The 46543-nt window shown below is 43.2% G+C and carries 40 protein-coding genes; 14 read left to right on the top strand and 26 right to left on the bottom strand.

The window, feature by feature from the left end:
* The first annotated feature begins 67 nt into the window (after positions 1 to 67).
* Together PN499_RS20865 and PN499_RS20860 are read left to right on the top strand one after the other, a co-directional pair.
* Entirely contained in the window at positions 68 to 1744 is a 1677-nt protein-coding gene (locus PN499_RS20865; protein ID WP_272034231.1) for a serine protease, read from the top strand.
* Positions 1745 to 1823: 79 nt separating this feature from the next.
* Positions 1824 to 2348 (top strand): pentapeptide repeat-containing protein, encoded by a 525-nt coding sequence (locus PN499_RS20860; protein WP_272034229.1) that lies wholly within the window; start codon positions 1824 to 1826, stop codon positions 2346 to 2348.
* A gap of 78 nt (positions 2349 to 2426) precedes the next feature.
* Here PN499_RS20860 and PN499_RS20855 read toward each other — a convergent pair whose 3' ends face one another.
* From PN499_RS20855 to PN499_RS20845, 3 genes are all read right to left on the bottom strand, one after another.
* Positions 2427 to 3035 carry a PepSY domain-containing protein gene (locus tag PN499_RS20855; protein WP_272034227.1) on the bottom strand — a complete coding sequence of 203 codons (609 nt, stop codon included), beginning with the start codon at positions 3033 to 3035 and terminating at the stop codon, positions 2427 to 2429.
* Positions 3036 to 3550: 515 nt separating this feature from the next.
* The gene (locus PN499_RS20850) at positions 3551 to 6088 is read right to left on the bottom strand and encodes a CHAT domain-containing protein (protein WP_272034225.1); all 2538 of its coding nucleotides are present in this window, start codon (positions 6086 to 6088) and stop codon (positions 3551 to 3553) included.
* Positions 6089 to 6621: 533 nt separating this feature from the next.
* Positions 6622 to 8013, bottom strand: coding sequence for an NB-ARC domain-containing protein (locus tag PN499_RS20845; protein WP_272034223.1), 1392 nt, complete (start codon positions 8011 to 8013; stop codon positions 6622 to 6624).
* Positions 8014 to 8619: 606 nt separating this feature from the next.
* Here PN499_RS20845 and PN499_RS20840 point away from each other — a divergent pair.
* Positions 8620 to 11097 (top strand): calcium-binding protein, encoded by a 2478-nt coding sequence (locus tag PN499_RS20840; protein WP_272034221.1) that lies wholly within the window; start codon positions 8620 to 8622, stop codon positions 11095 to 11097.
* A gap of 155 nt (positions 11098 to 11252) precedes the next feature.
* On the opposite strand, the gene PN499_RS20835 is transcribed toward PN499_RS20840, so the two are convergent.
* From PN499_RS20835 to PN499_RS20815, 5 genes are all read right to left on the bottom strand, one after another.
* The gene (locus PN499_RS20835; RefSeq protein WP_272034219.1) at positions 11253 to 11651 is read right to left on the bottom strand and encodes a type II toxin-antitoxin system VapC family toxin; all 399 of its coding nucleotides are present in this window, start codon (positions 11649 to 11651) and stop codon (positions 11253 to 11255) included.
* A 2-nt stretch (positions 11652 to 11653) separates the two neighbouring features.
* Positions 11654 to 11893 (bottom strand): type II toxin-antitoxin system Phd/YefM family antitoxin, encoded by a 240-nt coding sequence (locus PN499_RS20830; RefSeq protein WP_272034217.1) that lies wholly within the window; start codon positions 11891 to 11893, stop codon positions 11654 to 11656.
* A gap of 373 nt (positions 11894 to 12266) precedes the next feature.
* Positions 12267 to 12425 (bottom strand): PIN domain-containing protein, encoded by a 159-nt coding sequence (locus PN499_RS20825; RefSeq protein WP_272034215.1) that lies wholly within the window; start codon positions 12423 to 12425, stop codon positions 12267 to 12269.
* Positions 12426 to 12457: 32 nt separating this feature from the next.
* A complete protein-coding gene (locus PN499_RS20820) occupies positions 12458 to 12655 on the bottom strand; it encodes a type II toxin-antitoxin system VapC family toxin (RefSeq protein ID WP_272034214.1) in 198 nt (65 codons plus the stop codon).
* The gene (locus PN499_RS20815) at positions 12652 to 12897 is read right to left on the bottom strand and encodes a type II toxin-antitoxin system Phd/YefM family antitoxin (protein ID WP_272034212.1); all 246 of its coding nucleotides are present in this window, start codon (positions 12895 to 12897) and stop codon (positions 12652 to 12654) included. Before PN499_RS20815 ends, PN499_RS20820 begins: the two co-directional genes overlap by 4 nt.
* A 906-nt stretch (positions 12898 to 13803) precedes the next feature.
* On the opposite strand from PN499_RS20815, the gene PN499_RS20810 reads away from it, so the two are divergent.
* Positions 13804 to 18303: a cadherin-like domain-containing protein gene (locus tag PN499_RS20810; protein WP_272034209.1), complete on the top strand. Its 4500-nt coding sequence runs from the start codon at positions 13804 to 13806 to the stop codon at positions 18301 to 18303.
* A 132-nt stretch (positions 18304 to 18435) separates the two neighbouring features.
* Here PN499_RS20810 and PN499_RS20805 read toward each other — a convergent pair whose 3' ends face one another.
* Positions 18436 to 19302 carry a helix-turn-helix domain-containing protein gene (locus PN499_RS20805; protein ID WP_272034207.1) on the bottom strand — a complete coding sequence of 289 codons (867 nt, stop codon included), beginning with the start codon at positions 19300 to 19302 and terminating at the stop codon, positions 18436 to 18438.
* A gap of 170 nt (positions 19303 to 19472) precedes the next feature.
* Between PN499_RS20805 and PN499_RS20800 the strand changes: the two genes are divergently transcribed.
* From PN499_RS20800 to PN499_RS20780, 5 genes are all read left to right on the top strand, one after another.
* Entirely contained in the window at positions 19473 to 20135 is a 663-nt protein-coding gene (locus PN499_RS20800) for an FMN-dependent NADH-azoreductase (RefSeq protein WP_272034204.1), read from the top strand.
* A gap of 342 nt (positions 20136 to 20477) precedes the next feature.
* A complete protein-coding gene (locus PN499_RS20795) occupies positions 20478 to 20894 on the top strand; it encodes an MAPEG family protein (RefSeq protein ID WP_272034202.1) in 417 nt (138 codons plus the stop codon).
* Positions 20895 to 20925: 31 nt separating this feature from the next.
* Positions 20926 to 21327: a VOC family protein gene (locus PN499_RS20790; RefSeq protein WP_272034200.1), complete on the top strand. Its 402-nt coding sequence runs from the start codon at positions 20926 to 20928 to the stop codon at positions 21325 to 21327.
* A gap of 72 nt (positions 21328 to 21399) precedes the next feature.
* Positions 21400 to 21801: a VOC family protein gene (locus PN499_RS20785; protein WP_272034198.1), complete on the top strand. Its 402-nt coding sequence runs from the start codon at positions 21400 to 21402 to the stop codon at positions 21799 to 21801.
* Between the two features lie 155 nt (positions 21802 to 21956).
* Complete coding sequence (locus PN499_RS20780) at positions 21957 to 22394, top strand: anthrone oxygenase family protein (RefSeq protein ID WP_334311711.1); 438 nt, start codon at positions 21957 to 21959, stop codon at positions 22392 to 22394.
* A 133-nt stretch (positions 22395 to 22527) separates the two neighbouring features.
* Here PN499_RS20780 and PN499_RS20775 read toward each other — a convergent pair whose 3' ends face one another.
* Positions 22528 to 24066 carry a bifunctional aminoglycoside phosphotransferase/ATP-binding protein gene (locus PN499_RS20775; RefSeq protein ID WP_272034194.1) on the bottom strand — a complete coding sequence of 513 codons (1539 nt, stop codon included), beginning with the start codon at positions 24064 to 24066 and terminating at the stop codon, positions 22528 to 22530.
* A gap of 189 nt (positions 24067 to 24255) precedes the next feature.
* Here PN499_RS20775 and PN499_RS20770 point away from each other — a divergent pair, with 189 nt between their 5' ends.
* A complete protein-coding gene (locus PN499_RS20770; RefSeq protein ID WP_272034192.1) occupies positions 24256 to 25266 on the top strand; it encodes an adenosine kinase in 1011 nt (336 codons plus the stop codon).
* 38 nt (positions 25267 to 25304) lie between these two features.
* Here PN499_RS20770 and PN499_RS20765 read toward each other — a convergent pair whose 3' ends face one another.
* The 4 genes from PN499_RS20765 to PN499_RS20750 form a co-directional block, all read right to left on the bottom strand.
* Entirely contained in the window at positions 25305 to 25916 is a 612-nt protein-coding gene (locus tag PN499_RS20765; RefSeq protein ID WP_272034190.1) for a 50S ribosomal protein L25/general stress protein Ctc, read from the bottom strand.
* 64 nt (positions 25917 to 25980) lie between these two features.
* Positions 25981 to 26346 (bottom strand): hypothetical protein, encoded by a 366-nt coding sequence (locus PN499_RS20760; RefSeq protein WP_272034188.1) that lies wholly within the window; start codon positions 26344 to 26346, stop codon positions 25981 to 25983.
* A gap of 240 nt (positions 26347 to 26586) precedes the next feature.
* The gene (locus tag PN499_RS20755) at positions 26587 to 26790 is read right to left on the bottom strand and encodes a hypothetical protein (protein WP_272034186.1); all 204 of its coding nucleotides are present in this window, start codon (positions 26788 to 26790) and stop codon (positions 26587 to 26589) included.
* 196 nt (positions 26791 to 26986) lie between these two features.
* A complete protein-coding gene (locus PN499_RS20750) occupies positions 26987 to 28327 on the bottom strand; it encodes an adenylosuccinate synthase (RefSeq protein ID WP_272034184.1) in 1341 nt (446 codons plus the stop codon).
* Between the two features lie 120 nt (positions 28328 to 28447).
* Here PN499_RS20750 and PN499_RS20745 point away from each other — a divergent pair, with 120 nt between their 5' ends.
* Positions 28448 to 29485 (top strand): amidohydrolase family protein, encoded by a 1038-nt coding sequence (locus PN499_RS20745; protein WP_272034182.1) that lies wholly within the window; start codon positions 28448 to 28450, stop codon positions 29483 to 29485.
* 344 nt (positions 29486 to 29829) lie between these two features.
* On the opposite strand, the gene PN499_RS29600 is transcribed toward PN499_RS20745, so the two are convergent.
* From PN499_RS29600 to PN499_RS20725, 3 genes are all read right to left on the bottom strand, one after another.
* Entirely contained in the window at positions 29830 to 31059 is a 1230-nt protein-coding gene (locus tag PN499_RS29600; protein ID WP_334311710.1) for an ATP-binding response regulator, read from the bottom strand.
* 21 nt (positions 31060 to 31080) lie between these two features.
* Complete coding sequence (locus PN499_RS20730; RefSeq protein ID WP_272034180.1) at positions 31081 to 33942, bottom strand: hybrid sensor histidine kinase/response regulator; 2862 nt, start codon at positions 33940 to 33942, stop codon at positions 31081 to 31083.
* 466 nt (positions 33943 to 34408) lie between these two features.
* Positions 34409 to 37408: a non-ribosomal peptide synthetase family protein gene (locus PN499_RS20725; protein WP_272034177.1), complete on the bottom strand. Its 3000-nt coding sequence runs from the start codon at positions 37406 to 37408 to the stop codon at positions 34409 to 34411.
* A 498-nt stretch (positions 37409 to 37906) separates the two neighbouring features.
* Between PN499_RS20725 and PN499_RS20720 the strand changes: the two genes are divergently transcribed.
* Complete coding sequence (locus tag PN499_RS20720; RefSeq protein WP_417063892.1) at positions 37907 to 38527, top strand: Vat family streptogramin A O-acetyltransferase; 621 nt, start codon at positions 37907 to 37909, stop codon at positions 38525 to 38527.
* Between the two features lie 162 nt (positions 38528 to 38689).
* On the opposite strand, the gene PN499_RS20715 is transcribed toward PN499_RS20720, so the two are convergent.
* The 6 genes from PN499_RS20715 to petB form a co-directional block, all read right to left on the bottom strand.
* A complete protein-coding gene (locus PN499_RS20715) occupies positions 38690 to 39067 on the bottom strand; it encodes a hypothetical protein (RefSeq protein WP_272034173.1) in 378 nt (125 codons plus the stop codon).
* 46 nt (positions 39068 to 39113) lie between these two features.
* Complete coding sequence (locus PN499_RS20710; RefSeq protein ID WP_272034172.1) at positions 39114 to 40265, bottom strand: glycosyltransferase; 1152 nt, start codon at positions 40263 to 40265, stop codon at positions 39114 to 39116.
* A gap of 48 nt (positions 40266 to 40313) precedes the next feature.
* Positions 40314 to 40664, bottom strand: coding sequence for a DUF5615 family PIN-like protein (locus tag PN499_RS20705; protein ID WP_272034171.1), 351 nt, complete (start codon positions 40662 to 40664; stop codon positions 40314 to 40316).
* Complete coding sequence (locus tag PN499_RS20700) at positions 40661 to 40993, bottom strand: DUF433 domain-containing protein (RefSeq protein WP_272034169.1); 333 nt, start codon at positions 40991 to 40993, stop codon at positions 40661 to 40663. The genes PN499_RS20705 and PN499_RS20700 overlap by 4 nt, the downstream gene beginning before the upstream one ends.
* 134 nt (positions 40994 to 41127) lie before the next feature.
* Positions 41128 to 41610: a cytochrome b6-f complex subunit IV gene (petD, locus tag PN499_RS20695; RefSeq protein WP_272034168.1), complete on the bottom strand. Its 483-nt coding sequence runs from the start codon at positions 41608 to 41610 to the stop codon at positions 41128 to 41130.
* A 117-nt stretch (positions 41611 to 41727) separates the two neighbouring features.
* Entirely contained in the window at positions 41728 to 42396 is a 669-nt protein-coding gene (petB, locus tag PN499_RS20690; protein ID WP_272034167.1) for a cytochrome b6, read from the bottom strand.
* A 291-nt stretch (positions 42397 to 42687) separates the two neighbouring features.
* Here petB and ctpA point away from each other — a divergent pair, with 291 nt between their 5' ends.
* A complete protein-coding gene (gene ctpA, locus PN499_RS20685) occupies positions 42688 to 43929 on the top strand; it encodes a carboxyl-terminal processing protease CtpA (RefSeq protein ID WP_272034166.1) in 1242 nt (413 codons plus the stop codon).
* 60 nt (positions 43930 to 43989) lie between these two features.
* On the opposite strand, the gene PN499_RS20680 is transcribed toward ctpA, so the two are convergent.
* Both PN499_RS20680 and psaM read right to left on the bottom strand, forming a co-directional pair.
* Positions 43990 to 44388 (bottom strand): slr1601 family putative cell division protein, encoded by a 399-nt coding sequence (locus tag PN499_RS20680; RefSeq protein WP_272034165.1) that lies wholly within the window; start codon positions 44386 to 44388, stop codon positions 43990 to 43992.
* A gap of 277 nt (positions 44389 to 44665) precedes the next feature.
* Positions 44666 to 44761 carry a photosystem I reaction center subunit XII gene (gene psaM, locus PN499_RS20675; RefSeq protein WP_019487414.1) on the bottom strand — a complete coding sequence of 32 codons (96 nt, stop codon included), beginning with the start codon at positions 44759 to 44761 and terminating at the stop codon, positions 44666 to 44668.
* A 195-nt stretch (positions 44762 to 44956) separates the two neighbouring features.
* Here psaM and PN499_RS20670 point away from each other — a divergent pair, with 195 nt between their 5' ends.
* A complete protein-coding gene (locus PN499_RS20670; RefSeq protein ID WP_272034162.1) occupies positions 44957 to 45739 on the top strand; it encodes a TerC family protein in 783 nt (260 codons plus the stop codon).
* A 189-nt stretch (positions 45740 to 45928) separates the two neighbouring features.
* On the opposite strand, the gene ndk is transcribed toward PN499_RS20670, so the two are convergent.
* Complete coding sequence (gene ndk / locus PN499_RS20665; protein WP_272034160.1) at positions 45929 to 46378, bottom strand: nucleoside-diphosphate kinase; 450 nt, start codon at positions 46376 to 46378, stop codon at positions 45929 to 45931.
* Between the last annotated feature and the right edge of the window lie 165 nt (positions 46379 to 46543).

Genomic DNA, 46543 nt, shown 5'->3' with positions numbered 1-46543 from the left:
GGCGGCGTTACAAATACTTTTGCGTAAGTCATGAGATAGATATTTAAACTATATTTAAGGTAAACACATGAATCTTTATTATGGAATTTCCGCAGCATTAACAGGGGCCGCTATTGTGCTAGTTCAACCTCAGCTAGCAGTCGCTTTAACTGCTAATAAAGTCAACCGAATTGCCTCAGATGTTACAGTATTAATTGATGGGATTAATCCTGGTTCTGGAGCGATCGTTGCTAGAAATGGCAATACTTATTATGTCCTGACGGCTAAGCACGTTGTAGCCACAGAAGATGAATATGCGATCGCGACTCATGACGGTAAACGATATCCTTTAAACTACCGTACTGTCAGGAAATTACCAGGTTTAGATTTAGCTTTGTTGGAGTTTACAAGCAACCAAAACTATAAAGTTGCAACTCTGGCTAATTACGATTATGATGCGAGATTTAAGTATGTTTTCGTTTCTGGCTGGCAAGAGTCGAAACTACCGATCGCCAATAGACGGCGTTTGTTTAATGCTGGATTATTGATTAGCAACGATTACAAATTGGCTTTTATTAAAGATGCTGTTTCTGAGGGTTACGAGCTTTTCTATACTAATATAACTGAGGTAGGAATGAGCGGTTCTCCTGTGTTAGATACTCAGGGGCGAGTGATTGGTATTCATGGACAGTCTGAAGGTGAGAAAATATATGATGCTAAGTCAAGAGAGATTTATCGCGTTAAGCTTGGGTTCAGTTCTGGCGTACCTGTAGCAAGGTTTTTGAGAGCTATTCAGCAGTCAGGAATTAAGTTAAGTTTGAAAGTAGAAATTTCCCCACCTTTGGAGTTAACTCAACAAGAATCTCGCTCGATTGAAGCTTTTTTACAAGCTCCTACTGCTGCGGGTAGTTCTAATGCTGTTGATTGGGCAAATCGCGGTAATGAATTATATCGTTTAGAGCGATTGGAAGAGGCACTTTTAGCTTTCGATCGGGCAATTAAAATTAATTCTGATTTTTATCCAGCTTGGTACGGGCGCGGCAATGTGCTAGCTTCAATGGAACGGTATCAAGAGGCGATCGCGGCTTACGATCGCGCGACTAAAATTAAGCCTGATTTCCATTTGGCTTGGCGCGATCGCGGTGCTTTGCTAGCTTTTTTGAACCAAGATCGAGAAGCTTTGGCATCTTTTGATAAAGCACTTCAATTTAAACCTGATGACTATGTTGCCTGGTATATTCGCGGTGATTTGCTAGCAGCAAATTTGCAGCGTTACGAGGATGCGATCGCGTCTTATGACAAAGCCATCAGAATTAAACCAGATTTCGCACCCGCCTGGACTGGCCGAGGCGAGGCGCTTTACGATTTGAGACGGTATCAAGATGCGATCGCATCTTTAGATAAGGCAATTCAAATCGATCCCAAGCAAGGGGAAGCCTGGACTCTCAAAGGAATGCTATTGTTGGAGTTGGAACGGTATTCTGAAGCAGTGCTAGCTTACGATCGTAGCATTGCGATCGCACCTGACAACTATCAATTATGGATGCTGAGAGCGGCCGCGCTTGTGGGTCAAAAACGCGAGTCTGAAGCGCGAAAATCTGCACAACAAGCTCTGAAGCTTAAGCCTAACGATCCTGACATTTTAAACTTTATTAATGCCATAGGCCCAAGGGGTTTAATTTCAGACTCAGCTAATTCTGTTTTGAATCGGCCGCGCTATGAAAGACCAAATCCTTCTAAACCGACACCTGGTTTGCTCTGGTAAATTGAAACTGTTTGATTTGTCCTGCCAGAATTTTGCATAATAGAAGTGGGTATTTTTCACTCTCCTAGTACCAATTTTTATGATGGCAAATTTCATTAAACCAATTTTACACCATCTGCTCAGTCTGATTGTAATTTTAATCCTGGCTTGTATGTGGGTACTACTGAGTGCTACTCCCGCTTTTGCATTGCCGAAAACAAATATTAATTACACTAACATTAACTTGTCAAATCGCGATTTTTCTAAAGCTGATTTAGCAGGAGGAACTTTTGTTGCTGCTGAGATGCGAAATACAAATTTTGAAGGTGCTGATTTGACTAACGCAATTTTAACTAAGGGAGTTTTGCTGAATGCCAATTTGTCAAATGCAAATCTCTCCGGCGCTTTGGCAGATAGGGTGACATTTGATGGTGCAAATTTAACTAATGCTAATTTTACAGAAGCTATTTTGACTCGGACTAGGTTTTACGATACTGCAATTTCTGGTGCTGATTTTACTGATGCAATTATTGACTCATATCAAGTTAATTTACTGTGCGAGAAAGCAGAGGGCATAAATTCAGTGACAGGGGTTTCTACGCGCGAAAGTTTAGGATGTCCTTAAAGCCTATAGCCTTTCACTCATTTAAACATTATTATTTGTAGCTGCGATCGCCCCCACACCACCTCCTTTTTAATAGCTCTATTCATCGCTTTCTTTATCTATTTGTGGCTGCCGTTTCTTCCGAAAAATTCCAGTCATATTAATTCCACTGACCAGCATCAATATAGCTCCCAAACCCACCAAAAGTACATAAATGGGCATTAGGAATTCTCCCAGATATTCTCCTTGGTGAATCTTCAGAAAAATCTCTCCTACCTCATCCGACATTTGAAACCAACTTCTGCCAATTCGATAGATTAAACCTGTCACCGCACTGATTGCTAAAGGTAAGAAAATAATTGGTGCAGCTATACGGTGAACTTTACGAAAATCAAGTTTAGCATCTGGTCGTTCAGGACGATTTGCACCAAAGAGTTTGGTCATCGTTAGACCAGTAACAATTAGTCCAATCGTTCCCAAAGCCAGTAAAAGTACATAAAATGCTCTGAGTTTCTGTCCGAGATAGCTTCCTTGGTGAATATCCATAAAAAGATGAATATCCATAAAATTTTGGGTTCCATCCTCTTCCATACCTAACCAACTTTCTGCCAGCCGATAGGCAACTCCCGTTAAGGCTGTTAATAGTAAAGGGATGAATATAATCGGTGAAATTTGGCGATGAAGTTTACGAAAATTAACGTTAGCCATCTATGAATATCCTTTTTGTCAGTTTTTTGTTGTTTACAAATCAGACTAGCACTCTTCTGTCACCGTCAGGATATTTTATGCTGAAATCCTTTACTTAGACTTACTTAGACTGACAGAGGAGCGTCAATTCTATCTATTTACATTTTATTACTTATATTCATTCACACAAGATAGTTACCGCAACTCTCCTTAGTTACCTAAAGTAAAAAAATTGTATTTCCTACAGAATTTATTAAAATCTTAACACAATCAAAACTTACGCACCCACCAAAGAAACCGGGTTTTTTGACAAAAATACTTCGCCATAACCAACAGATTCTCTAAAAAACCCGGTTTCTGGAGCCATGAGCGTAAGTCCTAACAATCTGATATCGAGCTTTACCCCTTTCTAGATGAGCGATGACGCTCTGTTAGTATTGTTTAAGTCCCGATCGATTACCAATTACCAGTTACCAGTTACCAATTACCAATTACCAATTACCAATTACCAATTACCAATTACCAATTACCATTTTTTACATTTTTTGTAACGATCGCCAATCCCCGATCGCTTTCTGGGGCCATAACCAGTTTTGACTCAGAGAAGTAGGTTGAAAACTCTCCGCATCACTTGCTATCACCTGTTCCCGGAGTCTACTTGCTTCGTGCAACAAATCAGTCCGCTGCTGAGGCGACAATCCTCGATCGCGCGCCTGCTGCATCCTCACCAATCCTAATCCAGCGTAAGCAGTTAGCGCTTCCTCATTTCTTGTCGAAGCTGGGTCAGAAGCAACTGATTGTGGCCCTGTCCCGACAGTTGCTTCCACTAAATCCAGCGCTTCCAACCAAACTTGATAAGCTTGATTTAAATTGCCTTCCACATACAAAGCAAAACCCAAAGCATTGCGATACTCCACCGATTCTGGGCGCGATTTCAGAGCACTTTCCCAGTAACGCCTAGCATCATCAACACTATATTTATTATTATTTTGGTCAGATTGAATCGATTGCCACGCCAAACGACCCCAGAGAAACTTAATTTCTGGGTTGTCCGGCGCTGTTTCCGAAGCCGCCGTGAGAGCAACTTCAGCGTGTTTTAGTGCTTGTCGCCGTTTAGGATCTAAGAGTTCTTCTACAGCTTGTTGTCCTTCAGAAAGCTTACCTTGATTAAACTTTTGGATCGCGATCGCTTGCACCTGAGAACTACTAGCTACTTTTAGATTAACAACTTCGGCGTTTGGGCCCACAGAGTCCGTAATTGGTGGTAATGCGATCGGCAACATTTCCCCAGGTTTGGGCCCTCGGTTTTGCCAAAACCACAAACCCAATACCATTGATGCCACAATACCCGTTGGAAATAAACAATAAGCCCATGCTAAAGATTTTTTCTTGTGTTTTCCCGTTTTAACAGGCGGTTGTTTTGAACGCGCCGATTTGCTAGGTAATTGCTCTGCCTGCGGATTAGGCTTTTGGCGAGAATTAGTATTAGCAGGTTGTGGGATTTGGGATGGAGAATTTCGCTTAAACGACGAGGGAACAGAAGAAGGACTTTGAGATTGAGCAATACTGTTACTATGCTCCTGTTTCTGTCTCCTCTGATTTAAAGCCTCCTCTCTTTGGGACTCATTATTAGCTAGCTGATGCCTGAAATTAGCAATTAAAGCTGAATTTTCAGCCTCATTGCCCCAATCATCTTCATCATCAGCGAAATCGCCAAAGTCTGTCACCAAAGGACTTTCTATTTCCTCATCAGGCGCAAGTCCGTCGTATCCCACCAGATTTTCCCCTGATTGCTGACCGTGACGGAGAGCAGGATAAGATGGCGGATAGCTCAAATTGCCTGTTAAAGTCGCATCTACTCCCTTAGCTTCAGCCCAAATCCCAGTTTGCGCCCCAGTCAGATAGCCGTCAAAATCTGAATGCAGATACAGAATCGGCAAGGCCCAGTACAACTGATGAGAACCGTAAGCAGAAATTAAACCCGCCCTCGCTCGGCTCAAACTCAGATCCACCGGATAACCTTGATTCAGGTTGCGGTAAAATAAGCGCGTCAGAGTTAAAGCTACTTCATCGGGAATGCGTTCGGCCATCGCCAACACCGCAGGAATACCGCGCTTCACCAGCGCTTCTGCTAAATTGCGTTCTCCAGTGTCATCCCCATCAAAGCGATCGCCATAGGCACTCCGACAGGAATTAAACACGGCCATTTGAATGCCATTATTAGCTAGCAAACCCCCTAAGTCGTCCCCGCTTAAAGTCTCAGTTAAACCTGTCCTGTCGCTGACCAAGTAAAGTTCGCCGCCTCTAGCTGCCAGATTGCTGTGACCGGCATAGTGTAGAACTTGATATTGTCCCTGTTCTAAGGCTTGAGTAAGCTGTTCGCGATCGGGCTGTTCTAGGATTGTTAATTGAATTTGCGGGGCATAAACATTATTTTCAAGAGTAGCCCGGTTTTGGAGTTCCTGTTGGAGGTGGAGGGCTTCTCTTTTGAGTTGTAAGCTGTCTTGGTCATTGGGGGCTGCGATCGCCATTAAAATTTTTAGCGGCTGCTGAGGCGTAAGCATTCGCCTTTGCTTGAGCAAACTGACACCCGGTTGATAGCGGGAAAAAATCACATCCGTACCAGTAGCCAAAGGGCGATCGGTAGCGTGCAAAACCTCCCAAGGCAAACGCGGCAAACGTCGCCCTTTCAGCCCCAAACGCAACTGTAACAACTCTCTGCGGTGCTGAGCAATAGCTTGAGCGCAAGTCCAGCTATCCCGGAGATTGCCTTGAAATAGCCCATTATAGAGCTGTTGACCGAGAGCCGTCAGATTCGGTCTAGGACTGGTTTTGAGAGATGGGGTCGAAATTCCTGATTTTGGCTTCCTTTCTCCCTGTGCCAAAGCTACTTTTCCCTCAAGCAAACCAAGCAAAGGGTCATTCATCAGTTGTTGAGCAAGGGTAAGCCACTCTTCTACTGGCCAAGTCACCAATTCTTCTGCCAGCAGTACGCCGGGTGCAACCCTTTCCGTCCTCACGAGATATTCATCTTCCCCAACTGGGGTAACAGATAACAAAAATTCTTGGGTCACAGATTTAGTGCCCTCCTGGTCAAGTCTTCAATTGCCCCTGTGTTTACGGTCTGCATTAGCAATTGCTAAGCCTCTCTATGACTAATTATGACGAAGGAAGATAAATCTCCCCTTTACCCTTTTCTCCTTCCTTGCTATTTGACGCAGAAACCTGGTTTTTGGCCCCGCGTCCGCAAGTCCTAGCTAAATCAATAAAAGTTTCTTGATATAGTGGTAGGAAATAAGCGATCCTACCTATAAGTTGCTAATTTCTGAGACTTTATGAGCTTTCTAAGTGTTGAGTTCCCGATCGGGAAATTAGCCCTCAGCAGTTACCCATCACGACTAGAAACTTTCTTGCCCTTCTCTCACTGGGGAAAAGCATTTTGCACCCTTGCCAATTTCACCCCCTAAATTTCCGTCCTTAACTTCTAGGGTAAAGTCTCTTATAGGAGATTTGCCACCGGATGATAAGTCCTCTTTAAAGGACTTCAGGCATTAGGCCTGTATTTCAGGGTAATTCTGAAAATTTTTTAACTGTTAATTGTTAACTGTTAACTGTTAACTGTTAATTGTTTGATATACTGCTTCAGTATAGGTGGCAAAGTATAAAGGTTGTCTTGTTTTTCGATCGAGCAACGTCGCGATAGAGATTGCAATGCGTTTAGTAAATCTGAGGATGATAATTGTCCTTGTTCTAGTAATTTTGCTAAGTTGACGGGATTGCTTTCCTTAGCTAATAAGTATAAAACTTGTCTTTCCAATTCGGATAAGCGATCGCACTGTTCCTGTAAAATATCTTTCAAATCTTCGGGTAATAATAGAGTATCATCTAATAATAACTCAGTAATGCCAATTCCCAACTCTTGAATCAGATTAGCGATGCTTTTTAACCATAAAGGATTACCTTGGTAGCGGTGAATGAGTGCTTCGCAGTTGTCGATTTCTCCTAATCCTTTATCTCTGAGTATTTCCTGTGCGGCTGCGATATCTAAACCAGTGAGTTGTAAGGTACGAATGGGAGTATTTTGGCTTTTTGCTTGAGTTACTTCTCTGGGTTGTTCCCAACCGATTAAGAGAAAGCAGCTTTGATGGGATAATTTTTCTATCTGTTTGAAAAATGAGCGATATTCTTCATATTCTGGTTTATACTTTCCTGCCAATTCGCCGCTACTGAAAAGATTGTGAATGTCATCTAAGATGATTAAAGTGCGGTACTTTTGTAAATACTTAATTAAGGGTAAGGGTTTCGGATTAGTTGCAGGTGAATCTAGCTTGGATGACTGGGAGAAAAGCTGGATTAGTTCGTGTTGAAATTCATCGAGGGTGTGGGATGCGTCGATGGTGCGCCAAATTATATAATCGAATTGATTTTTTATTTGTTGTACGAGTTGTACTGCTAGGGATGTTTTGCCGATGCCGCTGATGCCAGTGAGGGCGATGAGGTGGCTGTGTTGTTGTAGAATCCAATTGGTGAGGGTTTGAAGTTCGGGGGTGCGATTGTAGAAAGTGCCTAATTGTGGCATCTCGCTTAAATCTTGATGTGGAGTTTCAGGTTGTTTTGGGTTAGATGTTTCTTGATTTGGTGGGTGGGGATTTGGTGTATTTGGTGGGTGTCTGGGTTGTTCACAGATGTTGAAATTACCGATGGTTACAACGTCACCTTGTGCAAAGTTTGAAGAATTAGAGACTTGGAACCTCTTAATTGCCGATCTAAAATTCTTTTTACTGATATCTTCTCCCAATTCTTCTGAAAGTAATTGCCATAATTCTGCTCCCACTTTCCTCACACTACTTTCCGAACAATCAAAGTTTTTTGCTATTTGCTTGTAGGTCTCCCGTTCTATAGTGCCTTGGAGTACGGCTTCTTGTAAGTCGTCTAGATGCTCACCTGTTTTCTCGAAGACTATTTTATCGGCGAGTTTTAAGGCTTCTTTCAGGTTCATTGGCGCTCGGAGAGGTGAGTTTTTTTGTATTATAGCTCACCTTTAGGAACAATTTAATACATTTTTCTACATTTTTGCACAAAAGTAGATTCAATAAAGTGAAGTTCAGATAATTTTTTTGACAAAATTGAACATTTTTATGGTAGACAAAGCTTTGATTTCCAAAGAAAATACGATGATGCAAACAAGTAAGTTTTAGGCATTAGAGAGGGGTATGGATGCAATTTTAAAGTTGGTGGGATTTATGGTGATTTGTAACGATCGGGATAAGAGTCTAAATAGATATTAGCCGGCGATCGCTGTTTTTGACTTCATTTGTTAAAGAAAGCAGATAATTTTATCACTTTTTGTCGCAAATACAACAAGATTTGCTGAAAAAAGTTTTTTTGAGAAACGGCGTAATTTTTGGGCAAAAGCCCTGATAGATAGTTAAGGCGAAAAGCTTATCTAAATAGGACTTACGCTCATGGCCCCAGAAACCGGGTTTTTTAGATAATCTTGGGTGACAACGAAGTATTTTCGTAAAAAAACCCGGTTTCTTTGGTTGGGTGCGTAAGTCCTGTCTAAAAAATAGCGATCGCCTGTTTGTAGTAAGCAGGAGAAAATATGGCAACAATTCTCGGTACAGCCTCAGATGATACTCTTAAAGGGTCTGGCAATGACAGCGTTTCTGGTCAAGACGGCAATGACTCCCTTAGTGGCTCCTCCGGCAATAACACTTTAGATGGCGGGCCAGGCAATGACACCCTTCGGGTAGGCGGCAACAACAACAACGACAGCCTCTTTGGTGGCGACGGCAACGATATTCTTTCTACTGAGTTTTTAAACGCCAATACCACGTTAGATGGGGGTGCTGGCGATGATACGATCGATGCCCAGCTTTCGTTGTTTGGTAATGTGCTGCGAGGGGGATCTGGCAACGATGTCTATCTAGCCCCTAACGGACCAGCAAGTCAGATTCAGGATACCAGTGGCATAGATCGGCTCTTAGTTCAAAGTTATCCCCTGAGCACAAATGTTTCTCTATCCTTGTCGCCTGGAAGTATAGGATTAGCCCGACAAGGTACAAGCCTGCTGATTGACGTTAACGCAGACGGGATAGCCAGGGCTGCCGAAGATATTGTAGTTTTAGACTTTTTCGGTGCATCGCCAACAGTCGAGGGTGCTGGCTTAATCGAAACCATCAACAATCTCTCCGGTACAGCAATCCTCGCTGCCAATCTCACTGAGGCTACGGCAGCAGCCGGACTCAATGTAGTCACCGGCACTCCTGGCGATGATAATCTTACAGGCACTGCTGGTAATGACAACATCTCAGGTCTTGAGGGCAATGATACTATCAGTGGCTTAGATGGCAACGACACCTTGCTTGGCAGTTTTGGAAATAACAGCCTAGATGGGGGTACTGGCAATGACTTTCTGAGTGGAAATGGCAGTCTTGCTGGTAGCGATGGAGATGACACCCTGCAAGGGGAGGCTAACTCTACCTTGGATGGTGGTGTGGGCAATGACAGCCTCTTGGGTAGCTTCAGAACCCTCGTCTTAGGAGGAGATGGCAATGACTATATTCGTAATGGTGGTAACTCTAGCACCTTGGAAGGTGGTGCGGGCGATGATACGCTTGATGCCGGATTTGGCAGCGGCAGTGTGCTGCGAGGCGGTGCAGGTAATGATCGCTATCTAATCCTGGCTAACGGACCTAAACAAATTTCAATTCAGGATACTGATGGCATTGATCGCTTAGACATTCCTGAGTTCAGCGGTAGCACTACCAGCGCTCCGGTTTCCCTGTCGTTGTCATCGGGAAATACAGGCTTAGCCCGACAAGGCACTAATTTAGTGATTGACATCAACAAAGATGGCATCGCCAATCCTACGGATGACGTTCTAATTTTAGACTTCTTCGGTGCATCGGCAACTGTCGCAGGTACTGGCTTCATCGAAACTGTGAGCAACCTCTCCGGTACCGCGATCCTCACTGCTAATTTAGCAGACACACCGATACCCGCACCAGCTCCCACACCCACACCCGCACCGGTTCCCACACCTGCACCAACACCAACGGGTACACCTGCACCAACACCGACGGGTACGCCTGCGCCAACTCCCGCACCCACACCAGCACCGGTGCCCGCAGCCGCACCTACACCAGTTCCCATTTTTACACCCACACCAACACCAGCGCCAACGGCTGCGCCCACACCAATTCCGACACCGACACCCGCACCCGTACCCGTTTTCACTCCTACTCCGGCTGTCACAGTCATAACTCCGATCGCACCCACATTCACAAACCCACCCGCAGCAACTAACCAGCAACCGCTGAGTTTCGGAAGCAATGGTGATGATGCGATCGCTGGCAACGACTCTAGCGATATCCTCTTTGGCAACCAAGGAAATGACTCCTTGGGAGGTAATGGCGGCGACGACATCCTCTTCGGAGGCAAAGGCGAAGACGTGGTATTTGGCAACAGCGGCAACGATCTCCTCTTTGGCAACGAAGGCAACGACTGCCTTGCTGGAGGTGACGGCGAAGATACGACGTTAGGAGGAAAAGGTGACGACGCTTTATTTGGTGGCAATGGTAATGATGTGCTTGGGGGCGATCGCGGCAACAATACCTTAGACGGCGGCAATGGTAACGATACCCTCTACGGAGGTGAAAATAACGATACTCTGTTTGGCGGTACTGGTAACGATTTCCTCTATGGCAATAACGGAAACGATATCCTAATTGGTGTTGATAATACCGCAGCTAATCCAGGGCGCGGCGAAGTCGATACACTCATTGGCGGAGAAGGCAACGATACTTTCTTACTGGGAGATGCCACCAAATTCTACTACAACGATGGCAACGATACCGCTACTGGCAATGGCGACTACGCTTTGATTGTCGGTTTCAACCCTAATCAGGATGTCATTCAACTGCAAGGTGCTCCTAGCACTTACCAATTAGGTGCTACTCCCGCAGGATTGCCTGTTGGTATTGGTATCTTTAAGAAGACTTCGGGTGCGGATGAATTGATCGCGATCGTGCAACCAGTTTCTCCTGTCAGCCTTGAGGGTTCTTTACGATTCGTTTGATGATAACGCTCGGCGGTTGAAACCCAGTGGATCTTAAGAAACCGGGTTTCTCAGATAACTAAAGTATCGCCGCCGAGATTTTCTTCAGAAACCCGGTTTCTCACCCACGCGCGATCGCCAATCTCATACCTTTATAAATAAGAAATAAAATCTAACTAATTAGCAGCCCAAAGAAGGGAAATATCGCTGTATTGCTTGAACATTGAATCAGCACTCACAAGCGTCATATCCTCTATGTGAGCCTGAGCAATCAGCATTCTATCAAAGGGATCTCGATGATGTAAGGGTAACGCAGCCGCTCGTAAAGCATGAGACGATCTAATTTCTAAATATTGCACATCTAACAGCACCATGCGACTAGAAATATAGCCATCTATCGGTTCTGGCAGCGGCAACTTTCCGATTGCAACTTTTATACCCATTTCCCAAATACTAGCAACAGAAAACCATAATTCGTTCGTTTCATCGGCAATATGTGCAATCGCGTTCTCATTCAATCGTTCTGGCTCAGAAAACCACCATAACCAACACTGCGTATCCAGCAAAAGTTTCACTTTTAATCTCCCTCGAATGCTGCCAAAATCTCTTTTGGTAAAGGCTCATTAAAGTCTTCCGGTACAATAAATTTCCCTCGATCTTGCCCTAAACTAGCTCGTCGATTGGATGAATTACAAAACGGAATTAACTTAGCTATTGGGATAGATCCGTTTGAAATAATGATTTCTTCTCCAAGTTCTACACGCGACAATAAACTTGAGAGATTTATTTTAGCCTGATCGATATTTACAGTTTCCATGCTCTTAAAAAACTAAGTCTATAAACTAAGTTTACTCCGATTGTGATAGTTGTGCAAGTTGTTAGCCTGTTCCAAGTGCGTAGGCGAAGTCAGCGGTAGGCATCGCAACTCTCCCCTCGCTTAAATTTTCTCCCTCAACCCAATATTAATCGGTATTTAATGTGACTTTATTAAAGCGCGAATTTCTTAAGAAACCGGGTTTCTCAGATAACTCAAGCATCTCATCCGAGATTTTGGAAAAGAAACCCGGTTTCTCACCCCCACGCGCCTCACCAAAAGAAAGCGCGATCGCCTACAAAAATATAGAATATCCCATCTCGCTGAGGGTCATTATACCCGAAAGTAAAGTTGTATGGGTTAATTACGCTATTGTCTAACTGAGTATTTGTAGCGCCGCATTGTTTGTAAGGTTAGCATCAACTGTGGCTAAATTTAAGCCATAATAAATGGCTGTGGCGACAATAAATCGGTCTGCGGGGTCTTGATGAGGTAGTGCAATCTGGCGACTTAAAATAGCAATAGGGTGATTCATTTGGGCTTCACGAGTTTCCAGGGTTTTTAAAGCTAAGTTAACCCACGTAACGGGATAGGGCTGTAAGATATCCGTCCTTTTTCTGCAAGCATGAGTGTCTCCCAAATGCTAATTGGACTCAGCCAAAGTTCGGTGTTAGGATCGACTATGGCCGTTTGAAGCGATCGCGATAGGCGCGGGTCGCCGAGTAAATACCACAGCCAAATGTGGGTATCGAGTAAAAGTTTCATTCTAAAACTTCCCACGGTTCGGCGACAGGAGCAATTAAATCTCCTAATATTTCACCGCTTCCTTTCATTGCGCCAAAGCTAGGACGTAGAGTTTGGGTGGTCGCAGGATAAATAATTACCAATGCTTTTCCTTCATGGATGACCGTTAGAGGGGTTTTGGTGCGTTCGACCTCTATCAATAAAGTCTGGAGGGTTTGGGGTAATTCAGTCGTGGTAATTTGTGCCATTTGTTGATCGCTCACAATCTTATTCTATTTATTCTACATAGAATGTCGTCTCAAGTACATTGAAGGAGCTTTCTTAATTTTCTCGATCGGTGTATATAAATCAGGCGATCGCACCTTTCTTACCCAAGAAACCGGGTTTCTTAGATAACTAAAGCATCTCATCCAAGATTTTGGAAAAGAAACCCGGTTTCTCACTTCCATGCGATCGCGCAACCAGCCGCAGACATCGCCCCAAAAAAAGCGCCTATTCCCTAATCCATCTTTAGACTGATGACTTGTTGCCAGTAATTAACCAAGTTTAGCGCTGATTTTTATAGCCAGCTTAAGTCTGTAATAAGCTGATGAGGTTGTAACTTGATTTCAGGAAGATTTTTGATTTGTCGTAGAGAGATGTTATATTTACGCTCCAAGGTGGGTATACTTTATTAGATAAGCATAAAAAGACTTATAAAGGGTGCAGTTAATAGTCCTTAACTGAGTTTAATCTCAATAATACTTAAGTAATATCCACTAAAGCAGGCTATTTTATCCTGTTTCACTTGCGGACAGGAAAATGTTTGGTGGTGCTATTTGGGCGAGAGTTAAGTTTCGTCTAATTCTGCTGGAATTCTGACACAAGTTTGAGGGCGTAAACGTCAGGATATTGGCTGCGCCTACTTATACTCAATGGCAAAGATTTAGCCTGAATCGCCAATTTTTAACTCTTTACTATAGCAACCGCTAAGGGTTTAAGACATTCCGAATTCCTTAAATCCTTGATTCTAATACCATTTCGCTAGTACCTAGCCTTGAGCATCGTAGCCCCTAGCTATAAAATTACTTGCTATTCAAAAAAAATCAGGCTTTAATAGAGATACTCTGCGGTTTTGACCTAAATTCGATTGCGTTCAACAATCTACTCTGTTTTCTGGAAAGACAACAATGGCCGACGAAATCTTAGAAGCCAATATTGTAGGAATACCTATTCCTGAAGAAGGTATAACTGCAATTCCAACGATTAATTCAATCAATGCAACCATTATTTCCAATCAGATCGGTTCTCCTGAAGAGGGGAATATCAAAGACGACGATGACGATGATGATGATCGCGATGACGATGATGACATCATCAATGGCACTAATGACAATGACCTGATCGTAGGCGGTACCGGGGGCAAGACGTTATATGGCAACAAAGGTGAGGACACCTTGCAAGGGGGAACAGGCGGTAATATCCTCTACGGTGGCAAAGATAATGACACCTGTATCGGCGGCGAGGGTAACGATGTTGCCAGTGGTGACGATGGCGATGACGTAGCGATGGGTAACGGCGGTGACGATCGCGTTACTGGTGATGTAGGCGATGACACCGCTTTTGGTGGCAAAGGCAACGATCGCTGTGAAGGTGGCGATGGTACTGACTGGGTACATGGCAACCAAGACGATGACGACGTTAGCGGCGGTGATGGTAACGATACCCTCTACGGCGGTAAAGGTAATGACATCTGTGATGGCGATGATGGCAACGATACCATTAGTGGCGATCGCGGCAACGATAGCTGTAGCGGTGGGGCAGGCAATGACAGCATCTCTGGTGGTACAGGCAACGATAGCATCGTTGGCGAACAAGGTAGCGATACCTGTATTGGCGGTGATGGCAACGATGTAGCTGACGGCGGCGATGACAATGACAGCATTGTTGGCGGCGGCGGCGATGACACTCTCATGGGTGGCGATGGCAACGATGCCTGTAGTGGCAATGAGGGTGACGACAGCATTAGCGGCGACGCAGGGGATGATTCTCTCTTGGGTGGCGACGGCAACGATGTTTGTGAAGGTGGCGCTGGCGATGATAGCCTCGTCGGTGATAGCGGCAAAGATACCCTTGTCGGCGGTACAGGCAACGACGCTTGTGATGGCGGGACTGGTAGCGATAGTATTGTTGGCGGCGACGGCAACGATACTTGTTTGGGAGATGACGGCGATGATACTATCTTGGGCGAAGCTGGAGACGACTCCCTTAATGGTGGTGCCGGTAATGATGCGATCGCAGCGGGTCAAGGCAATAACAGCCTAGAAGGTGGCGCTGGGGATGACAGTCTAGAAGGCGGCGACGGCGACAACAGCCTTTCTGGAGGAGAAGGTAACGATACCTTAACTGGCGGTACAGGCAACCATACCTGTGTTGGCGGCGCGGGTAACGATGTCTTTATCATCAAAAACGTTACCAGCGGCGGCAAATCAACGATCGCAGACTATACAGATAACAGCGACAAATTCCTACTAGCGGGGGATTTCAGCTTCAGCAGCTTATCCTTCGTCCAAGTTGGTGTTAATACCGAGATTCGTGGTAGCAGTAACTTTGTACTGGCAGTACTTTTGAACGTCAGCGCCACGGTACTCGAAGCCAGCGACTTCTTCCAGAGTGGCGGTAGTACCACATCACCTGTGGGGACAACCAACACGCCTCCCGTATTGGAAGCTAACAAAGAATTAGCGATCGCAGCCGGTGGCTTCCAAATCATCACATTTGAATCTCTGCGATTCTTTGATTCTGAAGATGGCGTTAGCGGCATCACCTACAAAATCACACAACTGCCAACTGCTGCCCAAGGCCAGCTATTCTATAATGGCCAAGCGATTACCTCCACCGACTTCACCTTTACCCAACTCGATATCAACCTCCGCCTGCTGACATTCCAAGCTGCGGCTGGGTTTACTGGTGATGCCAGCTTCAGCTTTGACGTGAGTGATGGCAAAACCACAATCAGCGGCCAACGGTTAAAGATATCAGTCGTAAATACCATCTTTAATTTTGTCGGCAATACAACTCCGCAAGCGATCACCGGTTCCCCGCTAGGGGATGATATCCAAGCTGGCGATGGTGGCGATGACATTAAAGGCGGCTTGGGTAACGACAAAATCAAAGGCGGTACAGGTGACGACAAAATCGAAGGCGGTGACGATAACGATGAAATCGAAGGCAGTGAAGGTAAAAATATCCTAACTGGGGGTGCCGGTCGCGATCGCTTCATCTATCGTAAAGCCCGTCAAGGCGTAAATGCGATCGCAGATGCAGATTTGATTACCGATTTCAATGCCAGCGAAGATTTTCTCGAATTTTCTGCCGCAGCTTTCGGCAATATCAGCATCTCCAGTTTCACTAAACTGACGATTACTTCTAGCTTCTCAGGCATCATCGGCAGTTCTAACTTCCTAGACTTCAGTGACGATACCAGCGTCACCGATATTGCCTCCTTGCAAGCCCGGTTTGCGGCCCTTGGCGGCAATAGCGGCCCCGTTTTCTGCCAATTTACCGATGCTACTACAGGCCGCAGCGTCTTAGTGTTCTCAATTGGTACTCGCTTTGAGATTGTTGCCCAATTCTCAGCCCGGATTACTCTCAGCATCAGCAACTTTGTCTTTAGCGGGCCATCAGTTACGGTTCCTCTGGGCACTGCTGGCGCTGATATTGTCAACCTGGGGACATTTCCCGCCCCCGTCAAGTACGACGGTTTGGGAGGAAATGACAGCATCATAGGTAGCGACTTTGACGACGAAATTGACGGCGGCGAAGGCGATGATTACATCAATGGCGGCAAAGGCAAGGATAAAATCAAAGGCGGTTTGGGTAACGACCAAATCCTGGGTAGCGAGGCCGATGATTCCCTTTATGGCGATGATGGCGACGATACCATCGTCGGTGGTATTGGCCGAGATTGGCTGACAGGTGGCACTGGTGCCGATGTTTTCTCTTACATTACTACCAAAGAAGGCGGCGATAAGATTGTTGGCTTTACTTCTGGAACCGATAAATTCCAGTTCGTTTCTGCGGCCTTCGGCAATCTTAATAGCTCAAACTTTGACTTAGTGAATATTACCAGCCCGACTACTGATATTACAGGGAAAGAGCTGTTAATTTTCTCCGGTACTTACGCTAGTTTAGCCTCATTACAGACTCAATTTGCAGCATTGCCAGGGGCAGGTACTTCTCCTGTATTCTCCTTCTTCCAAAATGCTGCGGGTGAAGGCGTGTTAGTGTTTGATGTCGATGGTACTGGTTCTGCTTCGGCCGTAGAAATTGCCAATTTAGGTACTGGCGTTACCGGTTTGGGTACGGCAGATTTCTTATTCAACGGTACGGTTCCAACTCCGACTGTGGTTTCTACCACCAGCATTGTCAATCTCAGCGCCGCAGGAAATACCTATCCTACTGGCAACCTTGATTTCAGCAATAATGTTGGCGGTTACGGCTTTACTGGGCCCCTGTTATTCATTGGCGATGCCAATGCTAACAATGTTACAGGTACGGCCTTTGCTGACTTTATGACTGGCGCAGGTGGTGCAGATTTCTTCACTGGTGGGTTAGGTGGAGATATCCTGACTGGCGGTGAAGGTGCGGATATCTTCGCTTACAAACTTCCCACTGAAGGCGGAGATACAATTACCGACTTTATCGCTGGGGTTGACAAATTCCAGTTTGTAGGTGCGGCTTTCGGCAATTTGACGACAGCTAACTTTGATGCTGTCAGCGGTGTTTCCCCTGATATCGCGGGTAAAGAGTTAGTCATCTTTACTGGCGGTACTTACGCCAAATTCGAGGACGCACAAGCGAAGGCTATAGGGGTTTCCACAAGTCCTGGTTTCTTTGCTTTCACTAATGCTGCCAATGAGACACTGTTAGTGTTTGACTCGAATGGTACGACTACTGGTGGTTTCACCACTGTTGCCACTCTGAAGAATGGCCCTGTGAATTTGGGGAGTGCGGATTTTGTCTTCAGTGGTACGATCGCACCTACTGCTGCTACTACTACGACTCTGAGCAGTATTGCCGATCTCACAGCCGCAGGCAATACCTACCCAACTGCACTTAATGACTTTAGCACCGGCGTTGGTGGTTATGGCTTTAGCGGGCCCGTACTATTTACTGGCAACGCTAGCAATAACAGCGTACTTGGCACTGCCTTCAATGACACTATCTTCGGTGGTGAAGGCGATGACAGTATGTCTGGAGGTAACGGTTCTGATTCCCTCTCTGGCGGTATTGGCAATGATACCCTAATTGGCGGTTTCGGGACGGACGCGCTAGATGGTGGTGTCGGCAATGATGTCTTTGTTTTCAATGGCACTGATGCTGCTGGCAGCGATTTTATTACCAATTACAGCACTGCTGACGATCTAATTCGCCTTGATAGCGTCGGTTTTAGTGGCTTTGGGACAGGGCCTCTTGGTTCTGGTTTCTACGTCTACAACAGCACAGGTTCGACTGTAGCTCAGATTGAGACAACTCTCACAAGTCCGGCGATCGTTGCGATCTATGATGGCACGGTTTCTAAACTTTACTATGACTCTAACGGTTCTACGGTTGGTGGTAATAGTTTGTTCGCTACTGTGGACGCAAACTTCGGCGTTTCTGGTAACTCGCAACTCTTCCTGTTCTAGAGGAAGTTAGCGATCGGGTGGCGATCGCGAAGTAGTTGCTATAAAGTAGGGTGAGCGTTTCTTACCCTACTTTATTTTTTGCTTAAGCAAAAGCGCTCGCATTTTCCATCGATAACTTGTATAGTTATCTAACTAATTTATTCTATATGCTTTCGGTGTCATACCTGTAAATTGCCGAAACTGTTTGCTCAAATGACTGTGACTATTGAACCCACACAAAAAGGCAATTTCCATAATCGATCGATCTGTTTGTTTCAACAATTGCTTTGCCCGTTCTACTCGTTGCTGAAGCAGATATTGATAAGGAGCTATCCCAATTGATTGCTTAAACTGATGGCTGAAATGAAATTGACTCATCCCCAATAATTCGGCTAAATCTGCCAGCTTAATATCTTGATTCAAATGTTCATTGATGTATTCCAAAATTTGCAAAACTTGACGTTCCGGTAAGCCACCCTCATAAATTGAAAGTCGAGGTTTGACCGCAGAATATTGTCTGAGCAGATGTATTGCTAATACATTTGCCAGTGATTCAATATAAAGTCTTCCGCCTAAATTTTCTTGTTTTAGTTCAGCAAAAAGTAGCATTCCCATCGCCTCAATTTGAGGGTCGCGCGTGCGAAATTCTGGGAGTAATTCAAGTCGATCGGGATTCATCGCTAGAGCTTCTCTAGCAACGCTTTGAATAAAACGAGACGCAATCCGAATCTCCAAGTAGCGATCGTCACCATCCCAACGTGCAAAAAATGGTGTTTTGGCAGGTGTTATGGAAATATCGCCTTTCCCACAGAGTCCCGCATGGGTTCTTCCTCCCTTGATTTGCAGTAACCGAACGGGACGAGGTGCAAGAGACAGACAAATTGTGTGTTCATCGCTGTAATGAGTGCTTCCCTCTCCTGGTGGGTGCTGAAATTCCTCAACTATAATATTTTCCCAACCCTGCTTTTGACTAGACAAGATAGGAAAGCAGGTTGTTTGAGTTTCATAACCCTTTGGCATCTCCATGACACAAAACTAAATCGCGATTATCTGATTGTATTCACTTAAGGATAACACCCATCGATCGCCCGGAAAATCGATCGCAAGATTGTGATAGTAGCGCAAGAATTAGATAGCGAAATATCGGTGAGTTTCTCCTAAACTGGAATAGTGTTCTACTACGAAAAATTATGGCACGCTTGTTACACATTGATTCTAGTCCGCGCGGTGAGCGATCGCACTCTCGCAGGCTTACACGAGAATTCGTTGAAGCTTGGAAACAAACTCATCCTAACGATATTGTCACCTATCGAGATATCGGTCGCAATCCCGTTCCCCATGTTGATGAAATGTGGATTGCAGGGGCCTATACACCCCCAGAGGAGCGCACCCCTCAACTTCAGGAAGGGATTCGGATTAGCGATGAACTTATAGATGAATTCTTAGCTGCCGATTTCTATGTCATGGGCATTCCCATGTACAATTTTAGCGTTCCCAGTACATTCAAGGCATATATTGACCAGATTGTACGTCCCGGACGAACCTTTGCTTTTGCGCCAGAAAACTCTACAAATCCTTACAAACCTCTCGTACTGGGTAAGAAAATGTTGATCGTTACGGCGCGAGGTGCTTCTGGGTTTCAACCTGGCCAGCGCAATGAGAAGATGAATCATCAAGACCCGTATTTAAGAACTGTTTTTGGATTTATTGGCATCACCGATATCAGCTTTATCCATTTTGAAAATGACGAGTCTGATGGCAAAAGTTTGGCTGAATCGATCGCATCTGCTCGTACTCAAGTGGCTCAATTAGTGGGAAGCTACAGCAGATTGCAGGCAAGTGAAGTACGGTAAAATAAGTAGGGGGAATTGCCAAAAAGATTTAAAATTGTTAGAAAAATATGATGCTCAGCAATTCCCACCAAGATGTTACCTATCAATCTGAAATCTGTTGTAAAATAATACAACAACATCAGATTGCTTAACAATATTGTTAGCCTGTTTACGTTACAGTTGTAGCATTGGTTTTTTGGTTGTTTGTAAGTTGTTTAAATAAAACTTACGCAAGTCGTCCCAGAAACCGGGTTTTTGAGCTCATCTGTGGTTAAAACCAAGTATTTTCGTAAAAAACCCGGTTTCTTTGTTTGGGTGCGTAAGTCCTGTTAAAATTGAGTAATTTGAAAGTTAATTAAGTCTATGAATGCAGCCATACCTACTATCGATATGACCTTTCCTCTCTGGGGTTTAGCAATTTTCATCGTGTGGACGATTACTGTCGTTGCTCTTCTACTTACGGTCAGGATTCGGCATTTATCCGCTGGTGGCTCTCCCAAAGAGTTCGGAATACAAAATGATGAAAGCTTGCTTTGGCGACTATTTCGGGTACAGTCCAACTTAGTAGAAAACCTCCCTTTATATATAGGTGTTGTCTTTCTGCTCACGGTTCGCGGCGTATCGGGAACAGTGGTAGATTTGCTGGTTGTTGTGTACATAGTATTTCGGATTGTGCATTCCCTGATTCATATAGCTGGACTTAATCCGATTTTTCGGGTCTTAAGCTTAGTTATTCAGTTAGTCTGTTTGGTTACTTTGACTACTCTGGCAATTTTCTAGTTAAGAAATTTAACCTTAAAAAGGAGAAAACATGGCTACTAAAATTTTCGTGAATCTACCCGTCAAAAATCTAAATAAGTCTGTGGAGTTCTTTACTAGCCTCGGCTTTCAGTTTAATCCCCTATTTACTGACGAGACGGCGACTTGCATGATTGTGGGCGAGGATATATTCGTCATGTTATTGACTGAAGACAAGTTCAAGACGTTTACGCCCAAAGAAATTTGTGATGCAACAAAAAGCACAGAAGTGCTTGTATGTTTGTCTACCGAGAGCCGAGAAAAAGTTGATGAAATGGTTCGCAAGGCAGTCGCCGCTGGCGGAACAACATACACTGAACCGCAAGATCATGGTTTTATGTATGGACATGGATTTCAAGATTTAGATGGCCACATTTGGGAAATTATGTACATGGAACCAGATGCAATAAATTAGAAGTAATAGTTTCGAGAAAAATGGTTTAGATCGCTAACAACCTTTACCGTCTATTATCCTAATAAAGGAGTCATGATGCAGATTACTGCTTCAGCTATTTCACTCAATGTTGATGATGTTACGGCATCGGCTACGTTCGTTAAGCAACACTTTGGCTTTAGCGAAGATATGTCAGCCGACGGTTTCGTTTCCCTCTCCAGAAAGGACGCTGGTTTTAACCTTATTTTCCTTCGGACTGGACTGGAAAGCTTTAAACCGACGCAGATGCGCGGACATCGAGCAGATGGTCTGTTAGTTGTGTTCGTGGTGGATGATATTGATGGTGAATACGCGCGATTACAAGCAGAAGGCGTGGCGATCGCAACACCAATCGAGACAGAACCTTGGGGAGAGAGATTCTTTCAGGTTGCCGATCCAAACGGTGTCATTATTCAACTCGTCCAGTGGATTTCTGAAGTAAACGCGCAGCTATAAGCTGACTTCAGCCATAGGAAGAGACAATGCAATTAAATGAAGTTACTAGGGACGAGTGAAGGGGTGTTGGACAGTAATTTATAGGAGGTTTTATGGCGATTACTAATCCCTCGTTTTTTGCTTTGAAGCTCGTCTCGGCAATAGGCTGCGGGCTGATGGCTGGAGTCTTTTTTGCCTTCTCAACTTTCGTGATGAGTGCCCTTGCCCGACTTCAACCAGCACAGGGTATTAGCGCCATGCAAGCTATCAATATCACGGCCATTAATCCGTTGTTTATGATGGCGCTATTCGGAACGGCTGCGGCTTGCATCTTTCTGGCTATTTCCTCACTGTTAAAGTGGCATCAATCCGCTGCTTACTTGCTCATTGGTAGCCTGCTCTATCTAGTTGGTACAGTAGGCGTGACGATCGCGTTCAATGTACCGCTAAATGATGCACTGGCGGCTGTCAAGCCGGACAGCACTGAGGGCGCGAACCTATGGGCTAGATACCTTACCGACTGGACGTTCTGGAACCATGTTAGGACAATAGCCGCCCTTGCAGCATCGGCATTGCTTACCATTGCGCTCTGTTACCCAGGGGTGCGATCGTAGAATTTGTGGATAACTTGAATGCAGCCTCAGCTAAGTGCAGCAAGCTCAAAGCGATCGCTAATGCTTGTTGGGATTGCTTCGCTGCGCTCGCAATGACAATAACAATTACCAATTACCAATTACCCATCACCCATTACCCATTACCCATTTGTAATTCTAAATCCTGAGTCGTATCTATAGTTATCAAATACCTTTTTTCAATTTCCGTGAAAGGTTCAGCCGCCAACTGCTGTGAGGTTAATAAATCAACAGTTGCATCGGCAATATCACCTTTGCGATTTTGCAGTCGCGATCGTAACACTTCAATAGGCGCTGTACAATGAATGATTTTTAAATAAATGTTATTAGCTTCAGCACAATTAATAGCGTCCATCCTCAAATCATTTCGATCGTATTTCGCATCCAAAATAACTGTATAGCCTTCCTTAGCTAGCAATATTCCCAATTCCAATAATCGGCTGTAAGTCTTGCCATTCATCTCACTAGAATATAAATCATCCCCACCACGCTCATACAAAGGAACGCCTGCTAAATGTTTTCGTACCGCATCAGAGCGAATGTGAATAGCAGTAAGGCGACGAGCTAAATATCGAGCAACTGTACTCTTACCAGAACCAGACAAACCCGACATCAAAATTAGTTGTCCTTGGCGAGGTTTTGTGTAATCACAAGCTAGTTGATAATAGTGTGCTGCCGTTTCTTCAGCCTGATTCTTTTCAATAATTGGCACAGCCGGATCGTCTAGTAAAAAAGCAGTCACATTTGCTCTTACATAAGCCTGACGGATTAAATAAAATCGCAAAATTTGTATTCCTTCCCAATCGCCAGTTTGTTCAATATATGTATTCAAGAACGCATTTGCTAAGTCTTTACGCCCCCGCGCTTCCAAATCCATTGCCGTAAAAGCTACGTCATACATAACATCGACAAAACGGAAAGGCTCGTTGAACTCAATGCAATCAAATAACATGATTTTATCGTGCCACAGAGCAATGTTTTTCAAATGCAAATCGCCATGACACTCACGAATTTTGTTACTTTGAATGCGGCTAGCAAATAGTGGTTGCCTCTCGCTAAAAAACACTTCTGTATATTGCCTAGTTTCGTCATACTGTTTTTGAGTTTGCGGCCCACCAATATATTTTTCCGAGAGTCGATAATTGTTATTAATAACCTCCCGAATAGGAGGGATTTCCCCAAATTTGCGAATATAGTCGCTAACTTGGGCGCTAGCGTGAAAGTTCGCTAAATCTCGCCCCAAATTCTCTAAATGTTTTTCATTTAGCCGTCCCTGCTCAAACATATTTACAAACAGGGAATCCTGGGAAAATTGCTGCATTTTCAGCACGTATTCCACTGGTAAGCTAAAAGGTTCTAGGGTGAAAATATTGTCACCTTTATGATATATAGGCAAAACTTCTAGGTAAAGTTCCGGCGCTCCCCGCTGGTTCATTCGCAACTCTTCTGTGCAAAAATGATGGCGTTTTTCTAAAGTTGAATAGTCTAAAAAACCAAAGTTGACTGGTTTCTTGAGTTTGTAGGCAAAATCTCCTGTTAGCAGTACAAAAGAAATATGAGTCTGAAGCAGTTCAATTGGTTCTGTCACGGAGTGAGGATAAAATTCTGACCGCAACATCTGCTGAATTAAAGGAGGAAGAGAAGCATCTGACATTTTGATTTTGCGTTTGGGTTGATAAGTAGATGGACACAATTAACTGTAGGGTGGGCGCTCGCTGCAAAAAGCTTATAAATTATAGCTATAGATGTTTGTCAGCGAGCGCCCACCTTACAAGGTTATTACCCTGTTCTCATGCAACTGAAAACCGCTATAGTTAATAATTAGTATAAACAGAAAGGGTTTATGACGGAAAATCAAGGTTCGACAGTGGATGTATTTGGCGTGGGTAATGCCTTAGTTGATATTTTGGCATTTGTGAAAGATGATTTTGTGCAACACCATGCTTTGAATCGCGGCTCTATGACTCTGATGGATGCGGAAAAACAGGGGGGGATTTTGCACGATTTGGAGCATACTTCTCTGCAACTGCGATCGGGGGGTTCGGCGGCAAATACGATGATTGCTTTGGCTCAGAGTGGCGGTAGCGGCTTTTATTCGGGTAAGGTTGCTAAGGATACAAATGGGGAATTCTATCGGCAAGATTTATTGGCGGCGGGGATTGAGTTTGATGTGCATCCGGCCCCTGAGTTGAGCGGGCCTACGGGTACTTGTGTGGTGCTGACGACTCCCGATGCGGAGCGTACTATGTGTTCTCATTTAGGAGTTTCTACGACTCTGGCTGCTACTGATATTGATTTAGATCGCCTCAGTTGTGCAAAGTACAGTTATATTGAGGGCTATCTCTGGGATGCGGCCGATCCTCGAAAGGCTAGTATTGAGACGATGGAACACTCGAAACGCAAGGGAGTAAAGGTTGCTTTTACTTTTTCCGATGCTTTTTTAGTGGATCGATTTGCTGATGATTTTCGGCAGGTAATTGCTAATTATTGCGATGTACTTTTTTGCAATGCCGATGAGGTGCGCCGCTTTTTTGAGCTGGAATCTTTGGAAAAGTGCGCTCAGAATTTGGGGGAATTAGTTAATCTGGCTTTTATTACTGACAGTGCAAATGGCTGTTTGGTGGTAGAAAATAAACAGATTACTAAAGTTGCTGGATTTCCAGTACAAGCTATTGATACTGTGGGAGCTGGAGATGCTTTTGCAGGGGGCGTTTTATTCGGACTTACTAATAATTTGAGTCCTCAACAGGCGGGACGCTGGGGGAATTATCTCGCCTCCCGCGTGGTAGAGGTTCACGGGCCCCGTCTAGAGGAATCTCAACGCGATCGCATTTGGGAAGTTATTGGTAGTTAACGGTTAACAGTTAACGGTTAACTGTTAACTGTTAACTGTTAAGCTGCTGGTGCTGCTGCTGCTGCTGCTTCTTCTGTTGTTTCTTCAGTTCCGGCTTGAGATATCAACACGCTTACAACTACTTGATCTGGTTCGCCAACTGGTACAACTCCATCAGGTAATTGCAGTTCGTGAATGTGTAGAGCATCACCTACGTGCATTTCTGAAACATCAACGTTAATTGCTTCGGGGATGTTGTCGGGTTTGCACTTGAGTTTGAGTTGCGTCAGTACGGGGTCTAAAATTCCGCCTTCCATTTTGACACCGACTGCTTCTCCGATAAAATGGAGACTTACTTCTACTTCAAGACTGTCTTGCGTAGCGACGGAGAAGAAGCTGAGGTGGTAGGGATGACCTTTCCAAGGGTGAACTTGCACTTCCCGCAGCAAGGTTTTGCCACTCCAAGAAATATCAGGAATGTTGAGCTGAATTAGAGCATTGTTGACTACGTGCTTTTTGAGCAGAGTTTCAACGGTTTTGGCATTGATGGTTAGCGCAATGGATTCCGCGCCGCTGTGGCCGTAGAGTACGGCGGGAATTAAACCGGAGCGGCGGAGAGCGTTGGGTTTACTGCCTTCTGCCCGCTTTTGACATTCTACTGTGAGTTCCATTTTGTGTATTCTGGTTTCTTGCTATGACATTCTACCAAATTTATGCTACCGAATCTCAATTTTATTAGAATCGCTGGAGATACTGGTACTTTTCGTTTTCAACACACTTGAGTAATTCTAGCAGCTTTTTGAGCTTGTAAGTAACAGCTTGAACTTCTTTTTTTGCAGGTGAGTCTCCAAGCTTGGTAACTACAGCATCGCTTTCTTCACTAATCTCTTCAAGTAAAAAATCCCTTAGCCTTTTGCGATTACCTTGACCTAACTTAACTAGAGGGAGTTCTGCATCTTCACCATCTATATGAATTTTTGTTGGACGATCGGCACCGATTTCTATAAAATCAGATTTCGTCAACCAACGTAAAAAATCGCTGGCTATATCTATGCTACAAGGCTCCTGACCATTTCCTGGGTAAAATACGATCTCTAACATTTTTGTTCCTCCTAATTCTCAAGCTCTATGTCCTGAGCCTTAGATTTCATAAATCTGCTTTCGGGAATCTTCTCAACCCATATTATACCAGATCGATCGAATAGTGTCTTGGCAGCGGGAGATATTATTCCTGTAGTCAGGACAGCCTTTACCGTCCCTTTATTAATAATCTTTTTAGCTTGGTAAGGATATATGTTTGCTAGTGTTTTTATCTCAATGTATTGGCTCATAGTTTTGGCTTTAACTATTTTCTTCTTTAATTTCTTTAATAATCTCTAGTGCTCTTGGCACATCTTCTAAGTTTTTAATAAAAATATCTCCTTTTTCGTCATAAAAATCTAGCTCTTCGCAATCAATACCTGCACTTTTTAATTCTTGTATTACCCAATTTTTTAGAGCTTCGTGTATTTCTATTTTTCTAATCAAGTCTTCTGCACTAGCCATTAGATCACCCCGTGTAAGTTTGAGTTAAGTATTCAGAGGTTGAAAATCCCTTTTCAAAAAGATCGAAAGGATGGCTAAAAAGCTGACTGTATAAACATTCTTCCTTCTTCCTTCTTCCTTCTTCCTTATACTTATCACCAAAAATTTAAAGCATGGCTGAGTACGCCATGCTATCTTCAGATTCTAAATTAAAGTCTTAGCCTTGAACGCCAACGGATGTGCCGTTAGCATACAACAAAGCTCGCTTCGGCCCATGAATGGGATCTTCCACAATGATAGTTTGATCGCGACTTGCTCCCAAAGAAACGATCGCGATCGGTACTGCCATTAACTCTGCTAAAAACTTCAGATAATCCAAAGCTTCTTTAGGCAAATCTGCCAAAGTTCGGCACTCTTCGGTTGACTGTTTCCAACCCGGCATGGTTTCATAGATAGGCTTGCACCGTGCAAATGTTCGAGAACTACTAGGAAAATCTTCGATGCGATCGCCATCAATTTCATAAGCAACGCAAACTTTAATTTCCTCTAACTCGTCTAAAACATCTAACTTTGTAATCGCCAGACAATCTAAACCATTAATCCGCACTGCATAGCGGCCAATTACCGCATCAAACCAACCGCAGCGGCGTTTGCGGCCGGTTGTTGTCCCAAATTCTGCACCGCGATCGCACAAAACTTGTCCCACTCCATCTACCATTTCGGTAGGAAAAGGCCCCTCTCCTACCCGCGTCGTGTACGCTTTCGCTACCCCAATCACGCGATCGATCATCGTCGGGCCCACACCTGCACCCACGCAAGCGCCACCCGCCACTGGATTAGAAGAAGTCACATAGGGATAAGTCCCGTGATCCAAATCTAGCAGCGTCCCTTGAGCTCCCTCAAACAGAATATTTCGGCGCTTCTGAACTGCATCGTAAATCTTCAGAGAACTATCCACAACGTGGGGACGCAACCGTTCCGCATAAGCCAAATATTCCTCAATCACCACTTCCGGGTCAAGGGGTGGCAAATCGTAGAGCTTTTCCAGAATGACGTTCTTATAATTAATCGTCCACTGTAACTGCTTCCGCAATCCGACTGCATCCATCAAGTCAAGGATGCGAATTCCCGTGCGTTCCGACTTATCAGCATAGGTCGGGCCAATACCCCGTCCCGTCGTCCCAATTTTATGAGTCCCGCGCCGTTCCTCCGATGCTTGGTCAATCAACCTGTGATAAGGCATCGTGACGTGGGCGGTTTGAGATATCATCAAGTTGCGCGATGAGATATTCAGCGCATCTAGCTGATCCAATTCTTGAATTAAAACCTTCGGGTCAATTACTGTCCCACTGCCGATGATACATTCTGTATCAGGATAGAGAATTCCAGAGGGGATTAAGTGCAGTTTGAAGGTCTGACCGTTTACGACAACGGTGTGACCTGCGTTTACGCCCCCTTGGTAACGTACAACGACATCTGCGGATTTGCTGAGCAAATCAGTAATTTTTCCTTTCCCTTCATCGCCCCATTGGGCACCGATCACAACTACGTTAGCCAAGGGTCTCTCACGAAACGCTAAAGTTGACACAAACTCAAATTATGCACAGATGGTGTCGCTGCTGTCAAATTAATTTTTGTTAATTTTGTTAAGCTTGAAAAAATAAAGGGGAAGTTAGTTATGACTTTACACGCTGAGTTGCACCGTCACCTGGGCGGTTCTGTAGTACCCCGGATTCTGTGGCGGTATTTTGAACGTCACGACGCTGAGATAGCTGGTCGATTTGAAGAATATTCTGAGTTTGAGCAATTTTACACCAAGCCGCGCAACACTCTGGATGAGTATTTAGAACTGCACACTATGGTGGAAAGCGTTCAGACTGCTGAAATGCTACCCTATTTTATCTATCGGTTGATGCGGGGAGCATATATTTTTGAGAATTTAGCTTATTTAGAATTGCGCTATACGCCTTATTTGCGGACACCGGAACATTTACCGATGTCTGAGAGAATTGAGTTAATGGCGAAGATTGTGGAAATAGTTGGCAAAGCTAGTCGGGGTAGCGATTGTCCGATTGTCACTAGCCAAATTTTGTGTATGCACTCGCGTTTGCCTTTTGAGGTGAATAAGGCGATCGTAGATTTGGCGGCGGGTATGGGGGAATATGTCTGTGCTATTGATGTAGCGGGTGGTGATGCTTGTATTGCCGATCGCTTGGATGAGTTTGTGGGATTGTACCAGTATGCGCGATCGCTCGGCATCAAAACCACTGGCCATCTCTACGAAACACCTTCAGGCTGCTATCCCGAATTATTACCATATTTAATGCGAATTGGTCACGGGATTCAGATACCTTTGAAATATCCTGAATTGTTACCAGAAGTAGCCAAAATGGGGCAATGTTTGGAAGTTTGCCCGACTACTTATTTGAAGACAGGAACGCTTTCGGATTTGCGTGAGTTAAAGGTAGTATTTGACCGCTGTTTTGAGGCAGGTGTTGATATTGCTATTTGCACAGATAATGCAGGTTTGCATAATGTCCGCTTACCGTTTGAGTACGAGACTTTGTTAACTTTGGATGTAATCGATTTTCGGCAATTACAAGCCTGTCAGAATGCGGCTTTTCGCCATGCTTTTGCTTGGCCTTATAAAGAAAGACCAGAGGATATGTTAACAGGTTTGTTGAAACCGGAACCAGTTCCCGCAGTCGTTCGCTAGGAGTTTGTTGGGTGGGCATTTGCCCCCTTGGTGTCAACTGCCATCTGAAACCCGCCAGGGACTTAAGTCCCTGTCTAATAAATTAAGTCCTCTGAATGAGGACTGAAAAACTTTAGGACTTACGCAGGTCGTCCCAGAAACCGGGTTTTTGAGAGAATCTGTGGGTCATAACGAAGTATTTTCGTCAAAAAACCCGGTTTCTTTGGTTGGGTGTATAAGTCCTGAACTTATTGCCCAGCTTCCGCAGCAGTTAAATGAGATAAAGAAGTAAAAGTGAAAAAATAAAAATTCATCCATTTGAGGTTGTAAATGGATTGTTTACATTACAATTATAAACCCTGTTTTTACTTGGGTAGCAGTACTTCTGCTGGCAATATAATAGTAAAAGTAGATCCCTTACCAACCTCACTTTCAACGAAGATATCTCCACCCATAATCCGAGACAACTTTTTAGTAATTGCTAACCCTAATCCAGTCCCCCCATACTCTCGTGTAGTTGAAGCATCAGCCTGAGTGAAGGGTTGGAACAGTTTTTCCATTCGTTCTGGAGATATCCCAACGCCAGTATCAGTTACTTTAAATAAAATGTAGAGTATGGCTGATTTGTGTTCTTCCCCATTGAGCGTTCCTGATTTCCGATACTCTTTTTCTACCTTAATAGTAATTTTACCTTTCTTTGTAAATTTGCAGGCATTACTAAGCAAATTAAATAAACTCTGACGTACCTTAGTTAAGTCAGTTTTCATATAACCAAGATTGTCCGCACAGTCAACTACCAAGACATTAGCATTTTTCTCGACCAGTGGTCGAACCATTATAATAATTTCCCTAATCAACAGTGAGATATTAACGGTTTCTAAGTAAAGTTCAACTTTGCCCGATTCAATCTTGGACAAGTCAAGAATGTCGTTAATTAGACCCAATAAATGTGTGCCTGCACCGTGAATTCTTTTCAGATCAGGGATTAAGTCTTCTTGAGCTAAATCTTCTGCTTCTTCTTGCAACATTTCACTATAGCCGATAATCGCATTCAGGGGGGTGCGGAGTTCATGACTCATGTTAGCGAGAAACTGGCTTTTAGCAATGTTCGCTGCTTCGGCTGCTTCTTTAGCGGCTAATAATTCCACAGTCCGTAATTTAACTTTTTCTTCTAGTAATTGTTTCTGCTGTTCTAGTTTTCTAGTTAAATTATATAATTTTAAATGAATTCTAATTCTTGCTAACACTTCTTCACTTTGGAAGGGTTTAGAAATATAATCTACGGCTCCTACAGATAATCCATTAACTTTATTATTTGAATCAGATAAAGCGGTTAAAAAAATAATCGGAATTTCGCAGGTTAAGGGATTAGCTTTCAATCGCCGACAAGTTTCAAAACCATCAATACCAGGCATCATTATATCTAATAAAATTAGTTCTGGCTGATGATATTCTACTTGTTCAATCGCAGTTTCACCATCAATAGCAACCGAAACTTGATAACCCACATCTGTCAATATGTGGGCTAAAACTTCTAGGTTATTGGGATTATCATCTACAATCAAAATAGATTGTTCTTCTGAAATTTCACTCATAAAGCCACCAGGAATTATTCATTATTCACCCTCAGATTCCGCTAGGTATTTTTCTATGTAGGTTCGCACCTGTTTAAGCTTAAAAGCTTTAGCAAATTCGCGCAGATGTTGAACAAAAGGTATAAACTCATTGTCTATCTGTTCAATTCTCGTCAACTCTTGTAGTAAATCCTTGATCAATCCCTTACGACTAAGATTATACAGTATAAGCAAGTCTTCATGCGATGGGGGCACAATTGCAACAGCTATTTCAGAGTTTGTCAAGGCCTGTTTATTTTCCGGTTGTAATTTTTCTTCATAGATCCATTCTAAGTTTAGGAGAGTTTTGATCGCCTCTAACAGGCTATCAGCTTGGATAGGTTTGGGCAAAAATTCATTAGCTCCAACATCAATACTTTTTTGCATATCTGACTGGAATACACTGGCTGAAGACACGATCACTGATAAATTAGCAAATGGTGGCAATTTTCGCAAATTTCTAAGCATTTCATGGCCATCCATAATCGGCATAGCAATATCAGTAATAACCAGATTGGGTTGAACCTCAGCAATTTTATCCAGTCCTTCTTGACCATTTTCAGCTTCAAAAAGTATAAATCCAATAGGGCTGAGTAAATTGACAATAACAGAACGGTTTTCCCAACGATCATCTACTACTAAAATTTTTAGGCGCTCGCCTTTGAAACCAGTAATAATTCCCTGCTGAGAACTTTTAGTATTTTTTGCCCATTCCTTAGCTTCGGGTAAATCTATCTCAAAACAGAAAACACTACCTTTTCCTAATTCACTTTCAACTTCCAAGGTACTGCCCATCATATCAACAATATTTTTGCTGATAGCTAATCCGAGTCCAGTCCCTTCTGATTGCTTCTTCATATTACCAGACTGTTCAAATGGCAAAAAGATATTTTTAATATGATCCTTGGCTATACCAACTCCTGTATCTTCAACTTTAAACCGAATACGATATAAATTTACTTCCCGATCCTCACTTTCCACTTTTTGAGAGTGGATTAGAAATTTGACGCTACCTTGTTCAGTAAACTTAATCGCATTCCCCAGTAAGTTAATCAAGACCTGCCGCAATCGTTTTTCATCCGTATGAATGCCAAGGGGTATTACGCCCTCTGTTTTATCGATAAAATCAATCCCTTTTTGTTCGGCCTTAATTCGACAGATTTCAATTACTGCTTCCAAAAATGAGGGAAAATAAAAATCCGCAGCGTAGATTTCCATTTTCCGGGCTTCGATTTTAGAAAAATCTAGAATATCATTGATCAGAGTGAGTAAGTGCGTACCACATTGGTTAATAATGCCGATCCCTTTTTGATCGAGTTCTCCCAAGCTTTTTGACCGCTGAAGAATTTGGGCATAGCCTAAGATACCATTAAGAGGTGTACGCAATTCATGACTCATGTTGGCGAGAAACTCGCTTTTGGCGCGGTTAGCACTATCGGCAACTTCTTTTGCTTCTTTAAGTTCTACAGTTCTGTCTTCAACTCGCAGTTCCAATTCCTCATTAGTTTTCGCAAGCGCGGCAAAAGATTCGCGGACTTGCTGAGCCATTTTGTTAAATAAATATCCCAAACGCCCCAATTCATTTTGGCGGTTGACATTAACTTGGATATCAAGATTACCAGCAGCAATACTCTCAGTTGCAGCCATTAATTTATTGAGAGGAACGGAAATTTCGCGCCGTAAGATTAAAAACACAATAATAATTTCAATCAGTAACGCACTTAGCCCTAACAGGAGAATCATGCGAGCAGTAGAAAAGGCTTCTTGAGTGAGAAGATATTTGGGGAAAACTGTAACTAAGTACCAATTTGGTTCGTTGATTTTAGTAACACCCAAATATTCATCATAGGTGTAATTGTCAATAATAATAGTTTCCTGTTTATGTCTCTTGACTAATTCATAAATTCGCCGTAGATGAGCATCTCCTGATTGGGCGATGGAAAATTGTCCATTTCCCTTTTGAATACTTTGCATAAGTTCTGGGTGAGCTACTAGCCGCCCATCGGCTCGAAAAATCATGTTGTATGTGCCTTTAAGCCCTTCATTAATAGTCCGCTTCTGTAAATCACCTATTAAAATATCATGTCCAAGTGTACCAATATGCTTGCCATTTACATCTAATGGTGTTACACAGGATGCCATCCAAGCTACAGCTACTTGGTCATAATAAATGCCTGTCCAGACTGTTTTACGTTCTGGATTGTAGAGTTGTCTGGTGATTTGAAATGATTCATCATCTGTGACGCGGAAAGATTCATTAGAAGGTGCTTTAAGAACCCACGGATACTGGTGCATATAGATGATCAGCCCATTTTCAGGAATTTGCGTATAGGTGTTAGCAAAGCGATTGCGCCAAGCTGGGCCATAAGCACTAATAATTTTATAGAAAGCAACCATTCGCCGCTGCATTTCGGTGTCAATATTGACATTTTTACCGAGAAATAAGCCTGCGGTTTTGTCAAGTTGAAACAATTCGGGACGATTGCGAACTGAGTCATCTGGATATCTGACAAAGTTTCGATCGAATTCAGCTTTTGGATCGAGCTTCTCTTCTACTTTTAGTTGATCTAATAAAGCTTGCTTGAGCAACTTATGGTTATCTTCGGCTAAGATAAATATTGACCTCTCGCGTTCCGAGCGTAATTTTATGTATTGCTCCAATTGAGTTAATGAATTGCTAGTAATCCTTGAAATAATTTGAAAATAACTAATGCCTGTTGATGCAACAATAACCAGACCCATGCTGAAAGCTATTTTTAACAGTGTTTGTTTTGTTAGGGATTCTTTCGGTTTATTTGGACTGTTGCTAACACTTTCGATGATAGAGCCAGAAATTTTCAATTTTTCAAGTAAATTTCTCTTCATTTCAGTATCTTACAGGGTAAGAGGATCTTAACTTAGGTCAAATGAATCGCAGCTTTTTCTGACAGTAGATCATTTGTTATTATTTTATATTCAAATGGCATTTGTCAAGAAAATTTTTTGCTAAATTAGATGCTTTTATCTTGGGGGTTATGGTCAGTCGGCAGATAGTCACTAAGGATAATTCTAATCTAACTCAGCTTAGAATTTCAAGTCCTGATGCTATATTATCGCTTTTGAGTAAAATTATGTACAGACAGGTGCTATGGGTTAAAGGCTTAGAAGGCTTAGCGGAGTGAACAGTAAATCGGGAAATTGATATAAAGTGATAAGCTGTTACGCATCTAAACTGTATTATTACTATCTATGACCTCACCCCCCGAACTCTCTTCCCTGCAAGGTTTGGGAGAGGAATAGAGCGCGATACATCAATATGCAGGGTTTAAATGCGTAAAAGCCGATAGGTTAACTAAATATCCTGTGACAGAAAACCTTGACGACGGAAATAGGATAAATAAGCATTTAATACTGAATAATTAATGGGAGGACAGATAATATTAGTACCTGCTAGTCGAGTCTGGGTGTTGCGGTCATCAAACTTTTGACAGACAAAAGATGTTGTCTCAATAAAAGTTTTTTGGCTATAAGGTAATTTTTTAACAAATAGAGAAGCTATCGGAGTTAAAGCATTCTCTGGAGACATATTGAGTAGTTTTGCCTGCCACTGTGGATAAGAAATAGAAGCAACAGCATAACCAATTTCGTTAATATTCAAGACAAGTTCATTCATAGATAATACATGAGAACTAAATAGATGAAATGTCTTATTAATAGACTCTGGTTGCTCTGATAAATACCGAATCGCCTGAACGATATAATCTACAGGTGCGAGATTCATGTTCAGCTCTAATTCCGGGCCATATCCTAATTGAATCAATCCCTTGACGATCAGACAGATTGTATTACTGAGTTGAAAAGCACCTGTTTGGCTATGACCTGTCACCATTCCCAAGCGATAAATAGAAACTGGTAAACCACGCTCGCGGGCAGCCATAACTAATTTTTCAGCCGCCCATTTACTTTGAGAATAACCATCTGAATATCCTTCAGGACTGAGTAACTCATCTTTTTCCTTAATTAAGTCCATGTGATTATAGTTCGAGGATTGAAACACATCCAGGGTAGAAATATAGTGGACAGGTGTAATTTTTGTCAGAGTTCCTAGGCGCAATATCTCCTTAGTACCACCCACATTTGTATCCCGTAAAGCAGTGTAGGGATAAATCAAATTTACATAAGCACCACAGTGATAAATCACATCAATTATATCTGCTAATTCCCTGAATTGTGATGCCGATAGTCCCAATAATGGCTTTGATAAATCTCCGATAATGGGAATAATTCTATCGCTAAATGATTCTTGCCAAATTTCGTAATTTTGCAGAGTGGTAATCAGTCGAGAGGTAGAGGCTGCTAAATTTTCAGCACGAACTAAACAGTAAATAGTCACTTGGGGATTCTGTAGCAACAATTCATGCAGTAGAAAAGCACCAACAAAACCCGTTGCACCTGTCAGGAAAATATGCTTCGGATTGGATCTGGCAATTGTCAACGGGCGAATTGTTTCATCTAAGACTGCATCAGCCGATAAGTCAGCAATATTGGTTTCAAAAATTGCTGTAGATCCGGAAGATTGCACAACCTCGATTACCTCAGCTAATCCAGAAATTGTCGGAGATTTGAACAGACAATCTAAAGACAATTCTACTTGGAAATTTTGCGATATCCGATTTAGTAATAAGGCTGTGCGTAATGAATTTCCGCCTGACTCAAAAAAGTTTTGATGGATACCAATTTCAACTCCCAAAACAGAAATCCAAATTTCAGCCAATTTTTTCTCTATTTCTGTGCGAGGAGGAACAAATTCTTCAACACGATCGAGAGTTGGTGTAGGTAGTGCTTCTCGATCTACTTTACAATTAGGTGTTAATGGCAAAGCCTTCATAAAAACTACAAGCGCCGGCACCATGTAATCAGGTAATTTTTGTTTGAGTGCTGCTCGCAACTCGGCTGAGCTTAGTTTTAATGAGTGTGAATTTAACACTACATAAGCAACTAAATAACTATCTCCATCAGCATCACTTTTAACAGCAACTACCGCATTGTCTACCGCAGAATTATCTAAGCACGCTGCTTCAATATCGTTTAATTCAATCCTATGTCCTCGAATTTTAACTTGGTGATCGCTACGTCCAATAATGACAATATTACCATCTGATAGATAATGAGCTAAGTCACCTGTTTTATACATACGAGCGCCTGGTTCATTGCTAAAAGGATCGTTAAAAAACCTTTCTTTAGTTAACTCTGGACGGTTAAGATAACCTCTCGCTACTCCAATACCCCCAATATAAATCTCTCCGCTATCTCCCTCAGCAACAGGCTCAAAAATGTTATTGTTAGAATTGCGTGGATACTTGAAAAGATAAATTTTAGTATTTAAAATTGGGCGACCAATTGGTATGGTTTCCTCACCAGGTTCTACCCGATAAATCGTTGACCAAGTAGTTGTTTCTGTCGGGGCGTACATATTCCACAGGGAGGAACTTCGCTCTAGTAATTGATTGGCTAAGTGTCGATTTAGAGATTCTCCTCCACAAATAATTTTTAAATTGCGATTGCCTTGCCAATTAACTGCTAATAGCATTTTCCATGTTGCAGGAGTTGCCTGCATGAATGTAGTGCCAGATTCAGTGATGGTTTTAGATAACTTAATTGGATCTATGGCTACTGCGCGATCGACAATAACAACGTGAGTCCCAACTATCAAGGGTAAAAAAAGTTCGACAACAGCAAGATCGAAGGAAATAGTCGTTACTGCTAGTAGTATATCTCGCTTTGTAAATCCTGGTTCTTGTTTCATCGATAGCAGAAGATTGACTACACTACGATGAATAATTTGCACGCCTTTAGGTTTGCCAGTTGAGCCAGAAGTGTAGATGGTATAGGCTAAATTATCTGGGGTGACTTCACTCTCTAAATTATCTTGGCTAAATTGCTCAATTTCTTGCCAATTTGAGTCTAAACACACCACTCGAATACTATTTGTTTTAGGTAGGCAACTGAGAAGATGGCTTTGGGTAAGTAGTAGCGGAAGCTGGGAGTCTTCCAACATAAAAGCTAATCGCTCTGCGGGATAACTTGGGTCAAGAGGAACATAAGCACCGCCGGCTTTTAAGACTCCCAAAAGTCCAATCAGCATATTCAAGGAACGATCGACGCATACTCCAATAAGCGTCTCTGAATTAACACCTAAGCTTTTAAGATAATGTGCTAATTGATTGGCTTTTTGATTTAATTCTTGATAAGTGATTTGCTCGGATTGAAAGATCGCAGCAATAGCATTTGGCGTTTGCTCTACTTGCGATTCCACTAATGTATGAATGCAGGAATTTTCGATGCTTTTCATTACAAACCTTGTTAAATAAAATCTGACCAATCTACAGCGCGACGGGTGTGAAAATTTAGCATTTATTAGGTAGGCATTGCTTGCGCTTTACCGTCTTTGTTTAGGTCGTAAAGGCGGTAAATCAATGGCACCCAACTTTTGGTCGTGGCAGAGACTCATCTAATTTACTAGACCTCACTAAACTCATCCGGAAGAAAACGAAAATTTAAGTAAAGTTATAACTCCCCTTCCGTCGCCTTAACTGTTACATGGGTGATTTCGAGTTGATGTCGGTGGCTCAATTTCCGATTCTTAAATAAAAATACTGAGAAAATTGTTCTTGGAGAATAATTGTGTTTCCCGCTAGGGGTGAGGATCGTTACGAGATTTTGTGTTGAATGACAAAGCAAAAGCCTTTTTATAAAACACTTTGCCGTTATTATGATATAATAGCTCACCTAAATCAGGAAGTTAAACGCTCAGTCTATTAAAATAGGAGGACAAAATTTGATAGAACAATTGGGCCCTAATCCTAATAAACCCTATCCTTTAGCCGACCACCGCCGAGTATGCTTTATCAAAAATTTCGTGAAGTCGCCAAATATTATAGTTGGCGATTATTCTTACTACGACGATCCTATTGACCCCGAAGGCTTTGAGAGAAATGTGTTGTATAATTATGGGATAGATCGCCTGATTATCGGCAAATTCTGCGCGATCGCGACTAATGTTAAATTCATTATGAATGGCGCAAACCATAAACTAGACGGTATTTCCACTTACCCATTCCCTATCTTCGGAAATGGTTGGGAAAGCGCAATGAATAAGTTAATGGACTTACCGAGTCGCGGCGATACTGTCATTGGTAATGATGTCTGGATTGGCTACGAATCCCTAATCATGCCAGGTGTTAAAATTGGTGATGGTGCGATTGTTGCAGCTAGAGCGGTTGTTGTCAACGATATTCCTCCCTATACTGTTGCTGGTGGAAATCCTGCGCGGCCAATCAAACAACGATTCAGCGATGCTGAAATAGCGCAACTTTTAGAAATTAAATGGTGGGATTGGGAGATAGAGAAGATTACTAGCAACATTGATAAAATTATGGATGGTGATGTTACTGTCCTTCTAGATAATTAAATTAGGATTTATGCAAGTTTTATGTAACGCCGCCATCTTGGCGGTGATTTGACCGCCAGGATGGCGGCGTTACGGAAATATATTTCGGCGATTGAAATCGCATCTACACAATCAAAGTCCGCTTACCTGGACTAATGCAATTGAGGGATTTTCCTCAAATATTTAATCTTCTAACTGTCGCGCTGACACCTCAACTGCTGTGACATCAATCGTACCCGGAGGTGTCATTCGTTTAAAATGTCCCTCTTCAATTTTAAGCGGTTCGCCGCAATTAGGACATTGGCACTGAGTTTGATTTAAAGCCGGAAATTCGTAACTACAGACTGGACAAGAATCTTGAATTAAGTTGCGGTTTAACCACCAGCGGAGACCGAAAAATGCGATCGCTGGTGCCAACAATAATAAACTGATTAAAATTAAAATCGACTTCACTACCCAGCCTAGACCAATTGACCCTAACAACCAGGCGATTCCCAGGATTATAAGCCAATTGCTAATACCAGAAAGATTGAGGGAAATTTTGGAACTGCCTTGGTTCACGGTTGTCTCCTTTGATATCCTTGCAGAGGGGATACTTCTATCCTACTCACAAATCCAGAAGTTGTTTAATTTGCTGGAGGAAGGTATCCGTACCGAAAGCGGCTAGGGTTTCCTCCCTCAACCAGTTGCGATTGCACCTTTTATCCTCCCCCATCAGCATTTCTATGCAAGCTACCGCCACCGCCTCTGCATCTCGGTGGGGAACTCGCCAACCTAGCATACCATCTTGCAGGGGATCGGCAGAACCATCTGCATCCCCAGCTAATACAGGAATGCCACAAGCGATCGCTTCTAAGTACACAATACCAAATCCTTCCTGAGACGGCATCACATAAGCATCAGCAACGCGGTAGTGTTCTACTAACTCTTCTGTAGGGACAAAACCCGCAAATATCACTCTCTCAGCAACACCTAAATCTGCTGCTAGTTTAGCTAACCGAGGTCGATCGTCTCCCCGTCCAATTACCAAATATTTGACATTAGGAAACGTTTGTGCTATCAATGGCAAAGCACGAATTGTCACATCAACGCCTTTGTAGATATCACCAGACCACAATCGCGCTACGGTCATCAACACCTTTGCATCAGCGAGATTATACCGCTCGATTAAGTGTTGTGGCTTGGGGCCGGGAGTAAAGATATTTCCATCTACAGTACAAGGCAATAGCTGGAATTTTTGGGGGTGGAGGTTGTTGGTTTCACAGGCGCGATCGCGCGTATATCTGCTAATAGTCCAAATTGTATCCGCTTCTCTGAGTGCCTTTTGGTATTTATCCGGTAACGGTTCCCAGATTTCTTTGCCGTAGGTAATTACAGTATAGGGAATCTTTAAACTTTGGCAGATAGTTTGAATTAGCGGTGCTAATTTGATATGACCGCAGAAAACTCGTTTAGGTCGTTCTTTTATTAAACAGATTAGTAATTTTGTCGCGAATCTAATTCTACCTAACCAAACAGGATTAGTTTTGAGATAATAAAATTTTAGTGTTTTTGATTGATACGGATTTTTGCATTCAGGAGAATCTCGCAGCAGCAATATTTTTGCTTTTGGTATCGAGTTTACCTCTGTTGCCAATTGGTAAGCTTTTAGAATATCTTTAATGTAGGATTGAATGCCACCTTCGCTGGCAAATATTTCTAGGAAGCAAAAGACATAATTAGTATTTTTGTTAAGATTATAATTCAAGTGTGTAAGCAATAACGATACTCATGTAAAACTTCTCATCTAAAATTATACCAATTTTATTTAAATAGGAATAGATGCAATTTGGTTAACCCACTCTTCTGCACTTGATGCTTCCCAAATCAAAATCAATCCTTCAATCGCAGAATTGACAGCTAAATTCTGTGAAACAATCAATATTCCTGGGCTAGTATTAGTCATGATAAATTCAGCAAAATGTATAGGCATAGTCTTGCGATCGTGGGAAACAATAATTCTGCTTTCTAGTGCTGCTACTGCCAATACTTCTCTATCATCTAAGCCTTCTAAACCTGCTAAAGAGGCTGTTTGAAAATCTATATTTGGCTGGCGTAGTACCGTTCCTGTGACAATGCTTTGATTGAGGTCTGCATCTGCTTGAAATTTGATTTTCATGTGTCAGATTGCCTTTTCGCTTGAGATTCCACTAGCTTTTGATATAGCAGCGGATTTTTTTTGCGAAATGATTGCCGCACTTCCTCAAACTTAGCTTCGCCTTCTTTCAGGTAACTATCAATCGCCTCTCGATTTCCGAGATAAAATGCGATCGCGCCATAAACTTGCTCAATAGTTAACAGAGGAAAATTTTCGACGATTCCTTCAGGTTGCGTACCTATTAGGAACTGATAAACGACCGAATCTAGTGAAATCCGACTGCCTACAATCCTATAGCTACCTTCATACTGTTCCACATATTGCTTATTTAAAACTGGTACTAAGGCCACTCAATAAATCCCCCATTTTATTAACACATACTCAATTTTTAATTTTTAATTATTTAACGCCCGTCAAGATTTCCCAACAGCACATCAGCACATCTAGGAAACTCCACGAGCGTCAAATTAAGCAAACTTCAGTCTTAGAACAAACCGAGAGTTAACGATGTGTCAATTGGGAAAGTAGCACCAACACCCAACCAAATTGTCACCGCAGTTCCAAACAGGAAAACCGCAGTTGCAACAGGGCGGCGGAAAGGATTTTGGAACTTATTCACATTTTCGATGAAGGGAACCAACATCAGGGCCAAAGGAATAGCACCCATAATCGCAATTCCTAACAACTTGTTAGGAAGAATGCGAAGAATTTGGAATACTGGCCACAAATACCACTCAGGTAAAATTTCCAAAGGAGTCGCAAAGGGATCTGCGGGTTCGCCCACCATAGCGGGATCTAGCACTGCCAAACCCACGCAGAGAGCAAATGTCCCTATAATTACCACAGGGAAAATATAGAGCAAGTCATTAGGCCAAGCAGGTTCGCCATAATAGTTGTGGCCCATGCCTTTAGCAAGTTTAGCCCGAAGTTCTGGATCGCTCAGATCCGGTTTTTTTACTGTTGCCATAATTAAGAGTGTTCTCCTTTTGGTTATTGGCTGTAACGCAATTATTAATGTTGAATTTTGAATTTTTAACTCAAAATTCTGGGCGGGCACAGAGGCACCGCCCCTACAACTAAAAACTTACAAAGGACCAGAAATGCCTTGCTTGCGGATCATCAAGAAGTGAGCCAGCATAAAGACTGCAATTAGCCAAGGTAAGACAAAAGTATGCAAGCTGTAGTAGCGAGTTAAAGTTCCTTGTCCAACGCTAACACCGCCGCGTAGCAGCTCAACAATCAAAGGCCCGACAAATGGGATGGCTTCTGGTACACCAGAAACAATTTTCACGGCCCAGTAACCAACCTGATCCCAAGGTAGAGAGTAGCCAGTCACGCCGAAAGAAACAGTGATGACAGCCAAAATCACGCCTGTCACCCACGTTAATTCGCGGGGCTTTTTGAAGCCACCAGTTAGGTAAACTCGGAAGATGTGCAAAATCATCATCAGCACCATCATGCTGGCAGACCAGCGGTGGATGGAGCGAATCAGCCAGCCGAAGTTAACGTCGGTCATCAGGTATTGCACTGATGAAAAAGCTTCTGCTACCGTTGGATGGTAATAAAAGGTCATTGCAAATCCAGTCGCAAACTGGATCAGAAAGCAAACAAGAGTGATACCGCCCAAACAATAGAAAATATTGACGTGGGGGGGGACGTACTTGCTTGTAACGTCCTCGGCGAGGGCCTGAATTTCCAGGCGTTCATCAAACCATTTGAATGGTTTTGAGTCGGTGATCTGCTTAGAAAACATGAAGCAAGAATTCCTAAAAATCGATTCCTGTATTTGAAATTTTACCCTCAGCAGTGGTGAGGGAGATTCAGAGGCAGATCGACTATCCCCTAGACTGCGATCGAGGTGACAGTTTTTTAACTACCACTTTGGCTGTATTTGTAGTGTATCGCAATCTGAGTCTACCATTCACGATTACTACTCTTTAATTTCTGCCGAGTTCTCTCGCTTGCAGACGTGAGGCTGGGAAGGGATAACAGACGGTCAGGGGAGCTTTGTGCTCATTGTCAGGTAATTTAAGGCAGGTATATTATGTACAAACGAGTTTTCGGTATTGCAGTTTTAGTAATTCTTCAGTTGGTGGCGGTGTTGGGCTGCTGGAGTGAGCCGGCTTTGGCGCTAACTCAGGAACAGCAACTTTTGAATGAAGCTTGGCGGATTGTTAACCGTTCTTATGTGGACGATACTTTTAACCATAAAAACTGGTGGAGTATCCGGGAGCAGGCAATCAAAGAACCTCTGAAGAGTCGGGATGCCACTTACGGTGCGATTCAGAAGATGCTGGCGGTTCTGGATGACCCTTTTACTCGGTTGCTAAAACCGGAGCAGTACCGCAGCTTGCAGGTGAATACTTCTGGGGAACTGACGGGGGTGGGACTACAAATTGGACTCGATCCGCAGACGGGGGTGCTGACTGTGGTGGCTCCTCTGGATGGTTCTCCCGCAGGTAAAGCGGGTTTGCTACCGCGCGATCGCATTCTCAAAATTGATGATGTTAACACCTCTGAACTGACGTTAGACGAGGCTGCAACTCGGATGCGGGGCGTTGCGGGAACGGTTGTTAAGCTTACGATCGCTCGTGAAGGTAGCGAAGCAACTGAGGAAATCCAGTTAGTGCGCGATCGCATCGCCCTCAACCCGGTCTATGCTGAATTACGCTCTGCTCAAGGGAGCATTCCAGTTGGCTACATCCGCCTTGCCCAATTTAGTGCTAACGCTGTCTCTGAACTCACCAAGGCCGTGCAGCAGTTGGAACAACAGGGAGCCGATGCTTACATTCTAGATTTGCGGAACAATCCTGGCGGACTGTTGCAATCGGGGATTGAAACTGCACGCCTGTGGTTGGATGCCGGCACCATTGTCTATACCGTCAACCGCCAAGGAATTATCGGCAGTTTTGAAGCGTCTGGAGAACCATTGACTCGCGATCCCCTGGTAGTCTTAGTGAATCAAGGGACTGCTAGCGCTAGTGAAATTCTTGCCGGGGCGCTTCAGGATAACGGTAGAGCTAAGTTAGTGGGCGAAAAGACCTTTGGTAAGGGCCTAATTCAGTCGCTTTTTGACTTGTCTGATGGTTCTGGCTTGGCTGTAACGGTTGCTAAATACGAGACACCGAACCATACGGATATTAATAAACTCGGTATTATGCCCGACAAAATAGTTGCCCTAGAACCAAATGAGGGCGATCGCATCCGCACCGAAACTGACCCACAATATCAAGCAGCATTGGCAATCTTGACAGAGCGAACGGTAATGGCGGTTGGAAAGAATTAAAAATTAAAAATTAAAAATTAAAAATTAGAGATATTTTAATTTTTAACTTTTAATTTTTAATTATTCATTTCCATCGGTTGAACTCTTTTCTACCCAAACGACAGGCCGTTGCTGAGAATCGACGCGATTAGTCTGCTCTTGCATGATGCTTTTAGCTTGGGCTGGGTCAAAGTTGTGATTGAAATCGGTTCGCACCCGATCCACTCGCACTTGAGTCAGCTTAACTTCGCCTTGAATTTCCCGCAACTTTTCTTGTACGGAGCGATGGTAGGGTAAAAGTTGTACTAGGGCAGAAGCTGCACATACTGAAAGTACGAGGTTCGTGGCTAACTTCGCCACTGTTTCAATCGCGATCGCTTGGTGAGGACTGCTTCGCTGACTGCGTGTCTTTCTGCTCTGAAGACGGCGATCGCCTTTTTCTGGTTGGATAGGGGGGATAGCAGGTTGAATCGCTTGCATGATCTTGGGATACCTTAACTCAGTTTGAGCTGTTGCCAAGTCTGGGAAAGTCCAGGCAAGGTACACTTTGCCCTTATTTTTCAGGCTGATGGCTGCTGAAATTTTAAAGAAATTAAGTGATACAGAGGACAGAAAATAAAAATTAAATAGCCTGACCCGACAGTTGCACTTAAACTTATACCAGACAATTTACTCTATACCGAGCGATTATTATCCGGGAAGCTGAGCGCGTTAACAGTCGAGACAGGCAAGGGTAGCCATGCTTGCGGTTACGGTTCTACTTGTAGAGTTCCGTTGCGAGCCGGAAGGCCATAATTCCCGGAATCAAGGCTACCACTAGGGCAACAAAGACTTGGGTATCAGTTAGAGACATATTAAACTCCTTACTCACGGGGTTGAGCTTTAACCAATTTCAGGCAAATCGAGCGTTTTTGGAATAATTTGTTACATTTATTGATGAAATGACCGGGTTAGGTTAAGCTGAATTAAGGTGACACTTCGATCTACAGGGTAGGCAAATTGCCCTGAGTGCTTGGTGGACAAATAATTTAGGTGCAAAAAATTATTAATGCTAGATCAGTTTCTCGACGCTTACCCAAATTTTGGAATTGATGCCTTTTTCTTGTTAGTCATTTTAGTGGCTTTGGAAGCAGTGCTCTCAGCAGATAACGCGATCGCTTTAGCGTCTATCTCAAGGGGTATCGCCGACACTAAATTACAGACTCAAGCTCTGAACTTTGGTTTAGCTGTCGCTTTTGTTTTGCGGATTATTCTGATTCTCACTGCTACTTGGGTAATCAAGTTCTGGCAGTTTGAACTGCTGGGAGCCCTTTACCTACTGTGGTTAGTTTATCAGCACTTTATGTCTGCCACTGACGAGGACGGAGAGCATAAAGAACCACGATTTGCGAATCTCTGGCAAGCAATTCCGGTAATTGCTCTGACGGATTTGGCATTTTCTTTGGATAGTGTCACCACTGCGATCGCGATTTCTGACGAAACTTGGCTGGTACTTACGGGTGCTACTATTGGGATTATCGCCCTGCGGTTTATGGCAGGTTTATTCATCCGCTGGCTTGAAGAGTTTGTTCACCTGGAAAATGCGGGTTATATTACAGTAGGTTTTGTGGGAATACGGTTGTTATTGAAAGTAATTAATGATAGTTTAGTACCCCCGCAATGGTTGGTAGTTGTTACGATTGGTCTAGTCTTTTTGTGGGGATTTTCAGAACGTACTGTCGTGGAATCGACTGAAGACATAGAAGGCGAATCAGTCGCAGAAATTGAGGGGAAACAGCAAGAGATATTACTGCAAGCTCAAGAGCAAGAAGCACAGAAATCTGAACTTTAAAATATTTTCAGTCTCTAATATAAACCAAGTCCGGCGGTTGAAACCGCATAAACCAAGTCCGGCGGTTGAAACCGCGTCTATACAAACCAAGTCCGCCTACGCGGACTATAGAATTTCAACCCGCGTAGGCGGGTTTTGTCTGTGTAGACGCGATTTCAATCGCCCAATAATAACCTATTTGCCCACTAATTACTCAAGCAGCCAGGGAGTTAAAGAAGGTTTCCAGCTCACTAATTCCTCATCTTTAAACCACAGTTTAATCTCCCGCTGAGCAGTTTCTATCGCATCAGAACCGTGAATAATATTGCGGCCAACATTAACAGCAAAATCCCCACGAATTGTACCGGGTTCAGAATTCAAAGGATTAGTTGCGCCAATCATTTTTCTAGCGGATGCAACCACACCGTCGCCTTCCCACACCATCGCCACCACAGGACTAGAAATGATAAATTCTACTAATCCCGGAAAAAATGGTCTTTCGCGATGGACATCATAATGAGCTTCAGCTAGTTCGCGGCTGACTGAAACTAGCTTCAAACCTACTAGAGTAAAGCCTTTGGCTTCAAAACGGCCGATGATTTCGCCCACAAGTCCCCGCTGTACGCCATCGGGTTTAATCGCTAAGAATGTACGTTCCAAAATTAACTCCTACAAGTCTACTAACTCATACAAAACTTAGATTACCGCAGAAAGCCTCTCACTTTACTGAAGAACTAATATCATGTCCGGTTAAATACTTGTCATTTTAAATACTTGTCATTGCGAGCTCCGCGAAGCAATCGCAGAGACTAGGCGATTGCTTCT

The sequence above is a fragment of the Kamptonema animale CS-326 genome, from assembly GCF_028330895.1.
GTDB classification, from domain to species: domain Bacteria; phylum Cyanobacteriota; class Cyanobacteriia; order Cyanobacteriales; family Microcoleaceae; genus Kamptonema; species Kamptonema formosum.
The sequence above is the reverse complement of the archived record's forward strand: the minus strand, read 5'-3'. Positions and strand labels throughout refer to the sequence as shown.

Bases quoted from the DNA above. Each gene is read 5' to 3' on its own strand.
- PN499_RS20730 (WP_272034180.1), bottom strand. From the start codon at position 33,942: ATGAAGAGAAATTTACTTGAAAAATTGAAAATTTCTGGCTCTATCATC.
- PN499_RS20825 (WP_272034215.1), bottom strand. From the start codon at position 12,425: ATGAATCACCCTATTGCTATTTTAAGTCGCCAGATTGCACTACCTCAT.
- PN499_RS20785 (WP_272034198.1), top strand. From the start codon at position 21,400: ATGATGCAGATTACTGCTTCAGCTATTTCACTCAATGTTGATGATGTT.
- PN499_RS20780 (WP_334311711.1), top strand. From the start codon at position 21,957: ATGGCTGGAGTCTTTTTTGCCTTCTCAACTTTCGTGATGAGTGCCCTT.
- PN499_RS20810 (WP_272034209.1), top strand. From the start codon at position 13,804: ATGGCCGACGAAATCTTAGAAGCCAATATTGTAGGAATACCTATTCCT.
- PN499_RS20865 (WP_272034231.1), top strand. From the start codon at position 68: ATGAATCTTTATTATGGAATTTCCGCAGCATTAACAGGGGCCGCTATT.
- PN499_RS20755 (WP_272034186.1), bottom strand. From the start codon at position 26,790: ATGGCTAGTGCAGAAGACTTGATTAGAAAAATAGAAATACACGAAGCT.
- PN499_RS20845 (WP_272034223.1), bottom strand. From the start codon at position 8,013: ATGAACCTGAAAGAAGCCTTAAAACTCGCCGATAAAATAGTCTTCGAG.
- PN499_RS20745 (WP_272034182.1), top strand. From the start codon at position 28,448: ATGACTTTACACGCTGAGTTGCACCGTCACCTGGGCGGTTCTGTAGTA.
- PN499_RS20725 (WP_272034177.1), bottom strand. From the start codon at position 37,408: ATGAAAAGCATCGAAAATTCCTGCATTCATACATTAGTGGAATCGCAA.
- PN499_RS29600 (WP_334311710.1), bottom strand. From the start codon at position 31,059: ATGAGTGAAATTTCAGAAGAACAATCTATTTTGATTGTAGATGATAAT.
- petD (WP_272034168.1), bottom strand. From the start codon at position 41,610: ATGGCAACAGTAAAAAAACCGGATCTGAGCGATCCAGAACTTCGGGCT.
- PN499_RS20860 (WP_272034229.1), top strand. From the start codon at position 1,824: ATGATGGCAAATTTCATTAAACCAATTTTACACCATCTGCTCAGTCTG.
- PN499_RS20680 (WP_272034165.1), bottom strand. From the start codon at position 44,388: ATGCAAGCGATTCAACCTGCTATCCCCCCTATCCAACCAGAAAAAGGC.
- PN499_RS20790 (WP_272034200.1), top strand. From the start codon at position 20,926: ATGGCTACTAAAATTTTCGTGAATCTACCCGTCAAAAATCTAAATAAG.
- PN499_RS20705 (WP_272034171.1), bottom strand. From the start codon at position 40,664: ATGAAAATCAAATTTCAAGCAGATGCAGACCTCAATCAAAGCATTGTC.
- PN499_RS20775 (WP_272034194.1), bottom strand. From the start codon at position 24,066: ATGTCAGATGCTTCTCTTCCTCCTTTAATTCAGCAGATGTTGCGGTCA.
- PN499_RS20855 (WP_272034227.1), bottom strand. From the start codon at position 3,035: ATGGCTAACGTTAATTTTCGTAAACTTCATCGCCAAATTTCACCGATT.
- ctpA (WP_272034166.1), top strand. From the start codon at position 42,688: ATGTACAAACGAGTTTTCGGTATTGCAGTTTTAGTAATTCTTCAGTTG.
- PN499_RS20765 (WP_272034190.1), bottom strand. From the start codon at position 25,916: ATGGAACTCACAGTAGAATGTCAAAAGCGGGCAGAAGGCAGTAAACCC.
- PN499_RS20770 (WP_272034192.1), top strand. From the start codon at position 24,256: ATGACGGAAAATCAAGGTTCGACAGTGGATGTATTTGGCGTGGGTAAT.
- PN499_RS20800 (WP_272034204.1), top strand. From the start codon at position 19,473: ATGGCACGCTTGTTACACATTGATTCTAGTCCGCGCGGTGAGCGATCG.
- PN499_RS20805 (WP_272034207.1), bottom strand. From the start codon at position 19,302: ATGCCAAAGGGTTATGAAACTCAAACAACCTGCTTTCCTATCTTGTCT.
- petB (WP_272034167.1), bottom strand. From the start codon at position 42,396: ATGTTTTCTAAGCAGATCACCGACTCAAAACCATTCAAATGGTTTGAT.
- PN499_RS20670 (WP_272034162.1), top strand. From the start codon at position 44,957: ATGCTAGATCAGTTTCTCGACGCTTACCCAAATTTTGGAATTGATGCC.
- PN499_RS20820 (WP_272034214.1), bottom strand. From the start codon at position 12,655: ATGAAACTTTTACTCGATACCCACATTTGGCTGTGGTATTTACTCGGC.
- psaM (WP_019487414.1), bottom strand. From the start codon at position 44,761: ATGTCTCTAACTGATACCCAAGTCTTTGTTGCCCTAGTGGTAGCCTTG.
- PN499_RS20760 (WP_272034188.1), bottom strand. From the start codon at position 26,346: ATGTTAGAGATCGTATTTTACCCAGGAAATGGTCAGGAGCCTTGTAGC.
- PN499_RS20840 (WP_272034221.1), top strand. From the start codon at position 8,620: ATGGCAACAATTCTCGGTACAGCCTCAGATGATACTCTTAAAGGGTCT.
- PN499_RS20795 (WP_272034202.1), top strand. From the start codon at position 20,478: ATGAATGCAGCCATACCTACTATCGATATGACCTTTCCTCTCTGGGGT.
- PN499_RS20830 (WP_272034217.1), bottom strand. From the start codon at position 11,893: ATGGAAACTGTAAATATCGATCAGGCTAAAATAAATCTCTCAAGTTTA.